The 56,385-nt window shown below is 60.8% G+C and carries 55 protein-coding genes and 1 pseudogene (1 of these 56 only partly in view); 31 read left to right on the top strand and 25 right to left on the bottom strand.

Annotated elements, in window-relative coordinates:
* The 10 genes from GR198_RS27930 to GR198_RS27885 all read left to right on the top strand — a co-directional run.
* A protein-coding gene (locus GR198_RS27930) for a tagatose kinase (protein WP_029873996.1) crosses the window boundary here: on the top strand, positions 1-472 show its 3' end. It extends 506 nt beyond the left edge of the window; the window shows 472 of its 978 coding nt (coding positions 507-978); its start codon lies off the left edge, out of view; it ends in the stop codon at positions 470-472.
* Complete coding sequence (locus GR198_RS27925; protein ID WP_029873997.1) at positions 472-1,749, top strand: class II D-tagatose-bisphosphate aldolase, non-catalytic subunit; 1,278 nt, start codon at positions 472-474, stop codon at positions 1,747-1,749. Before GR198_RS27930 ends, GR198_RS27925 begins: the two co-directional genes overlap by 1 nt.
* 30 nt (positions 1,750-1,779) lie before the next feature.
* Positions 1,780-2,505 (top strand): SDR family oxidoreductase, encoded by a 726-nt coding sequence (locus GR198_RS27920; protein WP_003545418.1) that lies wholly within the window; start codon positions 1,780-1,782, stop codon positions 2,503-2,505.
* An 11-nt stretch (positions 2,506-2,516) separates the two neighbouring features.
* Positions 2,517-3,290, top strand: coding sequence for an SDR family NAD(P)-dependent oxidoreductase (locus tag GR198_RS27915; protein ID WP_029873998.1), 774 nt, complete (start codon positions 2,517-2,519; stop codon positions 3,288-3,290).
* A gap of 137 nt (positions 3,291-3,427) precedes the next feature.
* Positions 3,428-4,252 (top strand): class I fructose-bisphosphate aldolase, encoded by an 825-nt coding sequence (locus GR198_RS27910; protein ID WP_029873999.1) that lies wholly within the window; start codon positions 3,428-3,430, stop codon positions 4,250-4,252.
* Between the two features lie 22 nt (positions 4,253-4,274).
* A complete protein-coding gene (locus GR198_RS27905) occupies positions 4,275-5,429 on the top strand; it encodes a Gfo/Idh/MocA family protein (RefSeq protein WP_029874000.1) in 1,155 nt (384 codons plus the stop codon).
* On the top strand, positions 5,429-6,100 hold the full coding sequence (locus tag GR198_RS27900; protein ID WP_029874001.1) for a D-lyxose/D-mannose family sugar isomerase: 672 nt from the start codon (positions 5,429-5,431) through the stop codon (positions 6,098-6,100). Before GR198_RS27905 ends, GR198_RS27900 begins: the two co-directional genes overlap by 1 nt.
* Positions 6,100-7,158, top strand: a complete 1,059-nt coding sequence (locus GR198_RS27895) for a carbohydrate kinase family protein (protein ID WP_029874002.1) — start codon at positions 6,100-6,102, stop codon at positions 7,156-7,158. Before GR198_RS27900 ends, GR198_RS27895 begins: the two co-directional genes overlap by 1 nt.
* Before the next feature lie 137 nt (positions 7,159-7,295).
* A complete protein-coding gene (locus GR198_RS27890) occupies positions 7,296-8,084 on the top strand; it encodes an L-iditol 2-dehydrogenase (protein ID WP_029874003.1) in 789 nt (262 codons plus the stop codon).
* Between the two features lie 56 nt (positions 8,085-8,140).
* Positions 8,141-9,151 (top strand): zinc-dependent alcohol dehydrogenase family protein, encoded by a 1,011-nt coding sequence (locus GR198_RS27885; RefSeq protein ID WP_029874004.1) that lies wholly within the window; start codon positions 8,141-8,143, stop codon positions 9,149-9,151.
* 30 nt (positions 9,152-9,181) lie between these two features.
* On the opposite strand, the gene GR198_RS27880 is transcribed toward GR198_RS27885, so the two are convergent.
* From GR198_RS27880 to GR198_RS27835, 10 genes are all read right to left on the bottom strand, one after another.
* Positions 9,182-10,201, bottom strand: a complete 1,020-nt coding sequence (locus GR198_RS27880) for a LacI family DNA-binding transcriptional regulator (RefSeq protein WP_029874005.1) — start codon at positions 10,199-10,201, stop codon at positions 9,182-9,184.
* A gap of 183 nt (positions 10,202-10,384) precedes the next feature.
* The gene (locus tag GR198_RS27875) at positions 10,385-11,245 is read right to left on the bottom strand and encodes a Pnap_2097 family protein (protein WP_029874006.1); all 861 of its coding nucleotides are present in this window, start codon (positions 11,243-11,245) and stop codon (positions 10,385-10,387) included.
* 2 nt (positions 11,246-11,247) lie between these two features.
* On the bottom strand, positions 11,248-12,522 hold the full coding sequence (locus GR198_RS27870) for an MSMEG_0569 family flavin-dependent oxidoreductase (protein ID WP_029874007.1): 1,275 nt from the start codon (positions 12,520-12,522) through the stop codon (positions 11,248-11,250).
* Between the two features lie 11 nt (positions 12,523-12,533).
* A complete protein-coding gene (locus GR198_RS27865; RefSeq protein ID WP_029874008.1) occupies positions 12,534-12,821 on the bottom strand; it encodes an MSMEG_0570 family nitrogen starvation response protein in 288 nt (95 codons plus the stop codon).
* A complete protein-coding gene (locus GR198_RS27860; protein WP_029874009.1) occupies positions 12,814-13,983 on the bottom strand; it encodes an MSMEG_0565 family glycosyltransferase in 1,170 nt (389 codons plus the stop codon). The genes GR198_RS27865 and GR198_RS27860 overlap by 8 nt, the downstream gene beginning before the upstream one ends.
* Positions 13,980-14,954, bottom strand: coding sequence for a sll0787 family AIR synthase-like protein (locus GR198_RS27855; RefSeq protein ID WP_029874010.1), 975 nt, complete (start codon positions 14,952-14,954; stop codon positions 13,980-13,982). The genes GR198_RS27860 and GR198_RS27855 overlap by 4 nt, the downstream gene beginning before the upstream one ends.
* A gap of 2 nt (positions 14,955-14,956) precedes the next feature.
* Positions 14,957-15,499 carry an MSMEG_0567/Sll0786 family nitrogen starvation N-acetyltransferase gene (locus GR198_RS27850; RefSeq protein WP_017992914.1) on the bottom strand — a complete coding sequence of 181 codons (543 nt, stop codon included), beginning with the start codon at positions 15,497-15,499 and terminating at the stop codon, positions 14,957-14,959.
* The gene (locus GR198_RS27845) at positions 15,496-16,614 is read right to left on the bottom strand and encodes an MSMEG_0568 family radical SAM protein (protein WP_029874011.1); all 1,119 of its coding nucleotides are present in this window, start codon (positions 16,612-16,614) and stop codon (positions 15,496-15,498) included. Before GR198_RS27845 ends, GR198_RS27850 begins: the two co-directional genes overlap by 4 nt.
* Positions 16,541-17,587 (bottom strand): Nit6803 family nitrilase, encoded by a 1,047-nt coding sequence (locus tag GR198_RS27840; protein ID WP_029874012.1) that lies wholly within the window; start codon positions 17,585-17,587, stop codon positions 16,541-16,543. The genes GR198_RS27845 and GR198_RS27840 overlap by 74 nt, the downstream gene beginning before the upstream one ends.
* A gap of 76 nt (positions 17,588-17,663) precedes the next feature.
* Positions 17,664-18,146 (bottom strand): MSMEG_0572/Sll0783 family nitrogen starvation response protein, encoded by a 483-nt coding sequence (locus GR198_RS27835; protein WP_029874013.1) that lies wholly within the window; start codon positions 18,144-18,146, stop codon positions 17,664-17,666.
* 513 nt (positions 18,147-18,659) lie between these two features.
* Between GR198_RS27835 and GR198_RS27830 the strand changes: the two genes are divergently transcribed.
* Together GR198_RS27830 and GR198_RS27825 are read left to right on the top strand one after the other, a co-directional pair.
* Positions 18,660-19,355: an alpha/beta hydrolase gene (locus tag GR198_RS27830; RefSeq protein ID WP_029874014.1), complete on the top strand. Its 696-nt coding sequence runs from the start codon at positions 18,660-18,662 to the stop codon at positions 19,353-19,355.
* 194 nt (positions 19,356-19,549) lie between these two features.
* On the top strand, positions 19,550-20,200 hold the full coding sequence (locus tag GR198_RS27825; protein ID WP_029874015.1) for an esterase/lipase family protein: 651 nt from the start codon (positions 19,550-19,552) through the stop codon (positions 20,198-20,200).
* A 56-nt stretch (positions 20,201-20,256) separates the two neighbouring features.
* Here GR198_RS27825 and GR198_RS27820 read toward each other — a convergent pair whose 3' ends face one another.
* Complete coding sequence (locus GR198_RS27820; RefSeq protein ID WP_029874016.1) at positions 20,257-22,098, bottom strand: acyltransferase family protein; 1,842 nt, start codon at positions 22,096-22,098, stop codon at positions 20,257-20,259.
* A gap of 634 nt (positions 22,099-22,732) precedes the next feature.
* Here GR198_RS27820 and GR198_RS27815 point away from each other — a divergent pair.
* Complete coding sequence (locus GR198_RS27815) at positions 22,733-23,878, top strand: right-handed parallel beta-helix repeat-containing protein (protein ID WP_029874017.1); 1,146 nt, start codon at positions 22,733-22,735, stop codon at positions 23,876-23,878.
* A gap of 15 nt (positions 23,879-23,893) precedes the next feature.
* On the opposite strand, the gene GR198_RS27810 is transcribed toward GR198_RS27815, so the two are convergent.
* Positions 23,894-25,228: an O-antigen ligase family protein gene (locus GR198_RS27810; protein WP_032984448.1), complete on the bottom strand. Its 1,335-nt coding sequence runs from the start codon at positions 25,226-25,228 to the stop codon at positions 23,894-23,896.
* Positions 25,229-25,742: 514 nt separating this feature from the next.
* Between GR198_RS27810 and ku (GR198_RS27805) the strand changes: the two genes are divergently transcribed.
* Entirely contained in the window at positions 25,743-26,549 is an 807-nt protein-coding gene (gene ku, locus GR198_RS27805; protein WP_029874019.1) for a non-homologous end joining protein Ku, read from the top strand.
* Positions 26,550-26,727: 178 nt separating this feature from the next.
* Here the strand turns inward: ku (GR198_RS27805) and ku (GR198_RS27800) are convergent, their stop codons facing one another.
* The 3 genes from ku (GR198_RS27800) to GR198_RS27790 are packed head-to-tail and all read right to left on the bottom strand — an operon-like array spanning position 26,728 to position 28,141.
* A complete protein-coding gene (gene ku, locus GR198_RS27800; RefSeq protein WP_029874020.1) occupies positions 26,728-27,582 on the bottom strand; it encodes a non-homologous end joining protein Ku in 855 nt (284 codons plus the stop codon).
* 18 nt (positions 27,583-27,600) lie between these two features.
* Positions 27,601-27,834: a DUF2188 domain-containing protein gene (locus tag GR198_RS27795; protein ID WP_003545457.1), complete on the bottom strand. Its 234-nt coding sequence runs from the start codon at positions 27,832-27,834 to the stop codon at positions 27,601-27,603.
* A 46-nt stretch (positions 27,835-27,880) separates the two neighbouring features.
* Entirely contained in the window at positions 27,881-28,141 is a 261-nt protein-coding gene (locus tag GR198_RS27790; protein WP_029874021.1) for a hypothetical protein, read from the bottom strand.
* 144 nt (positions 28,142-28,285) lie between these two features.
* On the opposite strand from GR198_RS27790, the gene GR198_RS27785 reads away from it, so the two are divergent.
* From GR198_RS27785 to GR198_RS27775, 3 genes are all read left to right on the top strand, one after another.
* Positions 28,286-28,714 (top strand): OsmC family protein, encoded by a 429-nt coding sequence (locus GR198_RS27785; protein ID WP_029874022.1) that lies wholly within the window; start codon positions 28,286-28,288, stop codon positions 28,712-28,714.
* Between the two features lie 54 nt (positions 28,715-28,768).
* Entirely contained in the window at positions 28,769-30,253 is a 1,485-nt protein-coding gene (locus tag GR198_RS27780; protein ID WP_029874023.1) for an FAD/NAD(P)-binding protein, read from the top strand.
* Positions 30,254-30,364: 111 nt separating this feature from the next.
* A complete protein-coding gene (locus GR198_RS27775; protein ID WP_029874024.1) occupies positions 30,365-31,270 on the top strand; it encodes a DMT family transporter in 906 nt (301 codons plus the stop codon).
* Positions 31,271-31,282: 12 nt separating this feature from the next.
* Here the strand turns inward: GR198_RS27775 and GR198_RS27770 are convergent, their stop codons facing one another.
* Genes GR198_RS27770 through GR198_RS27755 form a run of 4 tightly spaced genes read right to left on the bottom strand, consistent with a single transcriptional unit; the run spans position 31,283 to position 37,242 of the window.
* A complete protein-coding gene (locus GR198_RS27770; RefSeq protein WP_029874025.1) occupies positions 31,283-32,902 on the bottom strand; it encodes a VOC family protein in 1,620 nt (539 codons plus the stop codon).
* A gap of 21 nt (positions 32,903-32,923) precedes the next feature.
* Positions 32,924-34,519 carry a response regulator gene (locus GR198_RS27765; RefSeq protein WP_029874026.1) on the bottom strand — a complete coding sequence of 532 codons (1,596 nt, stop codon included), beginning with the start codon at positions 34,517-34,519 and terminating at the stop codon, positions 32,924-32,926.
* 4 nt (positions 34,520-34,523) lie between these two features.
* Entirely contained in the window at positions 34,524-34,949 is a 426-nt protein-coding gene (locus GR198_RS27760) for a response regulator (protein ID WP_003545468.1), read from the bottom strand.
* Positions 34,936-37,242, bottom strand: coding sequence for a sensor histidine kinase (locus GR198_RS27755; protein WP_029874027.1), 2,307 nt, complete (start codon positions 37,240-37,242; stop codon positions 34,936-34,938). The genes GR198_RS27760 and GR198_RS27755 overlap by 14 nt, the downstream gene beginning before the upstream one ends.
* A gap of 28 nt (positions 37,243-37,270) precedes the next feature.
* On the opposite strand from GR198_RS27755, the gene GR198_RS27750 reads away from it, so the two are divergent.
* The 3 genes from GR198_RS27750 (at position 37,271) to GR198_RS27740 (ending at position 39,302) form a co-directional block, all read left to right on the top strand.
* Positions 37,271-37,648, top strand: a complete 378-nt coding sequence (locus GR198_RS27750) for a response regulator (protein ID WP_029874028.1) — start codon at positions 37,271-37,273, stop codon at positions 37,646-37,648.
* A 481-nt stretch (positions 37,649-38,129) separates the two neighbouring features.
* A complete protein-coding gene (locus GR198_RS27745) occupies positions 38,130-38,834 on the top strand; it encodes a helix-turn-helix transcriptional regulator (RefSeq protein ID WP_130791205.1) in 705 nt (234 codons plus the stop codon).
* Between the two features lie 30 nt (positions 38,835-38,864).
* A complete protein-coding gene (locus GR198_RS27740) occupies positions 38,865-39,302 on the top strand; it encodes a response regulator (RefSeq protein WP_003545475.1) in 438 nt (145 codons plus the stop codon).
* Between the two features lie 104 nt (positions 39,303-39,406).
* Here GR198_RS27740 and GR198_RS27735 read toward each other — a convergent pair whose 3' ends face one another.
* The 4 genes from GR198_RS27735 to ybaL form a co-directional block, all read right to left on the bottom strand.
* Positions 39,407-40,123 carry a sensor histidine kinase gene (locus tag GR198_RS27735; protein WP_164069842.1) on the bottom strand — a complete coding sequence of 239 codons (717 nt, stop codon included), beginning with the start codon at positions 40,121-40,123 and terminating at the stop codon, positions 39,407-39,409.
* A 160-nt stretch (positions 40,124-40,283) separates the two neighbouring features.
* Positions 40,284-42,833: a protein translocase subunit SecD gene (gene secD, locus GR198_RS27730; protein WP_164069841.1), complete on the bottom strand. Its 2,550-nt coding sequence runs from the start codon at positions 42,831-42,833 to the stop codon at positions 40,284-40,286.
* Between the two features lie 83 nt (positions 42,834-42,916).
* A complete protein-coding gene (locus GR198_RS27725; protein ID WP_164024857.1) occupies positions 42,917-43,297 on the bottom strand; it encodes a hypothetical protein in 381 nt (126 codons plus the stop codon).
* A 54-nt stretch (positions 43,298-43,351) separates the two neighbouring features.
* A complete protein-coding gene (ybaL, locus tag GR198_RS27720; RefSeq protein ID WP_029874033.1) occupies positions 43,352-45,172 on the bottom strand; it encodes a YbaL family putative K(+) efflux transporter in 1,821 nt (606 codons plus the stop codon).
* Between the two features lie 34 nt (positions 45,173-45,206).
* Here ybaL and GR198_RS27715 point away from each other — a divergent pair, with 34 nt between their 5' ends.
* A complete protein-coding gene (locus GR198_RS27715) occupies positions 45,207-45,506 on the top strand; it encodes a helix-turn-helix transcriptional regulator (RefSeq protein ID WP_029874034.1) in 300 nt (99 codons plus the stop codon).
* Positions 45,507-45,587: 81 nt separating this feature from the next.
* Here GR198_RS27715 and GR198_RS27710 read toward each other — a convergent pair whose 3' ends face one another.
* Positions 45,588-47,009 (bottom strand): ArnT family glycosyltransferase, encoded by a 1,422-nt coding sequence (locus GR198_RS27710; protein WP_164069840.1) that lies wholly within the window; start codon positions 47,007-47,009, stop codon positions 45,588-45,590.
* Between the two features lie 728 nt (positions 47,010-47,737).
* Between GR198_RS27710 and GR198_RS27705 the strand changes: the two genes are divergently transcribed.
* From GR198_RS27705 to cheT, 10 genes are all read left to right on the top strand, one after another.
* Entirely contained in the window at positions 47,738-49,372 is a 1,635-nt protein-coding gene (locus GR198_RS27705; RefSeq protein ID WP_164069839.1) for a globin-coupled sensor protein, read from the top strand.
* Between the two features lie 63 nt (positions 49,373-49,435).
* Positions 49,436-49,732 (top strand): STAS domain-containing protein, encoded by a 297-nt coding sequence (locus GR198_RS27700; protein WP_003545491.1) that lies wholly within the window; start codon positions 49,436-49,438, stop codon positions 49,730-49,732.
* Positions 49,729-50,094 carry a chemotaxis response regulator CheY1 gene (gene cheY1 / locus GR198_RS27695; RefSeq protein WP_003545492.1) on the top strand — a complete coding sequence of 122 codons (366 nt, stop codon included), beginning with the start codon at positions 49,729-49,731 and terminating at the stop codon, positions 50,092-50,094. Before GR198_RS27700 ends, cheY1 begins: the two co-directional genes overlap by 4 nt.
* A 17-nt stretch (positions 50,095-50,111) precedes the next feature.
* Entirely contained in the window at positions 50,112-52,397 is a 2,286-nt protein-coding gene (locus GR198_RS27690; protein ID WP_164024853.1) for a chemotaxis protein CheA, read from the top strand.
* 4 nt (positions 52,398-52,401) lie between these two features.
* Positions 52,402-52,869 carry a chemotaxis protein CheW gene (locus tag GR198_RS27685; RefSeq protein ID WP_003545496.1) on the top strand — a complete coding sequence of 156 codons (468 nt, stop codon included), beginning with the start codon at positions 52,402-52,404 and terminating at the stop codon, positions 52,867-52,869.
* Positions 52,866-53,774 (top strand): protein-glutamate O-methyltransferase CheR, encoded by a 909-nt coding sequence (gene cheR, locus GR198_RS27680; protein ID WP_164069838.1) that lies wholly within the window; start codon positions 52,866-52,868, stop codon positions 53,772-53,774. Before GR198_RS27685 ends, cheR begins: the two co-directional genes overlap by 4 nt.
* Positions 53,771-54,814, top strand: coding sequence for a protein-glutamate O-methylesterase CheB (cheB, locus tag GR198_RS27675; protein ID WP_017958976.1), 1,044 nt, complete (start codon positions 53,771-53,773; stop codon positions 54,812-54,814). The genes cheR and cheB overlap by 4 nt, the downstream gene beginning before the upstream one ends.
* Positions 54,815-55,204: a response regulator gene (locus tag GR198_RS27670; protein ID WP_003545503.1), complete on the top strand. Its 390-nt coding sequence runs from the start codon at positions 54,815-54,817 to the stop codon at positions 55,202-55,204.
* Positions 55,201-55,755 (top strand): chemoreceptor glutamine deamidase CheD, encoded by a 555-nt coding sequence (gene cheD, locus GR198_RS27665; RefSeq protein ID WP_003545509.1) that lies wholly within the window; start codon positions 55,201-55,203, stop codon positions 55,753-55,755. Before GR198_RS27670 ends, cheD begins: the two co-directional genes overlap by 4 nt.
* Positions 55,756-55,771: 16 nt before the next feature.
* Positions 55,772-56,161: a chemotaxis protein CheT gene (cheT, locus tag GR198_RS27660; RefSeq protein WP_003545510.1), complete on the top strand. Its 390-nt coding sequence runs from the start codon at positions 55,772-55,774 to the stop codon at positions 56,159-56,161.
* Positions 56,162-56,278: 117 nt separating this feature from the next.
* Here the strand turns inward: cheT and GR198_RS35975 are convergent.
* Positions 56,279-56,385: pseudogene (locus tag GR198_RS35975) on the bottom strand (IS5/IS1182 family transposase); the annotation flags it as partial.

The raw sequence follows: 56,385 nt of genomic DNA, 5'->3' as shown, positions 1-56,385 counted from the left end.
AACGCTCTCGGTGGATCCGAATATTCGCAAGGAATTGAAGCTGGATGAGGATACCGAGCGCCGCTTTTCCAAGCTTGTTGCAGCCGCCGATCTGCTTCTGCCGTCCGGAGAGGAGCTTGAGCGTGCCGCCGGTGTCGAAGGCGAGGCAGAATCGATCCGCCGCCTGTTCGAGATGGGTGTCAAGGAGATCGTGCTGAAGCGCGGCGCCGAAGGCGCAACCTATTTCGGCAGGCAAGGAGACCGCATCGACGCACCGGCATTTGTCGTTCAAGAGGTCGACCCCACCGGCGCCGGCGACTGCTTCGGCGGGGCCTATCTCACCTGTCGGCGGCTCGGAATGTCTCCGCAGCAAGCTCTGACCTACGGGTCGGCCGCCGGCGCCCGCAACGTGACGGTCCTGGGTCCGATGGAAGGCGCCGGCACCCGTCAGGAACTCGATGCGTTTATCGCTTCAACGGAAAGGCGCCCGTGATGCAGGTGCATCTCAACGAACTGGCCAGGCTGAGGATCGAAGGCCACCCGAGAGGCGTGACCTCCGTATGCTCGGCCCATCCGATCGTGCTTCGCGCCGCGCTCCGACACGGGCGGCAACACGAGAGCACTGTCCTGATCGAAGCCACCTGCAACCAGGTCAATCACCTCGGCGGCTACACCGGAATGACGCCAAGCGACTTCGCGGCCCTCGTCCGCAAAATAGCCGTCGAGGAAGGGTGCCCGGAAAATCTGATCGTTCTCGGCGGCGATCATCTCGGTCCCAATCCTTGGCGCGACCGCCCGGCCGAAGAGGCCATGGCCGAGGCGGAGAAGATGGTTGCCGCCTATGTCGACGCCGGATTCCGCAAGATTCACCTCGACGCCTCGATGGGCTGCAGGGGCGAGCCGGTGGCGCTCGACGACGAAACCACCGCCCATCGCGCCGCCCGGCTTGGGGCGGTCGCCGAGGCCTCGGCGAAGAAGAGCGGCGGCGCAATGCCGGTTTACGTCATCGGAACTGAAGTGCCGCCGCCAGGCGGGGCCGACCACGCCCTGACAACCATCGAACCGACGGCGGCCGCGGCGGCGTTGAAGACGATCGAAGTCCACCGCCGGATCTTTGCGGAGGCCGGACTCGGCCAAGCATTTGGACGGGCCATCGGGCTGGTCGTTCAGCCGGGCGTCGAGTTCGGCAATCAGAATGTCATCCTTTACGACCGCAGCAAGATAGACGCGCTGAAATCGGTGCTCACCGACGAACCGCAATTCGTCTTCGAGGCGCATTCGACGGATTATCAGGGGACCCGGCCGTTGACCGCGCTGGTGGAGGACGGGTTTCCCATTCTGAAGGTCGGTCCCGAACTGACCTTCGTCCTGCGCGAAGCGCTCTACGGGCTGGATGCGATCGCTTCGGACCTCTTGCCCGATTACGGCCAGCGTCCGCTCTATGCGGCGATGGAGGCGCTGATGCTCGATCATCAGGGCAACTGGAGCCGCCACTACCACGGCACAAACGCCGAGATGCGCTGGCTGCGGCACTATTCGCTGTCTGACCGTATCCGCTATTATTGGGCGTCGGCTGAAGCACAAGATGCCGTCCGGCGCCTGTGCGAGGCCCTTCGAGGCCAAATCGTACCGCTGCCATTGCTTTGGCAGCACATGCCGACCGCACAGGATTTCGCAGATGCGCCGCTCGATCCGGAACAGGTTTTGGTCTGGAGAGTGACGAACAGCCTCTCGGACTATCACGCCGCTTGCGGCGTCGGGAAGAATTGACAATCAGGATCAAGACAGGAGGAAAAATCGATGACGGAATTGAATGGGAAGATCGCGGCGGTCACGGGTGCAGCGTCCGGAATAGGGCTGGCTTCGACGGAGGCAATGCTCGCCGCTGGCGCGACGGTCGTGCTGGTCGACCGCGATGAGAAGGCCCTTGAGACGGTTTGTGCCCGGCTTGGCGAGCGCGCTATTCCGCTGGTGCTCAACTTGCTGGATCCGCACCAGTGCGCGGGATTGCTCGAGGGCATCCTGTCGAAGACGGGCAAGCTCGATATCCTGCATGCCAATGCAGGCACCTATATCGGCGGCGACCTGATGGAGACCGATCTCGATACCATCGACCGGATGCTCAATCTCAACGTCAATGTTGTCATCAAGAACGTTCGAAACGTCATTCCGCACATGATCGAACGTGGCACTGGCGACATTGTCGTCACGAGCTCTGTCGCCGGACATTCGGCGATTCCATGGGAACCGGTCTATTCGTCGTCGAAATGGGCGATGACATGCTTCGTCCAGACGATGCGACGCCAGCTTCTGAAAAGTGGCATTCGCGTAGGGTCGGTTTCTCCAGGACCGGTGATCAGCGCTTTGCTTGCGGACTGGCCGGAGGAAAACCTTCGCAAGGCGAAGGAGGCCGGAGCCTTGATCGAGCCGAAGGAAGTCGCCGACGCCATCATCTTCATGCTGACCCGGCCGCGCAACGTCACCATCCGCGATATCGTCGTGCTTCCAAGCGCCTTTGACATTTGAGGAGACGTGAGATGAGCTACCAGCAGAAATTTCGCCTCGACGGCGAACGGGCGGTGGTCACAGGCGGAGGGCGTGCGATCGGGCTCTGCTGCACCGAGGCGTTGGCGGAGGCGGGCGCCGCTGTCGTCGTCATCGAACGCAGCGAGGCCGACGCTGAGCAAGCGCTTGCGCTGCGCGACAGAGGCTACGACGTCGAAGTCCGGGTGGGCGACGTCACCGACGCGGCCCGAATGGACGCGATCGCGGCTGAGCTCGCCGATGGCGGCCGGGCGGCGACGATCCTCGTCAACAATGCCGGAATTGGCCAGAGCGGCATCCCGGCGCAGGATCTCACCGACGCCGATTGGTTGCGCATGATGGACGTCAATCTCAACGGCGTCTTCTGGTGCTCGCGCGCCTTCGGTCGTCCGATGATTTCGATGAAACGCGGCGCCATCGTCAACCTCGGCTCGATGTCGGGGACGATCTGCAACCGGCCTCAGCCTCAGACGGCCTATAACGTCTCCAAGGCGGCGGTCCATCACCTCACGCGCTCGTTGGCCGCCGAGTGGGCGCATCACGGCATCAGGGTAAACGCTGTTGCGCCCACCTACATCGAGACGCCGATGGTGGTGGCCGTCGAAGCCAATCGCGAGCGTATCCCGCTCTGGCTCGCCGACACGCCGATGGGAAGAATGGGAACGCCGGAGGAGGTTGCCAGCGCGGTCCTCTTCCTTGCATCAGGCGCCGCCAGCCTGATGACCGGGGCGATCGTCAACGTCGATGCAGGATTCACCTGCTGGTAGTCGGTCCCGGACGAGGTGCGAGCGGCACCTCGTCCACACCTGGAAACCAGTATGGAAACGTTACCACATTATCTTGACTCGTATTCCCGCTGCGTTTATCCAAATGTGGAAACGTTACCATATTGGGAGGAAGTTTGATGAAATCCGCGCGATTGAACCGACTTTTCGGCGTGTCTGGAAATTGTTTTGACGTTGCTATCGATCACGGCATGTTCAATGAACGAACCTTCCTTTCCGGCATCGAGAACATGAAGACGGCGATCGAGGTGATCGCGGACGCGGCGCCGGATGCCATTCAGCTTCCGCCGGGGACGGCACCCCTTCTGCAGGCTATTCCCGGCAAACATCGCCCGGCACTGGTGCTGCGCACCGACATCGCCAACATCTATGGCAATCCCCTGCCGTCTCAGCTGTTTTCCGAAATGATCGATAGGGCGGTGGAACAGGGCGTTGCGTTGGATGCCGCCTGTGTCGTCGTCAATCTTTTGATGCTGCCGGACCAGCCGGAAGTCTACCGCGCCTGCGTGCGCAATGTGAACAGCCTGAAACGCGAATGCGAGATCTACGGTATGCCGCTGATGGTCGAGCCGCTCGTGATGCAGGACAATTCCAAGGGCGCCTATATGGTCGACGGCGCGATCGACAAGATCCTGCCGCTAGTGCGCCAGGCGGCCGAACTCGGTGCCGATATCATCAAGGCCGACCCGTGCGACAATGTCGAGGAATATCACCGCGTGGTCGAAATCGCCCAAGGCCTGCCGGTGCTCGTGCGCGGCGGCGGTCGCGTTTCGGATCAGGAAATCCTGATCCGCACCAAGCAGTTGATGGAGCAGGGCGCCCGTGGCATCGTCTATGGCCGCAACGTCATCCAACACAACAATCCCGCCGGCATGACGCGGGCCTTGATGGCGATCGTCCATGACAAGGCTTCCGTCGAGCAAGCCTCGCTGCATATTGGCTGACGCGCGTCTGGGAGGAGATGTCATGACGAAAATATTCCGCTTCGGCGTCATCGGCTGCGGTCTGATGGGGCGCGAGTTCGCGAGTGCTGCGGCGCGCTGGCTGCATCTGGCCGATGTGAAGGCGCGACCGGAAATCGTCGCCGTCTGTGATACCAACGCGACGCTGCTCGACTGGTTCAGGGATCATGTGCCAACCGTTCGGCAGTTCACCGCCGACTATAAGGCGCTTCTCGCCAATCCCGAGATCGATGCGGTCTATTGCGCTGTCCCGCATATGCTGCACCAGCAATTCTACATCGACATCCTGAAGGCCGGAAAACATCTTCTCGGCGAAAAGCCCTTCGGCATGGACGCGGCGCAGAACCGGGAAATCACGGCGGTTCTCGCCGAGCATCCCGAAGTCCTGGTCCGCTGCTCGTCGGAAATGCCTTTCTTCCCTGGCGCGCAGAAGGTCATCGCGCTCGCAAAAAGCGGCGAGATGGGGGATATAATCGAAGTCGAGGCGGGCTTCCTGCACTCTTCGGATATCGACCGGCAGAAGCCGATCAACTGGAAGCGCATGGCCGAGATCAATGGCGACTATGGCTGCATGGGTGATCTCGGCATGCATGTGCTGCACGTGCCGCTGCGTCTCGGCTGGCGCCCGACCACCCTGCATGCGCAATTGGTCAAAAAGGTCACCGAACGTCCTGACGGCAAGGGCGGCATGTTGCCCTGCACCACCTGGGACAATGCCACGATCAGCAGCCGGGTGCGCACCGGGGATCAGGATTTCCCGATGGTGCTGAAAACCTGGCGCATCGCGCCCGGCGAATCCAACACCTGGTACATCCGCGTTCTCGGCATGAAGATGAGCGCGTTCTTCAGCACGAAGTCGCCGCGCCAATGGCAGTGGATGGACTATAATGGCGGTGCCCAGGCCTGGAGCACCGAGGATCTCGGTTATGGCTCGCTGTTTCCAGCCATCACAGGCAAGATTTTCGAATTCGGGTTTGCCGACGCCATACAGCAGATGTGGGCGGCCTTCGTCGATGAGCTTGCCGGCGGGAATGCCAACGGTTTCGGCTGTGCAACCCCGGCCGAGGCGCAGGCGCATCATGCGGTCCTAACGGCAGCCCTCAAATCCGGCCTCGAGGACGTCGTGGTACCGGTCGAGTATGACGGGGCGTCAGACTGATGAAGCGCTCCGAGATCAACGCCGCGTTGCTGCGGGCAACCGAGACCCTCGAGCGCTGGCACTGGTCTCTGCCGGCATGGGGCTCCTGGACGGCAGCGGATTTTGCCGCTCATCCTGACGTATCAGCCTATTTGCGCGCTCATCAGCTGGGTTGGGATGTCACCGATTTCGGCTCGAACCGGTTTGCCGAATGCGGCCTCGTGCTGTTCTGTCTGCGCAATGGCATCGTCGATATCAGGGGTGAACGGACCTACGCCGAAAAGCTGCTCTTCGTTGGGGAAGGGCAGGTCACGCCGACCCACCGTCATGCGGCGAAGATGGAAGACATCATCAATCGCGCCGGCGGCGATCTCGTCATCGAATTCGCCGCAACCGATGCTGATGGCAATGTGCTGGCGGAGGATGTGACAGTGCCGGTAGACGGGCTGCCGCACCGGCTCGCTGCATGGGAGCCGCTGGTTCTCCAGCCCGGCCAGAGCGTGACGATCCGCACCGGGCTTTACCACCGCTTTTACGGCAGGAAAGGCGGCGGACCTGTCCTTGTCGGCGAGGTCAGCCAGGTCAACGACGACAATAGCGACAATTTCTTTCTGGAGCCGATCGCACGCTTTGCCGCGATCGAGGAAGACGAGCCGCCGCTGAGACCCTTGTGGAACGAAGGAGCCAGCTGATGCGGGTCGGGGAAGAGGTTCACGATCGCGACAGTCAGAAGCAGGGCGGCATCGTTTGCGCGGGAAACTTCATCGTCGATCGCGTCCACACCCTGTCCTATTGGCCCGAACAGGGCAATCTTGCGCATATCCTGCACCAGGATCTGGGCGTGGGGGGCGGGGCGGCCAATGTCGTCACCGATCTGGCCTCGCTCGGATTTCCCGGAAAACTGGCGGCGGCGGGATGCATCGGCGCCGATCAGGACGGAGAGATCGTCAAGGCCCGTCTAACAGTTGCCGGCGTCGATGTCGGGGGGCTGACCGCGCTTGCCGATCGGGTGACGGCGCATACGCATGTCATGAATGTGCCCGGCCAGAACCGGACCTTCTTCTATCATGGCGGCGCCAACGATGCCGTCACGGATGAGCTTGTCTCACCCGCGGTCTTCGCCACGGCCGGCTATCGGCTGTTCTATCTCGGTTATCTCATGCTGTTGCCGGGTCTCGACCGCATTGGCCCCGACGGCCGTTCGGGAGCATCGCGCCTGCTGGAAGCGGCGCGGCGCGCCGGGCTGACGACCTGTGTGGATTTCGTATCGAGCGAAGACCCGGAATTTGCGGCCAAGGTCGGCGTCGCTCTGCCCTTCTGCGATTATCTGATCATCAACGAGATGGAGGCGGGTCGGGCAACCGGCGTTATCGTTCGCGATGCAAAGGGAGATTTGATCGAGGCCGGGCTTTTGGAAGCGGGTGAGCGCCTGCTTGCCGCAGGCGTCGCCAAGGGCGCGATCATCCATGCGCCGGAAACCTGCTTCTGGTTTGCATCAGGCGCTTCCCCGATCATCACGCGCTCACGACCTGTCGATCCCGATGACATCGTCAGTACCGTCGGCGCAGGAGACGCTTTCTGTGCCGCCGTGCTCTACGGCCTGCATGAGAACTGGCCTGTCGAGCATATCTGCGCCGTCGCCCATGCCGCAGCTGCGTGTTGCCTTAAGGGGGCGACGGCCACCGATGGCATCCCCGACATGTCTGTCCTTCTTCGCGAGGCGAAGGAGACGAAGCCGGAATCCCCTTAGCCCGTTTTGGCGTCGCCTCCGGAGGGCGGCTCCGATTATCGTTCAGTCAAAAGGGGAGGAGTAACCATGAAGCTATTCGTTACGGCAGCCGCGCACGGCGCCTTTGCCGATTTAGGCGCGACCGGGGAGGCAGTGCAATGACCCATACGGAAACGGCGCGACTTTCCGGCAAGGTGGCATTGGTCACGGGAGGAGCGAGCGGCATCGGCAAGGCGGTCTGCGAGCGTTTTGGCGCCGAAGGCGCCAGGGTTGTCGTGGCGGACCTCGACGGTGAACGATGCGCACGGGTGGCCGAAGCGATCGGCCCGCATGCCTGGGGTGTGGCGCTTGACGTGACCAGCCAGCACAGCATCGAAGAAGCTGTACGCTTCACTATATCAACCGCCGGTCAGATCGACATCCTGGTCAACGCCGCAGGCATTTACGACGTCGAGTCCATCCTGGAAATATCCCGGGAACGGACCGCTAGGGTATTTCAGGTCAATATCGAAGGCCTGATCTTCATGACGCAGGCCGTTGCCCGGCACATGGTGGAAAGAGGGGAAGGTGGCCGCATCATCAACTTCTCGTCCCAGGCTGGGCGTCGGGGCGAAGGACCGGCCGTGGCTTACTGCGCTTCCAAGGCGGCCGTCATCAGCATCACCCAAAGCTGCGCCCTGGAGCTGATCCGTTACGGGATCAACGTCAACGCCATCGCTCCCGGCGTCGTCGATACGCCGATGTGGGACGTCGTCGATGCAAAACTCGGCAGCCGGGAAGGTTTGAAACCCGGCGACGTCAAGCGCCGCGTGGCCGCCGCCGTGCCCGCCGGACGATTTGGCGCCCCCCAAGAACAAGCTGCCATGGCGGCCTTCCTGGCCGGGCCCGATGCAGCATACATCGTGGCGCAGTGCTACAATGTCGACGGCGGCAATGTCATGAGCTGAGCGCTTGGCTTCATCAGCCGGAATAGGTAATCGAACTTGATGTCTGGAGGAGTGGAATGAGAGCTGTACGTTTGGAGTCGATCGGGTCTTTGACCATGCGCAGCGTCGAGAAGCCGGTTGCCGGGCCGGGCGAGCTGCTTGTCCGGGTTGCAGTGGCCGGCATCTGCGGTTCCGATCGCCACATGTACAAGGGTGAGTATCCGACGGCTATCCCCGTGACGCTGGGCCACGAATTCTGCGGCATAGTCGAAGCGATCGGCGATACCGTCACCCGCTTTGCCGGTGGTGAGCTTGTGACGGTGGACCCGAATATTGCCTGCGGCACCTGTCGGGCTTGCACGCAGGCGCGGCCGAACTTGTGCGAGAGCTTGACTGCCATCGGTGTGACACGGGATGGCGGCTTTGCCGAATATGTGGCGGTGCCACAGGCCCAGGCCTTCGTCCTGCCGGCTGACCTCGATCCCGTTCACGGCGCCTTCAGTGAACCGCTGGCCTGCTGTATCCACGCCATCGACAAGGCAAAGATCCGTCCGGGCGACAGCGTCGCTATCCTCGGCGGGGGCGTGATCGGCCTGCTCATGGTGCAACTGGCCCGCCTGGCTGGGGCAGGCGAGATTATTTTGATCACGCGGCAGCAATCGAGACGCCAAACCGCTCTGCGCCTGGGGGCGACGCACGCCTTCGACCCGGCCGGTTCAGACACAATCGCTTCCGTTCGAGAGGTCACCAAAGGCGGCGTCGACGTGGTCCTCGAGTGCGCAGGCGTCAGCGACACGCTTCAAAACGGGCTGAAAATGGCGCGGCGCGGTGGCACTTTTGTGCTTTTCGGGGTGACGCCGGCGGGTGTCGAGGTGCCGGTTCTGCCCTTTGATCTGCTGGTCAACGAAGTCGATATCAGGCCGGCCTACCTCAACCCTTTCACCCATTCGCGCGCTGCGGCAATGGTCGCGAGCGGGGCGTTGGAACTGGACGCATTGGTCACCAAAACCATAGGTCTCGAGGAGGTCGCCGACGTGGTGGGCAACGCGCCATTACCGGGCGAGATCAAGGTTATCGTCCGACCCTAGCCTGTCGTCTCTCTGATCCACGCCATCTGCTCAGCTGCGAACAGTGCCGGTGGAATCGCGCTCGATCAGCGTGACCGGCACTTTTACGATCGCGCCTTGCCGAGATTCGTCTCCTGTTTGGTGCTCCTCGATCAGCGCTTCCAGCAGCCGTGCTGCCTGCTGTCCGACATCGCGGATCGGCTGTGCGACCGTTGTCAGCCGTGGAAAGACGTAAGCGGCCTCCGGCAGATCGTCGAAGCCCACGACGGAATAGTCGCCCGGAACAGAAAATCCGCGATCCTGGATGGCATGGATTGCGGCAATCGCCGAAACGTCGGTCGTGCCGATGATCGCCGTGACCTCGGGTCGAGACGCCAGCAATTCCCGCGCCAGCCGGTAGGTCTCTGCAAAGCTGTGCTCTTCCGCCATCGCCACGATGGCAGGCGCGATCCCATCTTTCGCCATTTCTGCCGTGATGCCCTGAAGGCGAAGCTGGATCGGCTGGCTGTGGGCCGGCGCGCCGACGATGGCGATTGCCCGGTGGCCGAGATCGATCAGATGGCGCGCCATCAGCCGTCCGCCTTCCTCGTGATCGGCCATGACAGCGTCGTCGGCGATGCCGCTCAACTCCCGGTCAATGGCGATGATCGGAATGCCAGCGTCCCGCAGCACCCCGAAATGCTCGATGCTGCCGAAGGCGCTTGCCACGATGACGCCGTCGACGCGCTGGGCGAGCAGCATGGAGATGTAGCGCACCTCATGGTCCATATTTTCCGCCGTGCTGCAGATCAGCGTCTGATAGCCGTGCTGGAACAGTTCCTGTTCGATTGCATGGGCCAGGATGCCGAAGAAGGGCACGTCGATCGATGGCAGCATCAGTCCGATCATTCGGCTTGGTGCACCGCGCAGCATACGGGCACCCTTGCTGGGCGTGTAGTTCAGCGTTCGGATAGCCGCCTCGACTCGCTCCCTGAGCTCAGGCGAGGCATAACCGCTGTTGTTGAGCACGCGCGAGACCGATGAGACTGACGTTCCTGCAAGTTTAGCGATATGTCGGATGCTGGTCGTCACGTGCTCGCATTTCTTTCTCTACAGCGCCGGCGTCTTTTTCAGACCCGCATGGGACGCTAGCACAGGAGCGGTCGAACATCATGAGACGGGCTGCTGAAGTTCACCTTGATTTCATCATCCACTAGATCACTAGCGGGATGCCGCATCAAGCACGCGCGGCAAGTGCGGGCTCCCGTCCATGCCTCAGCGAAGACATGTCCACAGACCGAATATTTTGGCGATCACCTTCCCATTTTCGCGTCGCAGTTGCCCATGAGCAGCTTGTTGTTCGTCAGAAAAATCAAGGAGGTCGAAGAAAACGCTTTCATTTTGTTCAATATTTCCAAGGAAGAAGACGTCCTTTCGGACGACCGGCCCCTTCAGGGGAAACCAATTTTCCAAGGCGCGATCGGCCAATGCCTGATACTCGGCAAAGTAAAATAGGCCTGCGCCGTTGAACTCCTGCGAGGCGCTGGGATCAAATCGAAAGGTTCTGAGCGCTTTGTTGGCGGGGACCGGAAACCCGAAATGCGTTGCTGACCGCCCATTCCGGATGTCTGCAGCCTTCTCAGCCAGACGGCTGGGCTGGAACCGCTGTCCCTGCGGCTCAGGCAACGTCACACGGGCAATCGAGTGATTGTTGTCTTTGATCGTTCTGTGAACGAAGGTTGAGATGAGTTCGACCGCGCCGACGCTTCGTCCGTGGATGGACAACTCGTGTCGGGTCGACGTCCGGGTTCGCGAGACTGCGGACAGTCTCGAGTGGATGGTCAAAATGTCGTTCGCCTGCACCACGTCGAAACGTGCATCCGTCAGTGACGTTGCACAGATTGCGGCATAGGCCTCCTCTCCATCGGCCGTTCTGAAATCCGCATTGTCGATCCCGAGATGACAGGCAAGCATCAGCCAGTGACGATGGCCGAGTTCCTTCATCAGCCAGGTCTCGGACAGCCCGTTTCCATTCAGATGCGGCATGCCGAGGAGTATATGCGGATCAAGGGCACGTTCCATCAGGTCGCGTGCCGAAGGTCCCGCGGGCGGAAAATCGAGAAGGGCCGCGCTCATGATCAGGCGCTGACCGATTGCTTGAGAGACGATGTCTGTGCCGAACGTCGCGCTGCAAGATGCCCGACCACATGTTCGGCATCCCTGCCGACGCTGAGGAACCGGCCCGAGCCCCAGGTCCAGAGCCAGGGAAGTCCCAGCACGTAGACGCCATCGACGGCAGTGACGCCGCGGCGATGAACGGGATAGGCGTTGCCGTCGAAGATCGGCAGTCCGACGAAGGACCAATCCGGGCTGAATCCCGTGGCCCAGATGACCGAGGTGATCCCCTCCGCCTTCAGGTCGAGTTCGGCAATCTCCGCCTCAGGCTCCCAGACAGGGAGATAGGGGGATCCGGCCGGAGCCTCGATGCCCTTTTCGGCGATATGCCGGTCAATCAGGGCATTGATGCCGTTATAGACACGGTCGGCGCCGTCGAGATTGGCCTTCAGGTTCGGCTCGAACAGCATCCGGCCGGCGGCGACACCGGACATGCGGCCATACAGCGCCATGCCCTCCAGCGCGAACTTGCGCAGATCGATATCGCGTCCGCCGTCGCGTCCTGTCAGGTAATGGTTGGTGTCGTGCTTCTTCTTCGTCATGCCATCATGTTCGACCGTGATGTCGTACTGGCCGATATCGGAAAGCCAGTCGACCACATCGCGGCCGCGATAGAACCGGGCGCAACGCGGCGCATTGCCGGTGACGAGATGCACCTTGCGGCCGGCAAGATTCAGATCCTCTGCAATCTGGCAGCCGGACTGGCCGGAGCCGACCACGATGACGCCGCCGTCCGGCAGTTGCTCGGCATTGCGGTAGGCGGCGGTGTGGATCTGCGTGATGTCCTCGGGCAGGCGCTCGCCGGCACGCGGAATGGCCGGATCCGCATAGAGGCTGGTGGCGATCACCACGGCATCGGCGGTCACCGCGCCAGCCGAGGTTTCGAGCCGGAAGAGGCCGCCATGCTTTTCGAGCGACGTCACGCCGGTTTGCTCGAAGATCGGAGCATCGACCTTCTTCACGAAGCGGTCGACATAGGCAAGGATCTCGTCCTTGACCATAAAACCGTGCGGATCCGTGCCGTCATAGGGATGATCGGGGAGCTGGCACTGCCAGTTCGGCGTCACCAGGCAGAAAGCGTCCCAGCGTTCGTTCTTCCATTTATGCGCAACGGTCTTCTTCTCGAAGACCACGTGATCAATGCCGTGCCTCTTCAGATAGTGAGAGGCCGACAGCCCGGCCTGGCCACCGCCGATGACAACCGCACTGTAATGGCTCTTGAGGAATGGTGTGGTCATGATGAGTCCTTTCAAAGGATGAAGCTTTCGCAGCGGACTTCGGCCGCTGCGTCGGTGAGATAGGGAGTGGCGGCCTGTTCGATGCGCGACAGCTGACCGAGCGCCAACGAGCAGGGATAGCCGTATTTCGCCTTGACCCTGTCGCTGGCGATGGTCAGTGCCGCGCGGCTGCGATCAAGAAAGTCGGACAGCGGATAGCTTTGGCCTTCGGCGAAATAGTCCTTGATCACCAGGGAGGGCGAGTAACAGGTCTCCTTGCGGCCATCCGGCCAGGCAATGACGAACCGCATTTCAGGCATGGTCGGGCTCCAGCAGCGTGTGATAGCGGGCAAGATGGGCTGTTGCGGTTTGCTGCCAGCCATGGCGGGCGGCAACCGCGAGACCGCGGGGAATGATCTGCGCGCGGATCGGTGCGACGAGCGCCAGCGCCATGCCTTCGGCAATCGAGACCGGATGATGCGGATCGCACCAGATCGCATCGCCGGGACCCAGATATTCGGTGAAGGGCGCAATCGAGGATGTTACGACCGGAATGCCGCTGGCCATGGCTTCCAGAACGACGAGGCCGAAGCCTTCCTTGATCGAAGGGAACACCAGCGCATCCGCCAACCGGTAGAGGCTCGGCATGTCGGCATCCGCGATCGCTCCGGTGATATGCACCGCTGCGGCATCCCGACCGAGGCAGGCGAGGCAAGAACGGAACTCCTCCTGATAGTCGCCATGGTCCAGGAGGGAGGCGCCGCCGGCAATGACAAGCTGGGCATCTGGCCGGATGGCGCGGACCTGACGAAAGGCTTCGAGAATACCGAGGGTGTTCTTCCGCGCCTCGATGCCGCCAATGCTGAGGAAGATCGGCCCGCTTCCCAGTTGCAGCCTGTCGCGCAGAGCGACCTGCTCCCCGCTCCAGGCAGGCGAAAAGCGGTTGGTGTCGACGCCATTGCCGACCACTGTCGCCTCGATGCCGCGCTCGTCTCTCAGCCTGTCCTGCCAGAGGCGGCTGACGGCGAAGAAGATATCAGCCGCATCGATCGCGCGATCCTGCAAAGCCATCAGGCGCGGATCGGCGAACTGGTCGAAGTGGTGGACAGTGCGGGCAAAATTCGGGATCAGGCCCTCCAGCTTGAGGGTCGCCAGCGCATTGCCGGAAATGCCGTCATGGGCGTGAAAGAGGTCGAAGCTATCGGTTCCCGTTCTCCGGAAATAGTCGACATAGTCTGCAATCCGCTGCTCGACCATTTGCGTTATGTCGGCGGGTGCCGGCGGCACAGCAATGCAGGCCGCGCCGCAGGAGGGTTGGCGAAAGAAGCCCGTCCCCTTGGCATCCGGCGCATGCAGGATCACCTCATGGCCAAGCGAGGTCAGCGCTTCCGAAAGCTGCATGGCATGAACCACGCCGCCACGCGGATTGGTGGAATGGGTCAGCATGGCAATGCGCAGCGTTCGGTGCAACGGGAGGCTCATGCAGCGGCATCCTGCCGGCCGAGCTGCAGCAGGGGTGTTTCGGCATGATTGCGCACCACTGCACGGCTCCGGCCGTCGACCAGCGCGACTTCGGCGCCGGCCACGACCGCGCCGATGACCGCAGCGCTGATGCCGCGCGCGGTGAAGCGGGTGACGACATCGGCCACATCTTCCGGCGCGACCGAGAGCAGGTAGCCGAAGCTCGGAAAGGTGACGAGCCAGCGATCGAGGCTGACACCGGCGGGCAGGGGAATGGCGGTGACGTCGATGTCGATGCCGACATGCGAACATTCGGCCAGCATGATGGCCGTGCCGACGATGCCGCCCTGGCTGATATCCTTCGCAGACAGCGCCAGCCCGGCCTCGGCGATCTCGGGCAGCAGCTCGAGGTCGCCGCGCAGGCGCGCCGGCGCGGCGTCGGTGGCGGCTTCCCAGTTATTGAAAGGTTCGCGGTATCGGCCGCGGTGGTCGATGGCTGCAACCAGCACATCGCCGGGCTTCGCGTCGAAGCTCGTCAGCAGCTTCCTGGCGCGACCGAGAATGGCGACCGACAACTGGCCGCGTTCGCTGCGGATATTGGTATGGCCGCCGACGATCGGCACGCCAAAGGCGCTGGATGCCGCCCGCATACCGTCCAGAACGGGTGTCGCGCCTGCCTCGCCATTAGCCCAGACGGCATCGACCACGGCGATCGGCCGGCCGCCCATGGCAGCGACGTCGGAGATATTGACCATGACGCCGCACCAGCCGGCGAACCAGGGGTCGGCGGCGACGAACTCGTTCATGAAGCCTTCGATGGCAAAGAGCAGATAACCGTCGCCGTCGGGCAGCGCGGCGCAATCGTCGCCGACGGCAATCTGCTGCCCCTGCAGGCCGAGCCTTGCCGCGATCGTGCCGATATCCTGCTTGGCGGCGATGCCGCTGCTGGTCGAGAGTTTTGCCGCCAGGGCCCTGATGTCGATTGCGGCCATCCTCACGCTGCCTTTCTGGAAAGGGCGGTGAAGCCTGCCTCGGGTGTGGCGCAGGGCGGATAATAGGCAAGGTCAGCCTTCATCCTCAGATGCGGCTTGCCATAGACCTCGAACTCCTCGATCACATCCCAGTGCAGCCTGCGGAACAGCAGGCCGTTCTGAACCTGCACATTGGCGAGGAAAGTGTGGCATCCGATCGCGTTGGCGGAGGACACGGCGAGTTTGATCAGGGTCGCCCCCAGGGCGCCGATCTTGCGGTAATCGCGATGGACCGCCAGTCGCGAGCCCCACCAGAGACCGGGTTCCGCCTGATGGATGCGCACCGTTCCGACCAGCTGGTCGGCGGCAATGCCGAGCATGGAGAGCGCCACGATCGGGATGGCCTGATCGTCGATCGCGTCGCGGTCATCGCCCTCGAAGATCTGCTGTTCCTCGCAGAAGACGGCACGGCGCAGCGCATGCGCTTGGCTGCGCTCCCAGGCGGAGGTCGCGAATTTCACCTGGAATTCGCTCGAGCGATAGGGAGCAAAGGTTTCGAGCATCATTTGGTAAGCATCCTTTCATAGGTGGAAAGGGCGGAGCAGGCGCCGCATTTGCCGCAGCCGGCCTTGATGTCGACGGCCTTCAAGCCGCTGGCGACCAGCATCCTGGACAAGGGGCCGAGGATCGAGTGCATGAAGTCGGGCCTCGGCGCCGGGTGGCTTTCGAGCGGCGTGCCGGAGATCGGCACGAAGGGCACGACGAAGGGATAGACGCCGAGCGCAACTAGCTTTTCGCAGATGTCCAGAATGGCTTCACGGCTGTCGCCAAGCCCAGCCAGGATATAGGTCGAGACCTGGCCGCGCCCGAAGACCTCCACTGCGGCCTCGAACGAGGCCATGTATTTGGCGATCGAGACCTGCGCCTTGCCCGGCATGATGCGGGCACGCACCTCTGGCGTCACGGCCTCCAGATGCATGCCCAGCGCATCGACGCCGGCCTCCTTCATGCGGGTGAACCATATATCGTCTTCCGGCGGCTCACATTGCGCCTGGATGGGAATGTTGACGGCCGCCTTGATGGCGCGGGCGCTGTCGGCGAGGATCGCAGCGCCGCGGTCGTCGCCCTTCGGCGTGCCGGTGGTCATCACCATATGCTTGACGCCGTCCAGTTCGACGGCCGCCTTGGCGACTTCCGCAAGCTGCTCGGGCGTCTTGTGGGCGATGGTGCGGCCGGCTGCCAGCGATTGGCCGATGGCGCAGAACTGACAGGTCTTGGTGCGGCTCTGATAGCGGATGCAGGTCTGCAGCACCGTCGTGGCAAGCACGTCCTTGCCGTGCAGAACGGCGATCTGCGAATAGGGAATGCCGTCGGCGGTCGAGCGCTCGTAGAAGCGCGGGCGCAAGGGAAAGGAGACCTCGCCCAGCACCGTGCCATCCCGGCTGATACGGCTGCGGCCCATCTCGTCCGGCTTTTCCACCAGATAGGGGCTCTCGAACGCAGGTGCGGTGTGAACCGGCACCATCACCGTCATGCCGTCAATGGTCAGAGCCTTATGGTCGGAAGGTCCGGCACCACCGCGGCGGCTTTCATGTCCGGCCTTGGGGTCAACGAGCCGGGCTCCGTAGGACTGCAATTCGTTGATCAGAATCTCGGTCGGCAGACGTGTCGTATTCTCCATCGGAAAGGGTCCTTGCTTCGACTGTGGGGAGGGATGGCTGGGTGGTGGTGACCATCGGTGCCGTGGCGCGGCCATCCATGACAAGATGCAGCAGCTCAGGTCGGGCATAATGGCCGACCGAATCCATCATCCGCTTGCGTTTGATAATCAGGCTCATGTCGAGATCGGCGATCAGGATGCCTTCGCCTTCCGTGAGCGGCGGCACGACATGTTTGCCTTCGGGCGAGATGATCGCGGTCATGCAGCCGCCGCGCAGGGCCTTCTGCAGGCCTGCGTCGGACGTGATGGAGGCGATCTGCTCGTCGGTCAGCCAACCTGTGGCATTGACCACGAAGCAACCGCTTTCCAGCGCATGGTGGCGGATGGTGACTTCCATCTGGTCGGCAAAAATCGGCCCGACCATGGAGCCTGGAAACTGGGCGATATGGATGTCCTCGTACTGCGCCATCAGGGCGTAGCGGGCCAGAGGATTGTAATGCTCCCAGCAGGCCAGCGCCCCAAGGCGTCCGACGGCGCTGTCGACCACCTTCAGGCCGGAGGCGTCACCCTGGCCCCAGATCATCCGCTCGTGAAAGGTCGGGGTGATCTTGCGACGCTTGAGGATCAGCGTGCCATCGGCATCAAACAGCAGCTGGGCATTATAGAGCGATCCGTGGTCACGCTCGTTGACGCCAAGCGCGACGACGATGCCATGCTCGCGGGCGGCCGCCGAGACGGCATCGGTGGCAGCACTCGGCACCGTAACGGCTTCCTCGTAAAGTCGTACATGCTCCTTGCCGGAGAGAACAGGCGGCAGCACGAAAGAAAAATAGGGGTACCAAGGGACGAAGGTTTCGGGAAAGACGATCAGTTCGGCGCCTTTGGCGGCCGCTTCGCGAATTGCATCCAGCACGCGGGCCAGTGTTTTCTCGCGCGAGGTCAGATCCGGCGCGATCTGCGCGGCGGCAACCCGGACGCTCGGTTTTTTCTCCATGACGAAATCCTCGATTGACGGGGCAGGAGGCGGAGCGCCAAGGCTCCGCCCGTTATTGTTCGTGCGCGCCTGGTGCTTAGAGCGTCCAGGTATCAAGGATGAAGGCGCCGTCGCGGCGATGGATCAGGATCAGGTCGAGAACGTCGAGCGGACTGATCGGCATAATGCCGGGGATCAGCGCGCCTTCGCCATGGCCGTAAAGCGCCTGAAGGGCAAAACGGCAGGCATAGACCTTGCCGCCTTCTTCCATGAACTTGACGATCTGGTTGTTGAAATTCAGATGGCCGGGAAAGGCCTCCGCGCCGAGCGTCGGAAAACCGCGCTGAACACCGAGCGTCACGCCCGGGCCGTAGAGAAGGATCGAGGTTTCGAAACCCTTCCGCTTCAGGCGTGTCGCCTGCAGCAGGTTGACGAATCCGATCGATCCTTCGAAGGCCACGGTATGGAAGGTGACGAGCGCTTTTTCGCCTTCGCCGGCCTGTACGTCCTCGAAAACCTTGTCCTCGTAATCGACAAGAAAGTCGCCTTTTTGATTGGCTGGCTTGGTCACTGCGGGCATGGATGGCTCCTTGATTGAAATCCGATCCCCATCCGGGGGGGGCATCCATCCAATTGCAAGCACCATGCCAGATTGATTATGCACAAATAGCAGTCAAATACAGCAATAATACATTCAATTATGCGCTCAATTCTCGGGATGAAAATTTTAGAGCTGATTTTCTGTGCGACTGAATGCAAAAATCGAATGCACGAAGGCCCAAATCAGATGCATTCAATTGATCGTCAATCAGTGCAAGGAGACATAATATTTGTGCGGCATGAGTCTTTGTCCCCGTTCGCATGGGGATGCGAAGGCTCATACCCGAACATTCGGCCTCAGCCGCATGTCAATGAATGCGCCGCGCCGCCTTGCGTCAAGATGACGATCGCATCAATCGGAAAGGACTGGTCATATCGAATGCTATCAATTAATGTGATTTGTATGCATTCATAATGACAATTTGCATACAAGTGTTGCAGCGTCTTTGCGCGCCTGGAGAGACACGTGGCGCTACAGGAAACAGGAGAAACTATGAGCAATAAACCGACGATCATTCTGGTGCACGGTTTTTGGGGTGGGGCCGCTCATTGGGGCAAGGTCATACTCGAACTGGCGCATAGGGGCTATCAGTCCATTCGCGCCGTCGAACTACCGCTGACGTCGCTCGCCGAGGACGCTGAACGGACACGAAAGATGGTGGCTCAACAGAAGGGGCCGGTCCTGCTCGTCGGTCATTCCTACGGCGGCGCGGTCATCACCGAAGCGGGAGATCAACCGAATGTAGCAGGGCTTGTCTATATCGCCGCATTCGCTCCCGACGCAGGCGAAAGTCCAGGCAGCATCACTCAACGGCATCCTCCTGCAGCAATGGCCAATATCGAGCCGGACAGCGACAACTACCTGTGGCTCAAGGCTGACAAATTTCACGAAAGCTTCTGCCAGGATATGTTCCCCGAAGACGGTTTCGTTTTGGCGGCGACCCAAAAGGCGCCGCTCGCCGGCACCTTTGGAGACGCCATCACCGCTCCGGCTTGGAGGAAGAAGCCGTCCTGGTATCAAATAGCAAGTGAAGACAGAATGATTGCTCCTGAAAATCAAAAGGCAATGTCGGCTCGTCTCAATGCTCGGAAAGTCGTGACCTTGGCGGCAAGCCATGCTTTGCCTCAATCAAAGCCCCTGGAGGTCGCGGCCCTTATCGATGAGGCGGCCGTAGACGTATCGAGGTAAGGACAAGGCGCTTGTGGCGGGGGCGTGAGAATAAGCGCACCCCCGCTTTCACGCCTTGCGTGCTCCGGTTTCGAGCACGATACGCCACAGCGAAACTGTTCGGATTTCTGGCCATTCCGCATTGATCGACAAGCTTCACCGCGAGAGCTACAGAATAGGCCTGATCGATAGCAGCCCCGTTGAGCGGACACATGATGAACGACACTGTCCTCCTTTTTCACGGCATTGCCCGGACGAAGAAAAGTATGGCGAAGCTCGCCGGCTTCCTGTCCGGCCAAGGTTATCGGGTTGTGAATGTCGGTTACCCCTCTACCAAGTTTTCGATCAGCGACCTCATCGACATCATCCGACCTGAGATCGACGGCGCTGCGAAAGAGGCAGGCGACGGCCGGGTCCATTTCGTCGGTTATTCGATGGGTGGGCTGATCATCCGTGCTTTTCTTGCGCGTTATCGTCCAGCCAACCTGGGAAGGGTGGTCATGGTGGGAACGCCGAACAACGGCAGTCAGGTTGCCGATTTCCTCAAGGGTTGGCCCTTATACAAGAAGGTCTATGGACCGGCAGGACAGCAGCTGATTACCGATCAAACCGCAATGACCGAGCTGTTCGGCACTGTGGATTATGAACTTGGCATCATCGCCGGGAATCGGACCATTGATCCGGTCTCCTCGCTTATCATCGGCCTCAGGGTTCCGAATGATGGAAAGGTTTCGGTGGAGAGCACGCGTCTCGACGGCGCGGCGGCGCATATCGTCATTCCGGCAAACCACACTTTCTTGCCCGTCAACAGGACGATGTGGAGCCAGACCCTGTCGTTTCTGAAAGATGGGCGGTTTACAAGCTGACACGATGTGCTGTCAGCTTCGCTTGGGTCTTAGAGATCACTTGAACAGTGCTCTTGTCACTGAACGACGAGGGCCTGCTTAACCCTTGAAATCAAAAGGCGGGAGCCGTCAGCGGTGAAATGCCCGTAGTCGAATTGGATCGGGTCTCCGCTTTTTGTCCACACGACACAGTCTGGGTTGCACATCGTCTTATAGGTGGAGATATATATTGCTCCGCTTCCGGCCAATGCGTCTCGAATGTCCAGGCCGATGTGTTGCCGAGGCACTAGATGATCGGCGGCGTTAAATGGTTGCTTCTCGTAGAGACTGTGAGCGAGCAACCGCGGTAGGGAAGATTTATATTCTGCCACTGGTCCGAAGACGACGATCTTTTTGGCGAACGGTGATAGGTAGTCCACCGTCCTTCTAATGAGTTTCACGTCATCTTTTGTCCAGCGTCCGGCCAAGACAAGAACATCCACCTTGTGGCTCGGCAAAAACTCTTTGAATATGTAATTCATGAGTTCGAGGCAGCGCTCTTCGCCTTCGGCGTCAAGAGTAGGGCGACATCCTGATGCGTTCGCTTGAATGACATTCGCCCCCGGAAGCGCCTTTAAGCCAGGATATAGGTGAGCGGCGTGACTGTCACCGACGAGGGCTATGTTTTGCTGATCCTTCGATAGAACCAAGCAGGTATCACGATCGTATTTTTCGATACCGTCGTTTGAAGTGAGGAAGCATTCACCGCTGCGGAAGGCTTTCGCGGGGTCGTAATCAGCAAACTCCGCCACCCGCTCAACGGCCTTGTTCGCCTCTTTCATTTGATCGGCAGCGAGTTGCCCGACAAATGCCAGGAGTGCTACGGAGGTTATTGAAGCAGCCCCGGCAGCCACAGACACCAGAGGTCGGTATCTCATTGTTCGGAATGGCGTTTCCACAAATCGCCACGAGAAATATGCGGTGACAAAACTCAAAGCGATCGGCACTAATTGCCAGCCATGCTCCCACGCCCCGTATTGGTTCGAAAACACCCAAATCGGCCAATGCCACAGATAGAGGGAGTACGAGATCAAGCCTATGGAAGTGGCGACCCTCAATGATAGAAGCTTGCTGACAAGGGTGCTTGGACCCGCCCAGATGATCAGCGCCGTGCCTGCGGTCGCGGGCAACGCCATCAATCCGGGAAACTCGGACGTCTTGGATAACAGCAGTGCGCTGAGGCAGATCAGCAAAGCTCCGATTGCCGAAAGCACATCGTTGACCCGCGTATCAGCGAATTTCGTCAAAACCGGTCCTGCGATGATAGAGCCTACGAGCAGTTCCCAGGCGCGATACTGCACAAGATAAAAGGCTGCGGAGCGATTGATCGGAACAGTGATAAAGGAAGCAATGATGCTGACCGCGAAAAGCCCCGCTATGGCCATCCCGGTTGCCCTGCGCCCATATCGGCTTGCTAACATGACGATCAGCGGAAAAAAAACGTAGAACTGCTCTTCTACCGACAACGACCATGTGTGCAAGACTGGGTTGAATTCCGAGGAATCATCGAAATATCCAGTTGTAAAATAGAAGTAAGCATTTGAAGCAAAAAGCGCGGAGGAAGTCACAGACTTAAAGACCCGCAAGCTTTCGTCAGGTAGCATCGTAAAATAAGAAGCCGCCATCACAAAAGCATACATGACCACGACAGCGGGAAGAATTCGTTTTGCTCGGCGACTATAAAAGTTGCCAATCGAGAATCGGCCAACTCCCACGTCAGCAAGAATGATTTTCGTAATCAGGTATCCCGATATCACGAAGAAAATGTCCACCCCGATAAATCCGCCGGGGAGAATGCGATCAAATCCACAGTGATAAAGAATCACAAAAATTACGGCCACGGCCCGTAGGCCGTCGATATCTTGACGATGCGCAATCATTTTGGGCCCCGGTATTTGGCCTCCCGGGATTTCGTACCGTGAGACCGTTTAATATGCAACCAGCATCAGCGTAAAATGAAAACAACTCGCCTTAGGCAGGCCTCCGGCGATAGACGACCTCGAGGGTCAGCACAGGCCGCAAGGTCATCGTGTGTTTTCGGGCGTATTGCTTTTTTACCATTCGCCTGATGAAGCTGGCGGGAAAGGGAGCGTTGTCCTTCCGCTTCTCATTTTGACAGTGATTCAACTAAAGGGCACATTTTACAGCTGCCTTTCAACGGTTCCACAACTCAGGCCATGAGAGAAGGGCGATTTAACATTGACTGCTGAAACGCAGCGCGGCATTGCCAGGACGCCTTGCAGGCCAAATTGGGCGAACGTGTGACCAATCTGGTGCCGGCATAGCGATCCCGGGTCAGAGAGCGCAGCTGGACAGGCACACTTTCAGCCGATGTAGCCGAACGCAATAAAACGAAGCGCAGGCATGATTTGCGCGATACTGACCGTCGGGAAGTCATGGGTCTATTTACATAGGCTCAGCGGTCGTTCAGGTTGAGATAATTTCCAGATATTCAAACATCCGCCACACGCCGCCTCATTATTGTGAGCTGCAACCGTATCTAATGGAGATCCGATGCCCGCCATCTTGCGAAAGAAAATTCACGGTGCATCCACACGGGGACAGATCATCGACGGCGCTGCGGACATCGGTGTCGCCTATCAGGTGTTTTCCGATACGGTGGTCGAAGACGTGGTCGTCAAGAATTCTCCCCGCGGCTTCAAATTTCACAATGGCAGGAATCTAGTCGTAAGGCGCTGCGAGACCGAGAATGTGAAGGGCGACGGCATTTACCTTACGATGACGTCGGACGTGTTGCTGGAGAACAACCGTGTCGGCCCGGCGCCCGGCCAGGGGGCGGATTGTTGCCAATTCGCCTACGAAAACGACGACCGCAATGTGAGCTCCAATGTCGTGATCCGGGGCAACCTTTTTCTGCAGTCACCGACCAGCACATCGAACAAAGGGGCGCTGGTTTGCGGCAGAACTCGACAATACCTTGTTGAATACAATTTCATCGGGGGAAAAAATTTCTCCTTTTCATCGATCGGGGACAATGCCGTCGTGCGCAGTAACGTCATGCGCGACGGGAGGATGAACGATTATTCTTTCGGCTATGGAGTTGGCGATCAAGTTAGCCACGTCGGCCACCATGTTTATGACAACAGGATCGAGAACAGCAATCGTGGCGTGAGTTTGAGCGGTTACTCGGACCAAAATCTGGCATTTCGCAAAGACATGGATATCCACGATAACGTGATCAGCGAATGTGAGATCGGGTTTTTCGCCAATCGACCATGGTCTGGAAGCTTTCGACGCAACATATTCCTGCGATGCAAGCAGGACATCGTTCTGAAAGGAAACGGCAAAGCGACTGCGGGAGAAATCGACGGCAACTATCTCAACGACGGCAGCTTTCTGAATGTCACGCCGCCGCCGATTCGCTTCCAGCCCGACGGAAAGGCTTCCGTTTCCTCCGGCGAATGGACGTTCGAGCCTGACGAAATCCGCATCCAGTGGCGTGATAAGGGGATCGATATATCAGGCGCCAACCGGCCCTCCATTGCGACCCAACCTGGCATGGAATTGTCATGCGTCTTGCTGGCCCGCAAGGGGCAGAATTGGATGCTGGCGATTGCTGAGACTGCCTATGACGATTTCACGCCGCGTGCGTGGCAGGAAAAGATGCTGCCTTGGCAGAAGCGCTATCTCTCGACTTGAGCGGCTGAGCCACCGTCAAGCCTCACGCGGTCTCCGGTTTGCCAACAACCTCGGACGCAGCTCGGAGAGTGCAATCACAGTGTGTGGCCAGAGAATAAAAGGTGCGAGCATCATCCCTGCCTCTGTCATGGATCCAAGCATGATCAGGATGATAATCACGATTTCCTTCCGTCTGGCGCCTGATCGCTCTTGATCGGATTCGACGATTGTCATCTTCCGGAACAGACGAGTCACCAAAAACAACACCCACGCACTGACGCCGGGAATGCCGATATTGAGGGCAAGTTCGAGATATGTGTTGTGCGTCGACCGCGCGTCGAACGTCACCTTGACATATTCCTCCATGACGTCTGGCTGGCGGAACATCGCAAAGCCATAACCAGTTATGGGCCTATCCCATATCAGCGGAAACAGCTGTTCCCAGATGTTGGTGCGCCCCGAGAAAGTAAGGTCTTTGCCGAAAGCTTCAGCAACGGCAGAGGCCACACCTAAATAAATGAAACTGGCCGCAAAACCCACAAGAAGAAACAACAGAGCGACCACAAATGAGCGAAAAAGGCGATTTGGATAGACGTGGATAATCCGGATAGCATACAGCATGACACTTCCGAACATCGTCAAGACAACCGCTGTCGAGGACTTTGTCGCTACAATCAAAGCGAGAAGGCAAAGCATCGCAGCCCATCGCACAAGCGTACTGTAACGAAGTCGGCCTAGCTTCTGCGTCGACAACAGACAAACAAAGCTGACTGAGCAAAATTGTCCCAATGTATTCTTGTGGTAAAATGCTCCCTTTACCATGCCGGCATAGCTGCCGCGCATGATTGCAAATTGCGGGAAAGCGGCAGTATATAGAACGTTGATAAATGCGGCCGCGATTGCAAAACGCCCCAGGATGCGAAATGCTTCCACGTTGCCATAGCGCGCGCGATAAAGAAGCGGCGGGACCGCAAGAACGATGACGGCGGCCAATCCCTTTAGAGATGCACCTTTGTCAATCGAGAAGACGATTGATGTCAGACAGGAAATGGCAACGACCCCGATGAGCGGTGAAATCCTTGATAAGGTTCTTATGAATTGCCGTTGTTCCAACAGAAAATACAAACCGGACAATGGGATAAGGCTGTAAAGCATTAACTTCATCGGAAGCGGGTCCACCGACGCGCCATCATCGAAATTTGCAGGCAGCCCGTACCACATGCCGGTCGCCCGCCAAAGCGCTGCATAAAATGCGACAGTAAGAACCAGCTTCGCCAGCACGTCTCTTCTGACGCGCCATCTGGAAGCAGTCCGCCGACGGTGGCTGCCTTGATAATAGTCTCGTGCTATAGACGCGTCTTGTATCGCCATTAAGAGCTCTTCTATCTCATGTTCCGGGATGTTCCTATTCGAAATAGGACTGAGCCAAAATTACAATTTACCTCTGTTGGACTCTGTATGCGACATTGAAATCATCGACACCGGTTTCTGCCTACGACCCATGTAAATCGATCGGTTGGCCACTCCCACAATCCAAAACAGCCGACACGTAGCTCTGCCTGCAGTATATGGTTGGCGTAAAATTCATGAATCAGATCAATAAGTTATTGCTTCAACTCCTGCTTAGGCCGCCATATGGGCGCCACTCTAAGCCATATTATTCGCCGAATCCAGTTTGCTAAACCTTCCAATATGTCGCGCCAACTGGTCCCAGTCATCCTGTCACGCGCTCGCAGCTGCGCAACGCCACTATTATTTTATGTGGGCCGCGCGCGCCGGGAGGTTGGCTGTTGTCGTCATTCGAAACCTCATTCAGCTCGCGGAACCAAAGGCCGAACCCGCCGTTGATTGCAATGCCCAACCGTGTCCGGGAGACAGGACAGACATGGCACGTCAGACATTCTGGAAAGGTTATCTCAAGCTCTCGCTCGTCACCGCCGCCGTCTCGCTGACGCCGGCGACGACCGAAAGCAACAAGGTCCGTTTCCACGTCCTCAATCGCCAGACGAAGAATCGCGTCGAAAGCCGCTATGTCGACAGCGTCACCCACAAGCCGGTGGCCGAGAGGGACCAGGTAAAGGGCTATCCGCGCGGCGAGGACGACTATGTGCTTCTCGAGGACGAAGAGATCGAAGAGGTCGGGCTCGAAAGCACCCGCACCATCGAGATCGACAGTTTCGTGCCGCGCGGCTCGATCGATTGGATCTGGTACGACAAACCGCATTTTCTGGCGCCCGAGGACAAGGTCGGGGTGGAAGCCTTCTGCGTCATCCGCGAGGCGATGAAGGCAAATGACGTCGTCGGCATCGCCCGCCTTGTTCTCTATCGCCGCGAGCGTGCGGTGCTGCTGGAACCGCTAGGCAAAGGCATCGTTCTCTGGACCCTGCGCTATGGCGACGAAGTGCGTGATCCCGTGGCCGAACTCGACAGCAAGGCCGAGATCGACAGCAAGCTGCTGACGCTGATGACGCAACTGGTGAAGGAAGAGACGAAGGATTGGAGCCCGGCCATGGTGCAGGATCCGATCCAGAAACGCCTGAAGTCGATGATCCGCGGCAAGCAGAAGAGCCTGAAGAAGGCGGCGCCCGCGGAAAAACCTGCACCGGTGAAATCGACCGGCAACGTCATCAATATCATGGATGCGCTGAAAAAGAGCCTGGCGGCCGAAGGCGGCGAGAAGCCGCGCCAATGAAAAGTGCCAGCGATTTTGGGAAATGACATACATAAAGCAAAGACTTAGAGCGCATCGCGGGAATCCACTTTGACGCGCTTCAGGTCCAGCCGGCTTCGCCGGCGCGACAAACCGATGCATTCGCGCGAGGTCGGGTGCGCCTGAGATTGCCCATCGCCCGCCAGGGGGAGAGGCCATCTCAGCTTGCCTTCTTGCTGCGGCTGTCGCTGCGCGCCGGTGCCTTCTTCTTCGCCAGGGCCTTCTTTGCTGGAGCCTTGGGGCTCATCTTGGCGCTCTGGCGCAGCGCTTCCATCAGGTCGACGACCTTGCGTTCCGGGGCTGGTTTCTTCTTCGGTGGCGCCCGGCCCTCGATCTTCGCCTTCACCAGCTCGACGAGGGCAGCCTCGTAGCGATCTTCGTATTCGCTCGGTTCGAAGCTGCCTTGTTTGGTGCCGATGATGTGGCCTGCAAGCGCGATCATCTCCTTGTCGAACTTGATGTCGGGAATGTCGTTGAAAACCGTATCGGCCGAGCGCACCTCGTAGTCGAAGTTCAGCATGGTCGCGACGATGTAGTCGTCATGCGGACGGATCAGCAGCGTCCGGTTGCGCCGGAAAAGCACCGCTTCGGCCAGGGCCGCGACTTTGCCGTCACGCATGCCCCTGGCGATCAGCGACAGCGCCTCCTCGTCATGTTCGTCGACGGGCGCGAGATAGTAAGGGCGGTCGAAATAAAGCTTGTCGATATCGTCATAGGCGATGAAAGCCTTGATATTGAGGACCTTGTCGCTTTCCGGCATGATTTCGGCAATCTCGTCGCCCTCGATGACGATGTAGTCGCCATTCTCCAACTGGTAGCCCTTGACCTGGTCGCCCCGCTCGACCGGTTTGCCGGTCTCGCTGTCGACGAATTGCCGTTCCACCCGGTGGCCGGTCCTGCGGTTGATGATGTTGAAGGAGACGCGATCGGAGGAGGAAACGGCGGTGTAGAGCCCGACGGCGCAGGCAAGGTCGCCCACCTTCAGATGACCCTTCCAGCTTGCCCGAGCGGCCATTCCATCCTCCGTCGCAAATCAGAGCCGGCTGCCGCTCTTGTCGGTTTCGAGTTCCTGAAATGCCCAGCCGCGGCCGTCGGGCGCGGGATAGGCGAGCAGCGCATCGCCATCGCCGATCTTCTGGCGCGATGCGGCGTCCTTGGCATGGACGATCGCTTCGTCCGCTGTCGCATAGGTTTCCGAAAGTGTGTCGCCGAGCTTATAGGCCCAGCCATTGTCATGCGGCACGACCTGATAGGTGATATCGGCCATTTCGGATCTCCTCTTCTCACTCAAATAGGGTGCATGATGTCGTCGGCTAGTTCCGATTTGCTTTGCGCCGTTCATCGAGCGCAATGATCTTCTCCAGCGATGCGATATCCTCGCTGGTGACGACCGGAACCGGATCGGCAGCGATGGCTTCCAGCACCTCCCGTGAGACGGCGCCATTGCGGATTGCCCATTCCAGCGTTTCGCGGGTTTCGCGCTCGGCTTTCAGCTGCGCATAGAGCGCAACGATCAGCCGATCGCGAGCATCCATCCGCCGGCCTTGGTTATCCATGCTGCGGACGTCAGGCATCGCAATCCACCTTTGTCACTGATTTCGTTCAGGTGTATTCAACTGATGACGGATGGAAAGGTTCCGAAACCCATGGGCGGCGTTTGCCATTGCCGCCTCAGGCGGAAATCACCATCTGCAAGATATTCGCAAGAGGATTTCAACATGGCCGATCTCAAGGCTCGTCCCCGCCCGACCGGCGCCACCGCCGTTCTCGGCCGTACCGGTTTTCCGCACGTCACCTCCGCCACCAAGGGCGAGATCGATATCGTCACCGCGCCGTCGCAGCCGGGTTTCAATCCGCTCGATCTGCTCTATTCCTCGCTCTCGGCCTGCCTGGTGCTCAGCGCCCGCATCGCCGCCAGCCAGATGGGCGTTCTCGACAGGATCAGCGAGATCACTGCCGAGGTCACCGGCGAGAAGGCGACGGAAGGCCTTTCGCGCGTTGCCAAGTTCAACATCGCTTTTTCGATCAAGGGCGATATCGACGAAGAAACCCGGCAGAAAATCGCCCATGCCGCCGAAGACGAGATCTGCACGGTGAGCAACACCATCCGCGGCAATCCCGAGTTCTCGACGACGATATCGGGGTAAGGCTAAATCTACATAATAATTATAGACAATCGAGAGCGGAGGATTGCGTGACCAATGCCCGGCTTCTATGCTCGGGCATCGAAAGCAATGATCCCGGCCACCATGCAGCCCCAGCCTCTCCCGACGTCTGAACAGCCCGTCGTCGCCATCATCGGCGGCGGTGTCTCCGGTGCCGGCGTTGCCTATCATCTCGCCAGAGCCGACTGCGGCGAGCGCCCTGCCATCGTGGTCTTCGAGCCGCGCGCCGAACTCGGCCGCGGCCTTGCCTATGACACGGCCGATCCGGCCCACCGCATCAATGTTCCAGCCGCCAAGATGAGCCTGCAGCCCGATGACCTGGGCGAATTCCTGGCCTGGATCGAAGCCCGCGACGCCGTCGCCGGCGACCCTGAGGCCAGGCAGCCCGATGGCTCGCTCTTCCCCCGGCGCCGGCTGTTCGGCGATTATGTCGCCTCGCTGCTGAAGCCACTGCTGGAAGGCGGCAGCGTGCGTCATTGCCGCGCTGCGGTGACGGCTGTCGAACGCCGTGCCGGCCGCTGGTCGATCCTCGACGACAGAGGTGGCGTGACGGACGCCGATATCGTCGCGATCGCCACCAGCCATCCGCCGCCGGCAGCTCCCGGCCGGCTTGCGAGCCGGCTTGCCGCCCATCCCCGTTTCGTCGCCGATACCACCAAGCCGGGCGCGCTCGACGTGATCCGCCCGCAGGACCGGGTGCTGGTCATCGGCAACGGCCTGACGGCCGCCGATGTCATCGCCTCGCTTGCTGAGCGCGGGCATGACGGTCCGGTGACCGCGATCTCGCGCCGCGGTCTGCGGTCTCGCGGCCATCCGCCGGTACCGCAGGAGCTCTTCGGCGATTTCGTCTCCAGTGCAGCCCATTCCGCCGTGTCGCTGCTGAGAGGGATCCGCGCCGCCATAGGTGCGGCGAAGGAAGAGGGCATAAGCTGGCATGGGGTGATCGATCAGGTGCGGGCGCAGGGATACGATCTCTGGCAGGCGCTGCCGGTTGCCGAACGACGCCGTCTCGTCCGCCATCTGCGTCCCTATTGGGATGTCCACCGTTTCCGGATCGCCCCACAGGTCGAGGCCGTGCTCGACGCAGTTGTTGCTGCGGGCCGCCTCGATATCCTGGCCGGGTCGGTTGCCGATGCGCGCATCGAGGGCGAGCTCATTCTTTGCACCCTGCAGCCACGTCATCAGCGCCAGCCGTTGGAGCGGCGCTATGACGCCGTCGTCGTCACCACCGGCCCGGCGCATGGCGGTATTCTCCAAACCCAGCCCTGGCTCGCAGCACTTGCGGCAAGCGGCCATTTGACGCTCGATCTGACCGGCCTCGGCCTTGCCTGCACCGAGCGCTCGGAGGCGGTCGGCCGGTCAGGAAAGGCAGATCCCTCGCTGCTGATCTCCGGCCCGCTGGCGCGCGGCACCTTCGGCGAACTGATGGGACTGCCGCAGGTGACCGAGCATGCCTTCTTCGTCGCGACGGAGATCGCCGAAAAGCTACGGGTAGCTTCGACAACTATGCATCCCGCCTAATTTATCATCGATATGTCGCTCTTCCGCTGTCCCCGGTGATCGACTTCTGATAGTCACTCGGCCACCAACTCTCGCCGGCCCGGCATTTGGGCGACCAGAAATATCGAGATCATGTCGCAGGCCGCTCCCACCCTTTCCGAAGCCTCGCCTTCCAACCGCTTCGCTCTTGCGGCGCTCCTTCTCGGCGGGGCGGCGATCGGCGGCTCGCCGATCTTCGTCAGGCTGTCCGAAGTCGGTCCGATGGCGACGGCCTTCTGGCGCGTGGCGCTGGCGTTGATCCCGATCGTCATCGTCTCGCTCATGAAGAAGGAAAGGGGGCCGAAGCCGCAAAGCCTTTCCGATTATGGCATGCTGGTTCTCCCGGGCGTGATGCTGGCGCTCGACCTCGCCGCCTGGCACCTTTCGCTCACCATGACGTCGGTCGCCAATGCGACTCTGCTTGCCAACCTCGCACCGGTTTTCGTCACGCTGATCGCCTTCGTCTTTTTCAGCGCGAGGATCAGCCGCGTCTTCGCGCTCGGGCTTGTCCTGGCGCTCTCAGGCGTCGTCATCCTGAAGGGCGGACCGGCCGCCATCGGCAATGGCGACCTTCGCGGCGACGGCATCGCGATGATCGCCGCCTTCTTCTATGCCTGCTACATCCTTGCGATCGGCAGGCTGCGCAGCCGCTTCGATACGATCCGCATCATGCTGTGGAGCACGGCCTGCGCTGCCGTCTGCATTTTTCCGATCGGCCTGATCTACGAGGGCCATATGCTGCCCGCGACCGTCTATGGCTGGTCGATCGTCTTCGGCCTCGCCTTTATCAGCCATGCCGGCGGACAGGTGGCGATCACCTATGCGCTCGCTTATCTGCCGCCGGCCTTTTCCTCGCTGACACTGCTGCTGCAGCCGGTCGTTGCGGCAATCCTTGCCTGGGCGCTGCTTAACGAGGCGATCGGGACGATGCAGGCGCTCGGCGGCGCCGTCGTTCTTGCCGGCATCATGATTGCCCGGACGTCCCGCGTTCAGGTGTGAAGCCGCGGCTGATCAGCGGTTTTCCTGCAGCAGCCATTTCTGGATGATCGGCACGTCGGCATCGCCGAGATCGTGGCCGCCGGCGATGACGTCGGAATCGACGGTGGCGCCCGAACTCTTCAGTCTCTCTTCCAGTTCGCTCGCATATTTGCCGTAAGCATCCGTCTTGCCGCTGATGACGAGCAGGTCCGTGCCTTTCAGATCGGCATGGGGATAGTCGCTCAGCACAGGCATGGAGCGCAGCAGCACCGCCTTGTGAACCAGGTTCGGGTGCAGGTAGAGCAGCGAGTTCAGGAGGTTGGCGCCATTCGAGTAGCCGACATAGACGACTTTCTGAGGGTCGAGCCCGTAGGATTTGACGGCGCCCTCGATAAAGGCCGCGAAGGCCTCAGCCTCGGTCTTGATGTCGTTCTGGTCGAAGGAGAAAGGGGTAATGCGCTTGTACCAGCGCGGAAAACCTTCCTCCGTCGCCCGGCCGCGTACGCCGAGCAGCGTCGCCCGCGGCGCCACCTTGTTCAAGAGCGGCATCAGTGTCGTCTCATTGCCGCCGGAGCCGTGCAACAGCACGAAGACACTGCCATCGGGGTCCGGGGGCGTATAGAAGCGGTGGACGAATGGCAGTTCGCGATAATTGACACGCGGCTGGCCGGGCATTGAAAATTGCGGCAGCATCACCTTCAGGTCGTGAAGATTGGTGATGGCTTCGGGCGGCGCGAACAGCTTCCCCCCGAGGGCGGCCTGCTCTTCGTCCACGGTCATGCCGGGCTTGTCGGTGGCGAGTTCCACCAGTGTACCGCCGGGCTCGCGGGCGTAGAGCGAGCGGAAATATTTGCGGTCATGCATGTTGGTCGGCGGTGCGTCGGTCGCCTCCAGAGCCTTGCGAACGGAATACAGCGTCTCCTCGTCGGCTGCGCGGAAGGCAACGTGATCGACCGTCCCGGTGCCCGGCGCGCCGGACCAGAAGCCGCGCGCATCGCGCACGTCGATAATGTCGCCGGATTGCGACACCAGCCTGTCGATCGTGCCGCGGCTGGCCTGGAAGCGGTAACCAAAATGCGTCTCAAGGAAGCTGCGGCTTTCGGCGGGCTTCTCCGTCAGCATGGTCGCGCCACGCACCCGCTGGATGGCATGCTCGACCGGGATCGAGGCGCCGTCCCAGGCGGCTGGCGATGCGAGGTTCTTTGCGCCCGCGAGCTTGAGGATGATGTTGTCAGGATCCTTCAGCCGCAGGACAGGCTCGCCGAATTCGTCGGCCGGTCCCTCTGAGCTCAGACCGAAGCTCATGGCGCGCGTCAGCCAGTAGCCGATGCTGACGGGATTGATCGACAGCGATATTTCGCTGATCTGGCCGTAACCGGCCCGGCCGGGCGCACCATCTTCCCAAGTGAGGAAGGTCAGCAGCGAACCCGGCGTCCCCACTGCATCGCCATAGAACAGATGAAGCTGCGTCGCGTCCTCGTAACCGGCCGTCTGCTTGACGAGCCGCATGCCGAGAAATCCCGCGTAGAAGTCCACATTCGCCTGCACCTTGCGGGTGACGGCCGTGATGTGATGTATGCCTGATACCATCGAGAGCAGTCCTGATTGAAGCGGTGTCGTCAGGAGCGCGAGTATGAGAGCTGCGAAGGTCATACCGTTGCCAATGACCATCGCTTAATTTTGTTCCGCACAAAGCGCAAGCGAATCGCCGCGCTGCAACAACTCCAAATGTTCGACATCTTCGAGTGCCTCTTCCAGTTGCTGCAAGGTCGGCGGCTTGACCATATAGGCGCGCGCGCCGAGATTTCTGGCCCGCCGCATGTCGCTCTCGTCGCTTGACGTGCTGAGGATACAGACGGGAATTCGCTTGAGACGGATGTCGGTTGAAAGCGCATGCAGCACCTCGAAGCCGTCCATGATCGGCATGTTGATATCGAGCAGCATCAGGTCGATCTGCGGCACATCGGCGATGCCGGCGCGTTCTTCGAGCAGCCGCATCGCCTCGCGGCCGTTGGTGGCGACATGCAGGTTGAAATTCACCTTGTCCCGCCGCATCAGCTTGATCTTCAGAAGCTGGATGTCGGCCGGGCTGTCTTCGACCAGCAGCACTTCGGCGAGCCTGCCCGAACCTTCACCTGGCTGCTCCGCCGATCTGGCGCTGTGCGGCAGGGCCGATGCGGCTGATGGCAGGGGCCTCGCTTCGGCGAGCGGCACTTCGAGAATGAAGGTGGCGCCCGGCCCATTTTCTGCCTCGCACCAGATCGAGCCGCCATGCATCTGCGCGATGCGGCGGCAGATGGCAAGACCGAGCCCGGTGCCTTCTATACCACGCCCGACGAGACGCTTGAACGGCTGGAAGATCAGCTCGCGGTGCTCGGGGTCGATGCCAGGCCCGTTGTCACGCACGGTGAGGCGGCAGGTATCGCCCAGCGCTTCGCCTGTGATGCTGATCTCCGGAACCTTCTGCTCGCAATAGCGGACGGCATTCGACACCAGGTTCTGCAGGAGCTGGGTCAGTAATGTCGCATCGCCCATGACCTCCGGCAGCGCCCCGCGGATGATGACGGCTCCGCGGCTTTCGGTCTGCTGGCGAAGATTGTCCTCCACCTGGTCGAGCACGGCCGAGAGCGAAACCGGCCTGAGCTCCAGCCCACCGGAGGCCTCGAGCTTGGTGAAGCCCGAGACTTTGACGATCAGGTCTTCCATGTGGTCGGCGGCGCTGAGCACGTAATCGAGCAATTCCCGGTCTTCGGCCGGGAGCGCTGCAGAACCGTGCAGGATGCGGCTGAAGGATTTGATCGTCCGGAGCGGCTCCTTCAAATCATGGGCCATGGCGCGGGTGAAGATCTCAAGCGATTGCCGCTTCTGCTCCAGCTTTGCTTCCAGCATGCCGTGCATGATGGCGTTCTGAATGCAACGATGCAGTGTCTCGGGCGACAGCGAATCCTTTGTCAGATAGTCGCGTGCGCCGCTCTTCATCACCTCGACGGCGACGGTTTCGTTGCCCTGGCCGGTCAGCATGATGACGTTGGCGGCGGGATCATCCTCCAGGATATCGGCAAGAACGCCGAGCCCGTCTCGCCCCGGCAGCGAATAGTCGAGCAGGATGCAGTCCGGCCGTTTCCGGCCATTCAGCGCACGACCCTCTTCGCCCGTCTCCGCCTCCACGACGGTATAGGCAGTGCTGGAAACGCGGCCCAATATGCGGCGATAGACCTCGAGATCGTCGATGTTGTCGTCGATGATGAGAATAGAGCAGTGTTCCGCCAATCTGTCAGTCCTCGAGTGGCAGGATCGCGATTTCGAACCAGTATTCCTTCAGCCGCTGGATCGCGGCGAAGAGCCCGTCGAGATCCACCGGCTTCTGCACATATGTATTGGCGCCGAGCGCATAGCAGCCTTCGATATCGCGTTCGTCGTCGGAGGTCGTGAGGATCACCACCGGGATCTTGCGCCAGCCGGCGTTCGACTTGATCGCCTCCAGCGTCTTGCGGCCGTCAAGGCCCGGCATGTTGAGGTCTAGCAGGATCAGCCCCGGTTTCGGCACCATCTCGGCGAGCATGTCGAGCGCTTCCTGACCGGAGGCCGCCCAGCGGATCGAATTGCGCAGGTTGGTGCGTTTGAAGGCGCGCATCGTCGCTTCGAAATCGTCTTCGCTGTCCTCGACGATCAGGATCGGTTGCGTATCACGCTGCTGCATTCTGCCCCTCGCGCTTCTTTCCCAGAGTGAAGTAGAATGTCGTGCCGGTGCCGACCTCGGATTCCAGCCAGATATCGCCATTGTGCCGCGCGATGATCTTGCGAACGAAGGTGAGGCCTGCTCCGGTCCCGTCGTCGGAATCCTGCGACTTTTCCAGCCGTTTGAAAATGCGGAAAATATCCTCGTGGAATTCCTGCGGAATGCCCTTGCCGTTATCCTTAACGAAAAACACGTTGCGGGCAACCGTGCCGTCCTTGCCGACGAACCGGTCAAGATAGCCAATCGAGACGAGCGGCGCCGGTTTGTCGTTGTATTTGACCGCGTTGGTAATGAGATTGCGGAACACTTCGGTCAACCGGGGCGCATCGCAGACCACCTCCGGCAGCCGGCCGTCGATGATGACCTTGGCGTGCCGTTCCTCCAGCAGCAACTCCATCGTCGCGACGACATCCTTGACGATCATGCCGATATCGGTGCGTTTGACCGCCAGCTGCTGGCGTCCGAGCCGGGAGAAATAAAGAAGCTCGTTGACGAGCTTCTCCATGCGTTGGCTGAGACGTACGAGCCGGTTCAGCCGGCGCACGCCGTCCGCATCGAGCTTGTCTTCATAATCCTCCAACAGGAAGCGGGAGTGGTTGTGCAGGCCGCGCAGCGGTTCCTTGAGATCATGCGAGGCGATATAGGCGAATTCATCGAGGTCGTGGTTGCTGCGCTCGAGCTCGGCCGTATAGGCCTCGAGCTGGGAAAGCGTCGTTTTCATCCGTTCTTCCTGCCGGACACGCTCGCTGATATCGCGCACGATACCGACGAAGGTTTTCGTATGGCCGGTCACGACGGCGCTAATGGAAACATCGATCGGAAAGACGATGCCGTTCTTGCGTCGTCCGGAGACCATGCGCGTCGTGCCGATGATGCGCTCCTCGCCAGTCTTCCGGTAATGGGCGAGATAGCCGTCGTGCTCGGAATGATAGGGTTCGGGCATCAGCATCTTGATGTTTTTGCCGATCGTCTCCTGCGGGGAGTAGCCGAACATGCTTTCAGCCGCCGGATTGAAATTCTTGATCGTTCCACGCTCGTCGATGACGACGACGGCATCAGGCGTGCCGCGCACCAGCGCACCGAAGCGGACGCGCTCGCTTTCGAGGTTATAGTTGTTGCGCATGAAATAGAAGACGAAGAGCGCGATCAGCCAAAGCGTGGCAGCCGTAATGGTGCGGTTGGCGATCTCCTGCCAGAACCCCGCCTCGTCGTGTCTGACGGCGAAGAAGCCGAGCATCAGCAGCACGGTACAGGCAAAGGCGAAGAAAAGCGGCGCATTTCGGTTGCCGAACCAGAGCGCCGTCAGCACCAGCGGTACATAGAGAATGCCGTTGGCGACACCCAGCGGCGTATAGAGATCGACGAGAAGGCCGGTGAAGCAGACCGCAGCCGGGATCCACAGCGGGATCTGCGCCCGGTTTGCCGGCTGCATCCACCAGGAGCGGGCGAGAAGCCCGGAGCCGAAGATCACCATGCCGACCGCCGTATGCAGCGCCATCGCCGCATAAGGCCCCCAGCGGTAGCCCTGCTCGGCATCGGTGACATAGCCGGCCAGCGCGATCATGCCGAGCGTGATAACGACATAGCTCGTCAATTCCTGCACCACCTGGCTTCTCGACCTCTCCACCTGGAGCGAGAGCAGCAGCGAGAGATTGGCGATCAGGAAGACCAGCGCCGTGTTCGGCCCCATGCCGCCGCCGATCTCCGCGATGAAATCCGGCGAAACCAGGAAGCGCGAGATCAACACGTCGACATTGTGAAAACTCCGCCCGATCATGACGATTTCCACGAGCCGGGCGGCGGCGATCGCCGCCGCAAGCCCCGCCGTGATCGCCGCCGTTGCTCGAAAACGGCGGGCGGCGAGTGTCGAAGCGGCAAGCCCCACGCCGGAAAGCACGAAGCAGAGCGCGGTGTTGAACGCCATCGACGGAAAGCCGGGAACCAGCGAAATGACAATCTCGATCTGCAGCAGCCAGCCGCTAAGCGCCGTCGCGCCGAGAAGAAACATCAGGCAGCCGACGGCAATCGCAAAGCCACGGTAGTGTCGCCTTGGCTGGTCCTGCAGGTCCACGTTGCCCTGATCCTGCACCCGTGTGTCCTCCTTCGGTTTGCGCGGCCATCTTTTCCGAAATCGAGGAATACTCAATAGGCAAGGCAGGGCGGTGCCGCGCTTTTTGCGAAATGATCTGCGATGAGGTATATCGAATTTTAGTGGAACCGCGGTATGGTGATGTCGAAGGACAGCGATGTTCATTCGAACAATATCCAGATCACGGTGCTAGATGACCACCCTATTTTATGTCGACGACAGCAAGGATGACCTCTTCTATGTCGACTATATGAGTAAAAAGCAGCAGTTAGACGTCGATCTATTCTGTTTCTCGACCGCCGAAATGGCGTTGGAGGCACTGGAGACGCGCGCGGCGGAAGGCAAGACCTCGCCCGATCTGCTGGTCGCCGATCTCTACATGCCACTCGATAGCGGCATCGGTCTGATCACTCGGTTGCGCCTGGATGATCGTTTCAAGGCGATGCGGCTTGCTATCTGCAGCGGATCGGATGCTGCCGAGGACCGCGCGCGCTCACTCGATGCCGGCGCCGATGTCTATCTGGAAAAGCCGCTTGACCTTGCCACGATCATTCTCAATCTTGAGATGTAGAAAACGGCGAAAGCCGTATGCCCTATTCCCTCTCATTCGTCCAAGCCATCTGACAAACCGCAATTGACAAGGTCGAGGACGCATCACAAGATGCAACCGAAGCGAAGAATATGGAACGCAAAAATAAGCGCTGAGAGAACCGATCAACCCGCGTTCGCCGCCACGAACATCAGCCAACCCCTTAGCTGAATGGGTCTATCGGCTCTCTCGCGCTTACGTCTGGCACTGCCTTCTCGCATTCATGGATGTTGAATGCAGGAAGAATACGATACCCAGGTAAGAGCTACTGCCCCTCAGTAAAATCTGCCCGTGCATCACCTGTCGTTGAGATAATTGATGATTTCCGCCTTACATATCGAAAGTCCCCGTTTTCGATATCTCTCATCAATCGTCTCGCAATTTTTGTAGCTCTTCGCGTTTAAGACGTATATCCCAAGATTTCGGGATTAGAGGCATTGGCGGGAGGAGAGGAAGAGTGGGAATGAGCAATGCCCCGGCAATTCCCTTTCATGCCGGACCGGAGCTGAGCCGGGCGATCAACCGCACCGATTTTTTCCGTCTGCTGAAATCGGCGGCGCAGCATTACAACTTCGACAATTTCGCACTGGCCCGCATTTCCGAGGCTTCGGCCCCTTTCGGTGAACGCGATATCGTCATCACCAATGTTGCCGAGCGGCGTGTCGGTCTTTTCATCACGACGTTGAAGGAAGCGCTGGGCACCGTCCGGGCGAAGACCGCCCAGTTCCTGGCAACGCCGGTCCATGGCCGGAGCGCACAGCCGGAAGATTATCCTTCCGATCTTGTTTTCAACGAGTTTCTGAGCGGCGTCTTTCTCTTCATCCCGCTGTTCACGCCGGAAGGGCGGCGATATTGCCTCGTGCTCAGCGGCGAGCGTCAAGCGCCGGATCAGAGTGAGATCGCCGACATGCTTCTCGACGCCATGCGCATTTTCGACAAGCTCTACGAGGAAATCCTGACGCCGGAAATGTCCGGACGGCTGACCCAGCGCGAATCGGAAATCGTCAAATGGACGAGCGAAGGCAAGACGTCGGCGGAAATCGCCATCATTCTCGGTCTGTCCGAACATACGGTCAATTCGCACATCACCGCGGCCGCGCGCAAACTTGACGCTGTGAACCGTGTTCATATGGTGGCGATCGCCTTGAGGAATGGTTTGGTTTCGTGAAGTTGGTTTCGGGATTGGGGAAATGAGACGATGATCACCGAAACGAGCCGGAGGAATGCCGTAAAGGTTCTCTTTGTCGACGACGAATTCATCGAATTCCGCGCGCTCAAGAAGAAGATCGCCGATCTCTCCGAGCCGGCCGTCGAGGTTGAATATTCGCAATCGATCGGTGACGCGCTGGAAAAGATCCGCGCGGCGCGCTTCGATCTCATCCTTCTCGACAATCGCCTTTTGCCCAATGCCGATTTCCGCGACACGGTGCCGGAGCTGCGCGGCATCGGTTACACCGGTCCAATCGGCGTCGTCTCGACCGATATATCGGGCGGCTATTTCCAGGAATTCCCGGATTACGGCGTCGATTTCCGCATCGGCAAGGACGAAATCGATGCGCAGACGCTGCAGCACATCATCCGCGAATATGTGACCTATGACGTTCCGGATTTCTGGAAGGACGATTACAGCATCTAAAGCGCGTCGCGATCTTTCGGATTCGCTTGTCGCGCTTTAGTCTTTGTACTTTCGCAATTCCGGACGCAAAACCGCTGCACACTTTTGCTGGAATTGCTCCAATCTCAAGCAATCGGAAGGCGGATGATGAAGCGACTGCCGCTTTCATCCGAATGTTCGAGGCTGATATCGCCGCCGAGCGCCGTCAGAAATTCCCGCGTCGTCGTCAGTCCAAGACCGGCGCCCTGGACCGTTCCCGGCTTCGGCAATTTCCAGAAAGGCTCGAATATCCGCTCCCGATAAGCCGGATCGATGCCCGTCCCGTTGTCGGAAATCCGGATGAACCAGTCCGTCCCCTCGCGCTCCGCGGCAATGGCGACATGCGGCGGCGCTTCCCTGCGATAAATGAGGGCATTGGTCAGCAGATGCCGCAGCACCAGACCGAAGAGGGCAGGGTCGGTACGGATGGAGGGCAGGCCGTCGCTTTCGAGCGTCGCCTCGCCGACCGCCGTCTCGTCGGTCAGTTCGCCCCAGACATTTTCGGCGAGCGCCTGCAGATCGACCTCTTCAGGCGTCACCTGGGGTGTGCCGCCGGCAAGGCTCATCAATGCCTTGGTGAGGCGCTGCGCCGTCTGCGCCTTTTCCATGATCATCCGCAGGCTCTGAAGCTGTTCGCCGTCGAGCGTTTCCTCGAGATCGTCGAGCAGCAGCTCGGCATACATGGCGATATGGCGGAGCGGCGATTGCAGGTCGTGCGAGGCGGTCGCGAGAAAACGCTTGATGCGCTCCTCGCTGTCACTGGCAACGGTGGTTTCCGGCGGTCTTGTCGGGTCGGATGACATCTGGCGGCTTCCCCGATCTCAATGACAGCGCCGCGCGTCTTTTGAGACGCGCGAAAGACGCTGTAACACCTTGAATTGGCACATAATGCAATAGCCGACAATAGAAAGAGGGCGCCGGCTCTGCAACCGGCGCCCTCTTCAAGGATGCGTTAACGGGATTTTAGCTGGCGGATTTGCGCGGGCGACCCTGTTCCGGCGGAATGATCTCGACTGCCTCATCGGTTGCCGGTGCGGCCCTGGCATGGCGGCGGCGCCAGTCGCCGAGGAAGAGCAGGATGGGTGCCGCGATGAAGATCGACGAGGCGCCGGCCACGAGAATGCCGAAGACCATCGGGATCGCGAAGCTGGAGACTGCGCTGCCGCCCCAGATCGCCATCGGCACCAGCGCGAGGAAGGCCGTCGCGTTGGTGTAAAGGCTTCGCGCCAGCGTCTCGTTGATCGACTTGTCGATGATCTCGCGCAACGGCATCGACTTGTAGAGCCGCATGTTTTCGCGCATGCGGTCATAGACGACGACCTTGTCGTTCACCGAGTAGCCGACGAGCGTCAGGATGGCGGCGATCGCCGTCAGATTGAAGTCGAGGCCGGTGATCGCGAAGAAGCCGATCGCCTTGGTGACGTCGAGCACCAGCGTGACGATGGCGCCGACGGCAAACGGCCATTCGAACCGCACCCAGATATAGATGAGCATCGCGAAGCTTGCGATCACGACCGACAGGATACCGGCCCAGGCAAGCTCGCCGCTGACCTTCGGGCCGATGACGTCGGTGCCTTCGACGGTGGCGGTCGGATCGATCTTGGCGACTTCGGCCTTCAGCTTGGTCACTGCTGCCGTCTGCGCCTCTTCGCCGCCTTCCTGCCGTTGGGCACGAACGAGAATGCTGCTTTTGTCGCCGAAGGACTGCAGAGTGATTTCGCCGAGGCCGAGACTATCAAGACCTTCGCGGAACTTCGCAAGATCGGCCGTGCCCTGGGTCTTGACGGCCATCTGGATGCCGCCGCGGAAATCGACGCCGTAGTTGAGACCGGGATGAATGAAGAGCACGACGGAGGCGATCGAAAGCAGCGCCGAGACGGTGACGCCGAAGAAGCGGGCCTTCATGAACTCGATGTGCTTGTCATAGGGGCTGAACGGGATCAACGGCCGGATGTTCAGCACCTTGAGCTTGCGGCGGCGGGTGATCTCGATCATCGCGACACGCACGAAGGCGACCGATGTGAACATCGAGATGATCAGGCCGAGCGCCATGGTCACGGCAAAACCGCGAACCGGTCCGGAGCCGAAAAAGAACAGGATGGCCGCAGCGATCAGGGCCGTCATGTTGCCGTCGATAATGGTCGAATAGGCACGGCGGAAGCCGGTGTCGATGGCGGCGAAGGCGCTCTTGCCCTTGCGCGTTTCTTCGCGGATGCGCTCGTTGATGAGAACGTTGGCGTCGACCGCAAGGCCGATGCCGAGAACGACACCGGCAATGCCCGGTAGCGTCAGCGTCGCACCAACCAGCGTTAGCGCCGAGAAGGTCAGGATCGTGTGGATCAACAACGCGATATTCGCCAGGAAGCCCCAAGTGCCATAGAGAACGAAGATGAAGGCTGCGACGAGCGCAAAGCCGACGATGCCGGAGTAAATGCCCATCTTGATGGCGTCGGCGCCAAGATCGGCTCCGACGGTGCGTTCTTCGATGACGGTGAGCTTGGCGGGCAGGGCGCCGGCGCGCAGCATGGCGGCCAGCGTCGTGGCGCTGTCGGCCGAGAAACTGCCGGAGATCTGGCCGGAGCCGCCGGTGATCGGCTCGCGGATGACGGGCGCGCTCAGCACCTTGTTGTCGAGGACGATGGCAAAGGGATTGCCGACGTTCTGGCGAGTGATCTCGGCAAAGCGGGTGGCGCCGGCGCTGTCGAAGCGGAAGCTGACGATCGGCTCACGCGTATTCGGATCGAAGCTGACGCGGGCATCCGAAAGGCGATCGCCGGAGATTTCGACGCGGTCGAGAACCGGATAGGACCTGCCTTCATCGTCGTTCAGCATGGTCACGCCGGGTCCGGGCGCATTGTTCGGCGACAGCATATGGAACGACATCTTGGCGGTGGAGCCGAGCAGTTCGCGCAGGCGCGACGGATCCTGCGCGCCCGGAAGCTGGACGAGCACGCGATTGGCGCCGATGCGCTGGATGGTCGGCTCGGAGACGCCGACCTGGTCGACGCGCTGGCGGATGACTTCGAGGCTCTGCTGGACGGCATTGTCGACATTGGCGGCGATGCCGGCCCGCGAGAAGCCGATGGTGATGGTGGCGCCGTTCGCCGTGACATCAAGATCCGCCTGGCCGGCGCTGAGGCCGGTGCTGATCGGGTTGGCAAGCGTCTTGAGTTCGGTGACGGCTGCATCGCTCTGCGCGGCATCGGCGAGCGTCACGACGATCTGGTTCTGGCTGCGGACCACGGCTTTCGGCTGGATGCCCTTTTCGCGCAGCACGCGGCGCGCGTCCTGAAGCAGTGATTGCAGCCGCTCCTTGGTAAGGTCGGCTTCGTCGACTTCCAGAACGAGGTGCGAACCGCCGCGAAGGTCGAGGCCGAGTGACACCTGCTCATGCGGCAGCCAGGCCGGCACGCGCTGGAGGACGGATTGCGGCAGGACGTTCGGCAGGGCGATCAATAGGCCGAGTAGGATGATCACCGTATAGGTGGCCACCAGCCATCGTGAAGTACGCATGTTGTATTCCTTGATATCGAGGGCCGGCGCTCGGGCGCTGGCGGCATGTCGTCAATGGTCGGGAGCGCCGATCGGCGCGAGCGTCAGGCAGCGACCGGCGGTGCGCGCGGCTGATGGGTCCTGGGGACTGCGGCATGAAGCGAAGCTTCAAATGCCGGAAAAGGCGCGGCCATGGTCCAGCCGGAAAAATCGACAACCGGGGCGGCGGCAAGGGCAAGCGGTCCGGCGTCATGCGCCGCCTGCTTCGGTGCAAGCTTGCGTTCAGTGGCAAGCAGCCCGCGCACGGCATCGCGCGCAGTCAGCTGCGGCGGCTGCGAATCCCGATCGGAGGAGGAAAGCGTATTGGCGGCGGCGGCCGGCGAGATCACCAGATTACCGCCGAAAAGCAGGCCGAGATAGGCAAGGACGGCGACGAGGAGGGAAGCGGCGATACGGCTCGTCAGACGGCGCTGGTCCAGCTCCATCTTCTCCGTCCCGGCGATGTCACTCCCGTATCGGCTCAAAAGCGCGCCAATCTCTCATTCTCTTTCCGGCGGAGGGTCATCCGTCGGCATAATTGTATCAGGCTCATGCCCGTCTTCATAGGGCACACTCTCATGATGCACTTGAGCGAGCCGGTCAACCATGCCCAGCGCGATTTCACGCTCGCCCATGATGACTGTGTCGGCGCCATATTGCTTTAGCTCATCGACCTCGGCGTCGGAATGGGCGCGGGCGACGATGAGGATCGATGGATTGACGCTGCGGGCCTGCTCGATGATGCGGCAGGCTTCGAAGGCGTTCGGGATGGCGATGGCAATGCTGCGGGCGCCAGAGAGATTGGCAAGGTCGAGCGTTTCCCGCATCACCGCATTGCCCGACAGAGTTTCGATACCCTGCGCCTTCAGCTCACCGATGCGCTTGTCGGAGTCCTCGATGACGAGAAAAGGTGTGGCTGACGACTTGAGATTCTGTCCGACGATGCTGCCAACCCGCCCGTAGCCGACGAGAATGGAGTGGCCGCTGAGAGCGGTCGGGTGCACCTCGTCGTCTTCGGGCGGCATCTCCTCCTGCGCCGCTATCGCATCTGCTGCGGGAGCAGGGTCTGCCACGACGTCTTCGCGCTTTGCACCATCCAGCAGCGGCCGCATACGGTCGCAAAGGAAGAACAGCAGCGGATTGAGGATGATCGAGATAATGGCGCCGGCAAGGATCAGATCACGGCCTTCCTCCGGCAGCAGCCCCAGTTCGACGCCGAGGGCGGCGAGGATGAAGGAGAATTCGCCGATCTGGCCGAGGCTGGCCGAAATCGTCAGCGCCGTACTGAGCGGCTTCTTGAAGGCGAGCACGATGAGGAGCGCGGCGACGGACTTGCCGATGACGATGATGAAGATGGTGGCGAGGATCGGCAGCGGTTTGTCGATCAGGATGTTCGGATCGAACAGCATGCCGACCGAGACGAAGAACAGTACGGCAAAGGCGTCGCGCAGCGGCAGGCTTTCCTGTGCGGCGCGATGGCTGAGCTCGCTTTCGGCAAGCACCATGCCGGCAAAGAAGGCGCCGAGCGCCAGCGACACGCCGAAGAGCTTCGCCGCTCCGAAGGCGACGCCGAGCGCGATCGCCAGCACGCCGAGCCGGAAGAGTTCGCGCGAACCGGTATGGGCGATGCGATGCATCGTCCAGGGAATGAGCTTGCGGCCGAAAACCAGCATCAGCGCCACGAACAATGCCACCTTGACCAGCGTCATGGCGATCATGCCGCCGATGCCGAGATCGAGGCCGAACAGGCGGCTCAGCGCGGCTGAGAGCGGCTCGACGGGAGCGTGACCCTCACCGCCGATGCTGGCTGCGGCCGGGATCAGCACCAGCGCCAGCACCATGGCGAGATCCTCGACGATCAGCCAGCCGACGGCGATCCTGCCGCGTTCCGTCTCGACGAGGCGCCGCTCCTGCAGCGCCTTCAGCAGCACGACGGTGGAGGCGACCGAAAGCGCCAGGCCGAAGACCAGACTGCCGCCGGTCGGCCAGCCCATGAAGGCGCCGAGCCCCCAGCCGAGCAATGTCGCAAAAGCGATCTGCACGATCGCGCCGGGCACGGCGATGCCGCGCACCGACAGCAGGTCTTTCAGGGAGAAATGCAGCCCGACACCGAACATCAGCAGGATGACGCCGATTTCGGCAAGCTCCGGCGCAAGGTTCTGATCCGCCACATAACCCGGCGTATGTGGCCCCACGAGCACGCCGGCGATCAGATAACCGACGAGCGGCGGCATCCGCAGCCGATGGGCGAAGGCGCCGAAGATGAAAGCCAGCACAAGGCCGCCGACGATTGTCGAAATCAAGGGCGTATCGTGTGGCATCGTTGTCTCCCGATCTGGAAATCCCGTTCGTAATATGACATATATGGTCTATATCGACCAATATGGGCAACTTGAAATCATGGGTCAAGGCGCAAGAGAAACAATTCTCACCCCCGCTCTCTGCCGCGCGGCGCGCGGCCTGCTGGACTGGACCCAGACCGACCTTGCCGAAAAGGCCGCCGTCTCGCGCAGCACCATCCGCGATTACGAAGGCCGGCACCACGACATCCATCGCGCCACGGAGGCGCAGCTGCGCCTCGCCTTCGAGGAAGGCGGCGTCAAATTCGTAGAGATCGAAGGGGCGGGCACCGGCCTCTGCCTGCCCACTGCATAAAATCATGCAGCCATTCAAAGTGTTAGCGCTCCGCACCTCTGAAAAAGGCTTGGCGCTGTCATAGAGCGGGCTGAAACCCGCTCAGGGCGCCAGGCAGGTGGCAGAGACCTTGTAAATGGAAAGCGTCTTGCCCTTGTAGTTGCCCTCCGTCGGCTGCCAGTTCTTCAGCACTTCGGGCGTCTCGGTGGCGCAGGTGAAGGCCCCGTCCGTCAGGAAAAGCACCTTGCCGCTGATGTCGGCAGGCAGAGCGAATTCCTGTTCGTAATAGCTCTCCGGAAGGCCGGCGGGCGCCCGCGCATAGATCCTGTAGGATGCATCGCGGAGCGTATAGAAAAGATCGGCGACCATATCGCGATTGTCGGTGACGATGATATCGGTGCCGGCTTGAGCTGCGAGTGCGGCAGCCTCGCGGCTGACCTCGGCGCGGCCGAGATAGCGCTTCATCAGCTCGTCGCCGTTCGGCAGCAGCAACTGATGCGGAAAGATCGTCGCCAGCGGAAAGAGCAGGCTGGCGATGCCGTTGATGGTGAGCGACAGCCTGAGCCCCTTCGGCCACATCCGGGAAAGCAGCCAGACGGCAAGGATGGTGCCTGCGACATAGGCAGTCACCGCCCAGTTGGCATAGGCCTTGGCGACCGTTGCCTGCAGAGTGATGAGCAGCACCACCGGCATCGACAGCCAGACCAACATCCTTTCCCGATCGTCGCTCCTGCCCCTGATCATGCGGTAAACCGCCCAGAGCGTCGCGAAGAAGATGATCGGCCCGACGACGCCGAATTGGGCGGCGAAGAATTCAAGCCCGCGACGGAGATTGATGCCGAGTTCGCTCCAATGGGCGATATCCTGCGTATGCCGCACCGTCGTATTGTCGTGCTGCAGGTTCCACCAGAGGTTCGGCAGGGCGACGACCGCCGCGACCGCGACCGCGATGATGAAATCGCGAATGGCGATGCGCGCGGCCGGAATGAGGAGGAGGGCAATCGCGCCGCCCGGAACGACGAACAGCACGGCATATTTTGTCAGGAAGGCGAGGCCGACGCCAAGGCCCATGACCAGCGCCAGTCCGACAGAGCGCCGCTGCGTCAAGCCGAAATAGGCAAGCAGCGCGATCGCGATGAAGAACAGCAGGATCACGTCGGTCGAGAAGAACACCGAAGAAAGCGCCACACCGGGGAGCGTGATGTAGGTGGCGCCCGTCCAGCCTTCGATCTCCGGCCCGACGAAACGTTTTGCCGTCTTCATCAATACCAGTGCCGCCGCCATGTGGATCAGCGGTCCGAGCAGCCTGATCCAATAGATGGCGTTGGAGCCGGAAAGTTCGGTCATTGCCCGGATCACCCACGCAATCATCGGCGGCTTGGAATAATAGCCGAGGTCGAGGTTTTGCGACCAGAACCAGTACTGCGCCTCGTCGACGAAAAGGTCCGTCGCATCGAAATTGAGCATGACGACGCGCCAGAGCGTGAAGCCAAGAACGATGAGGAGACCAGATCTGGGGGACATGAACCGATAGTTCCGCTGACATGAAAGGCGCGAGTGCGATACACCAAAGGTGCCGGACTGCCAACGGGGAAGGGCGGGTCTAAAGCATGTCGCGCAAAACTGTGCAGCGGTTTTGTGATAACGACATGCGTAAAAACAAAGAGCTAAAGCGCAAGGAGCGTATCTGAGAGATCGTGACGCGCTTTAGAACACCCGAAGGGCGCGGATATCGCGGTTTGCGGCGAGGGAATCGAGGCGGGCGACGGCTGCAAGCAGCGTCATTGCAATCAAGCAGGCACCCAATCCGAGAACAATCATTGCTCTGTCCTTGTCGACGTCATGTCTTGGTTATCGACCGGCATATAACACGGAGCTTGCGTGTGCCTTGTAGCAGCCATGCAACTCCGCAATAGTATTTGCTGTGAACGGCCTTGAATTGCTTCAAAAGCCTGTCCTCCGAAAGGCTTATTAACCTTCAAGCAAGGAATTAACCATAAACATTGGTGTACACGTCGGAATGGGAAGATGCACTCGTTCCCACCAGGCATGACGCCGTCCCGCCGTACCGGGTTGATCCGGTATCCATCTCTTCAGACAGCTCCGAAACATAGCTGATCAGGGGGTTTCGATCCGCCGGTTGTAACCGGTGGGGAGGACCGTCTCCATGCTTCGCGTTCAACGGATGCTGCGCAAGTTTTTGGCCGGGCCTTCGCCCGGAATGTGGTTGGGGACAGGCGTTGAGGCAGGACATGCCATCAGATCAGGCTCGTGGAGCGCAGGCAGGCAGCTTGCGCGACCGCCTGCGTTTTGCCGGTCTCGATGCCGACCAGTGCGAGCTGGTGCGCCGTAACCGGCCGGCGCTCGAAGCCCATCTGAAGGCAGGCCTCAGGGATCTCTTCCACAGGTTCCAGTCATTCCCCGACGCCTCGCGCAATTTCGAGAGCGAGCGCCAGGTCGAGCGTCTGCACGATCTGCAGTCCTCGCATTGGGACGTGCTGACGGATGCGCGGTTCGACAGCCTCTATGCCGAGCGCGTCAAGGTTCTCTCCGATACCGAAAGCAAGATGGGCCTCGACCCGCGCTGGCACGTCGCCGGCCATGGCGTCATGCTGGAGCATGTCGTTTCCGGCCTCGCCGAAGAGATCGCCGGCCGTCCGCTGCTGCCGTCGGCCAAGCGCCGCGCCCGCGAAATCTCCGATCTGATGACAGCGATCATCCGCATCGTCATGGTCGATGTGGAAATTGCCGTCTCGCTCCGCTTCAATGCGCTGCGCGCCGGAGAGCAGCGAGCGCTCGCCGCCCAGCGCGCCGACAACGAGGCCGAGATCATCAGGATCTTCGGCGATGTCATCGAAAGCCTGTCCGCACGCGACCTGACGCGGCGCGCCCCCGTCGACGGCGACGGCGCCTATGGCGGCATCGCCGTCGCGCTGAACGGAGCGTTGGATGGCCTCCAGGCCGAGTTCACCACTATTACCGAGCGCACGGTCAAGGCCGAAGCGGCGACAGGCTCGCTTGCCGGCCTGTCGCGGCAGTTTGCCGGCACCGCTTCCGGCCAGGCCGACCGACTGCAGCTTTCCGCCGCGGCCCTTGCCGGCATCGCCGGCAGTGTGCGCGATGGTGCCGCCGACAGCCGCGCTGCCGAACAGGCGGCCGCCACGACGCGCGCCGCCGTCGAGGAAAGCGGCGAGGTCGTCGGCCGCGCGATCAGCGCCATGGCCGATATCGAGCAGTCGGCCGAAAAGATCGGCCAGATCATCGGCGCGATCGACGAGATCGCCTTCCAGACCAATCTTCTGGCGCTGAATGCCGGCATCGAGGCCGCTCGCGCCGGCGATTCCGGCCGCGGTTTTGCCGTCGTCGCCCAGGAAGTCCGCGCCCTTGCCCAGCGTTCGGCCGAAGCCGCCCGCGAGATCAAGACCCTGGTGACGACGACCAAGGCGCAGGTCGATGCCGGTGTGCAGATGGTCGGCCGCACACAGGATTCGATCGGCAGCATCGTGCGTCAGGTCACCGACATCAACGCCGCCATATCAGGCATCGCCACCCGAACCGGCGAACATGCCGCAAGCCTCGACAGCGTGACATCAGACGTCAAGGGCCTGGGTCACGAGGTGGCCGATAGCGCCGGCCTTGCGGAGCGCTCGGCCGAAGGCGCCGACCACCTCCGCACCGTCATTCTCGAGCTCGGCCAGACGATTCGCGAATTCCGCATCGCCCGGGAAAACGCCACTGCCGGACGCCCGGCGCCGGTGCGTGTGACACCGCCGCGCGCCCTTGAGGGCGCTACCCGCCCGGCACCGGTCGTCGACGAATACGAAAATGACGATTTTGGCCTTCCGCAAACGTTCGCAAGCGTCGGAGGTGGGCGGAATGTTTACTAACCTATCGGATGATTACCTCAGCTCGTCTTTTCGGGCCGGGGACAAGGGGACAAGGAAAAGCTGATGGCAGCAAAGAAGAGTGGCAAGACGCTGGATTTGACAGCGGTGCTCGACCTCAACGAGGCTTCCGCCTTGCGCGATAAGCTCCTCTCTCTCCGGGGTAGCGGTCTTTCGATAGACGCTTCCGGCGTCGAACGGATCGGTGCTCTTTGCGCCCAGGTTCTGATGTCCGCCGAGAAGACCTGGGAGCAGGACAAGCAGCCGTTCACCTTCTCCAAGGTGTCCGACGCATTTCAGAAAACCATGCAGCTGGTTGGCGTCAATATTGACCACCTGCTTGCCAAGGAGATTCGGCAATGAAGAAAAAAGTGCTGACCGTGGATGATTCCCGCACCATCCGAAACATGCTTCTCGTGACGCTGAACAATGCCGGCTTCGAGACGATCCAGGCGGAAGACGGCATCGAGGGCCTCGAGGTTCTCGAAGAGTCCAATCCTGACGTCATCGTGACCGACATCAACATGCCGCGCCTCGACGGTTTCGGCTTCATCGAAGGTGTCCGCCGCAACGAGAAATATCGGGCGATCCCGATCCTGGTCCTGACCACCGAAAGCGACGCGGAAAAGAAGAACCGCGCCCGCCAGGCCGGTGCCACGGGCTGGATCGTCAAGCCTTTCGACCCGGCCAAGCTGATCGATGCCATTGAGCGTGTAACCGCTTAAACCCAGGATTTCCTCCTATGGATATGAACGAAATCAAAGAGATCTTTTTCCAGGAGTGCGAGGAACAGCTCGCCGAGTTGGAATCCGGTCTTCTGAAAATGAATGATGGCGATCGCGATCCGGAAACCGTCAATGCGGTGTTCCGCGCGGTACATTCGATCAAGGGGGGCGCCGGCGCCTTCGGCCTTGACGATCTGGTCGCCTTCGCCCATGTCTTCGAGACCACTCTCGATTGCGTTCGATCCAACAAGCTTGAGCCGAACCAGGACGTCCTGAAGGTGATGCTGAAGTCGGCCGACGTGCTCGCCGACCTGACGAATGCTGCGCGCGACGGCGGCAGCGTCGATGAAAGCCGCAGCCGCGGCCTCGTCAAGGAGCTCGAGGCGCTGGCCAACGGCGAATTGCCGTCTCCCTCTGCGTCAGCCGAGGCGCCTGCGCCGAGGGCCGCCGCAAAGGCCGCTCCGGCCGCTCCGGCGCCGACCACCAAGCCGACGGACGACAGCGGCTTCCAGCCGGTCCCTTTTTCCTTCGACGATTTTGGCGGCGAAGACGATGCGGGCGGCATGCCGACCTATGAAGTCATCTTCAAGCCGCGCTACGAACTCTATTCCAAGGGCAATGACGCCACCCTGCTGCTGCGTGATCTCTCGCGCCTGGGTGAAATGACGATTTATTGCAATACGGATGATCTGCCGGGCCTCGAGGAACTCGATCCGGAAGGCGCTTATTTCTTCTGGAACGTCACGATCAAGACGGACAAGGGCGAGGACGCCATCCGCACCGTCTTCGAATTCGCCGAGTGGGATTGCGAACTGACGGTCAAGCCGGTCGAAGAAGCAAGGGCCGACGCGACCAGCAACGACGAACTGCCGATGGTGCCGGTTCCCTTCGATCTGTCGATCCTGGACGAAACGGGCGCAATGGAAGAGGTTTCCGCCGCAGACGCGCGGGCCGAGGAGACGGCCGCAGCCGTTGCTGCCGCCGAGACTGCCTCCAACGTCACGCAGATTGTCGCCGCCCGCGTCGAGAAGAAGGAATCGGCAGCCGCCGCAGCGGCCGCGGCAAGTGCCGCCGCCCAGAACAATGCCGCCGGCGCCGGCCAGACGATCCGCGTCGATCTCGACCGTGTCGACCGCCTCATCAACCTCGTCGGCGAATTGGTCATCAACCAGGCGATGCTGTCGCAGAGCGTCATCGAGAACGACACGACCGGCACCTCCTCGATCAATATGGGCCTCGAGGAGCTGCAGCAGCTCACCCGCGAGATCCAGGACTCGGTCATGGCGATCCGCGCGCAGCCGGTGAAGCCGGTCTTCCAGCGCATGTCGCGTATTGTCCGCGAAATCGCCGACATGACCGGCAAGTCGATCCGCCTGATCACCGAAGGTGAAAACACCGAAGTCGACAAGACGGTCATCGACAAGCTCGCCGAACCGCTGACCCACATGATCCGCAATGCCGTCGACCATGGCATCGAAACGCCCGAAAAGCGTGCAGCCGCCGGCAAGAATACCGAGGGTACGGTCCGCCTGACCGCCAAGCATCGTTCGGGACGCATCCTGATCGAGCTTGCCGACGACGGCGCCGGCATCAACCGCGAGAAGGTCCGCCAGAAGGCGATCGACAACGACCTCATCCCGGCCGATTCCAACCTGTCGGACGAAGAAATCGACAACCTGATCTTCCTGCCGGGCTTCTCGACGGCCGACAAGATCTCCGACATCTCCGGCCGCGGCGTCGGCATGGACGTCGTCAAGCGTTCGATCCAGGCGCTCGGTGGCCGCATCAACATCACCTCGAAGCCGGGCCACGGCTCGGTCTTCACCATGAGCCTGCCGCTGACGCTCGCCGTCCTCGACGGCATGGTGGTCACCGTCGCCGGCCAGACGCTGGTCGTGCCGCTGACGGCGATCGTCGAAACCCTGCAGCCGGAAGCCGCCGCGATCCACTCCTTCGGTGCGAACCACCGGTTGATCTCGATCCGCAACAGCTTCTGCCCGCTGGTCGATGTCGGCCGCATCCTGAACTTCCGCGCCACCCAGGCCAATCCGGTCGAGGGCGTGGCGCTTCTGGTGGAATCCGAAGGTGGCGGCCAGCGCGCCCTGATGGTCGATGCCATCCAGGGTCAGCGCCAGGTGGTCATCAAGAGCCTGGAAGCGAACTACACCCATGTGCCGGGCATTGCCGCCGCCACCATCCTCGGTGACGGGCGCGTCGCTCTCATCCTCGATGTCGACGCGGTCGTCGGCGCCTCGCGCGGCCAGTCGCTCAAAGCGGAAATGTCGTTAGCAGCGGTGGGATAAGGGAATGTCGTACACTGTAAAAAATCTGAACGAGGGGGATCGCGAGCTGATCGCGTTCCGCATCGGGGATCAGGAATTTTGCGTGAACATCATGTCGGTTCGCGAAATCCGCGGCTGGACCCCGGCAACCGCGATGCCGCATTCGCCTGGCTATATGCTGGGTGTCATCAACCTGCGCGGCGCGGTGCTGCCGATCATCGATCTTGCGGCCCGGCTCGGCATGAAGCCGGCCGATCCGACTGCCCGTCATGTCATCATCGTCGCCCAGGTCCGGCGCAAGGTCGTCGGCCTGCTGGTCGATGCCGTTTCCGATATCCTGACGGTGACCGACGAAACCATCCAGCCGACGCCCGAGATCTCATCCGAGCTCGAGCGTCAATTTGCCCGCGGCGTTCTCGCCATCGAGAAGCGCATGATCTGCCTGATCGAACTCGAATCCCTCTTTCCAGAGACCGAAAGCGAAGCCGCATGAGTGTAATGGGCGCAAAAGATCAGAGGCAGGGATCCGACGAGGTCCTGGCGAGCGGAGAATATCCGCTGACGCGCCGCGACCTCACTGAGATCGCCGCGATGATCTATTCGGATGCCGGCATCTTCCTCAACGAGACGAAGGCGTCGCTCGTCTATTCGCGTCTGTCGAAGCATATCCGCAATCTCGGCCTGTCCGGCTTCCGGGAGTATTGCGACCTCGTCGCTTCGCCGGCGGGTGCTGCGCCGCGCCGCGAGATGCTCTCGCATCTGACGACCAATTTTACCCGCTTCTTCCGCGAAAACCACCATTTTGACCATCTGCGCGACCATGTCCTGCCGGAGCTTCTGCAGCGGGCGAGATCGGGCGGCAGGGTGCGGATCTGGTCGGCCGCCTCCTCGGACGGGCAGGAACCCTATTCGATCGCGCTGACGGTGCTGTCGCTGATGCCAAATGTCGCGGATTATAACTTCAAGATCCTGGCGACCGACATCGACCCGAAGATCCTCGCGATCGCCCGAGCCGGCGCCTATGACGAGAGCGCGCTCGAAACCGTATCGCCCGCCATGCGCAAACAATGGTTCAGCGAAGTCGAAATACAGGGCCGCCGGAAGTTCCAGGTCGACGACCGCGTCAAGCGGCTGATCACTTACAACGAGCTGAACCTGATGGCGCAATGGCCGTTCAAGGGCAAGTTCGACGTCATCTTCTGCCGCAACGTCGTCATCTATTTCGACGAACCGACGCAGATGAAGATCTGGCAGCGTTTCGCCGGTCTGCTGCCGGAGGGCGGTCATCTCTATATCGGCCATTCCGAGCGTGTCTCCGGCGAGGCAAAACACGTCTTCGACAATATCGGCATCACGACCTATCGCTATACGGCCAAAGGTCTCGGGAGGAAGGCATGAGCGCTCCGGCAAGAGTTCTCGTTGTTGACGACTCGCCGACGATGCGTGGCCTGATCACCGCCGTCTTGAGTTCCGACCCCGAGGTCAACGTCATCGGCCAGGCCGGCGACGCTCTGGAAGCGCGCGAGGCGATCAAGCGGCTGAACCCCGACGTCCTGACGCTCGACATCGAGATGCCGAACATGAACGGCCTCGATTTCCTCGAAAAGATCATGACGCTGCGTCCGATGCCTGTCATCATGGTATCCACAATGACCCATCGCGGCGCCGAGGCGACGCTTGCGGCGCTGGAGATCGGCGCATTCGACTGCGTCGGCAAGCCGGCGCCGGGCGAACTCAGGCCTTTCGGCGACCTCGCCGAGAAGGTCAAGGCAGCCGCGCGCACGCAACGCCAGTATTCCCAACCTGTTGCCGCCGTCGCACCACCACCCTCGGTCGCCGACTTCCGCGTCGGCCGCAAGATCGTCGCGATCGGCTCGTCGACCGGCGGCGTCGAGGCACTCATTGCCGTGCTGCAGAAATTCCCGGCGAACTGCCCGCCGACCGTCATCACCCAGCATATGCCGCCGACCTTCACCAAGAGCTTCGCCGAACGGCTGAACCGCCTCTGTGCGCCGGTGGTGCAGGAAGCGACCGACGGCGCTCGGCTCGAAATCGGCAAGATCTATCTGGCGCCCGGCGGCGAGCGTCACCTGCAGGTCAGCGGTGCCTCGGCGCCATGCTGCCGTCTCATTGACCGCGCGCCGGTCAATGGTCACCGCCCCTCGGTGGACGTGCTGTTCGATTCGGTCGCGGAACTGGCGGGCCGTAACGCTGTCGGCGTGATTTTGACCGGAATGGGCCGCGATGGCGCCGCCGGATTGTTGAAAATGCGCCACGCCGGCGCCAGAACGCTCGGCCAGAACGAAAAAACCTGTGTCGTTTACGGAATGCCAAGGGTTGCTCACGAACTTGGCGCCGTTGAGCAGCAGCTGCCGCTGTCTGCCATCGGTGAAGAAATATTGAAAATGACAGCCGCCCGAAAGGAAGGGACCGAATAAATGTCGCTCGCGGAGAAAATCAAAGTTCTGATCGTCGACGATCAGGTAACGAGCCGGTTGCTGCTCAGCGATGCGCTGACCCAGCTCGGTTTCAAGCAGATCACCTCGGCTGGTGACGGTGAGCAGGGCATGAAGATCATGGCCGAGCAGCCGCACCACCTGGTGATCTCGGACTTCAACATGCCGAAGATGGATGGCATCGGCTTCCTTCAGGCGGTGCGCACCAACCCCAACACCAAGAAGGCGGCCTTCATCATCCTGACCGCCCAGGGCGACCGCGCACTGGTGCAGAAGGCGGCCCAGCTCGGCGCCAACAACGTGCTCGCCAAGCCGTTCACGATCGAGAAGATGAAAGCGGCGATCGAAGCCGTGTTTGGAGCCCTGAAATGATCACTGAGGGGGCAGCCCGCCGCGTGCACATCATTCAGGGCGAGTACAAGGTTCTGAACGATCCGAATGCGGTCCTCTCGACCATTCTCGGTTCGTGCGTGGCTGCGTGCCTCAGAGATCCTGTCGCCGGTGTCGGCGGCATGAACCACTTTCTGCTGCCCGGTTCGGCGACGTCGCCGACATCAGGCGGCGATGCCACGCGGTACGGCGTACATCTGATGGAACTGCTGATCAACGGTCTCCTGAAGCAGGGCGCCCGGCGCGACCGGCTGGAGGCAAAGATCTTCGGCGGCGCGAAGACGATCTCGACATTCTCCAATGTCGGTGAGCAGAACGCGGCCTTCGCCGTGCAGTTCCTGAGGGATGAAGGCATTCCGGTGGTCGGTTCCTCGACCGGCGGAGAGCATGGACGCAAGCTTGAATATTGGCCGGTCTCCGGTCGTGCCCGGCAATACCCCCTGACCGGCGCCGAAACGCAGAGAACCGTCGCTCTCGAGCAGCGCCCCGCCGCTCCGCAGAAACCCGTCGAAACCAGTATCGAATTTTTTTGATGGCGAGGATTTTCATATGACATTTACCCAGATGATGGAGCCGCCTGCGCCAGTCGAAGCGCTGAGCGACATCCTGATGCGCATCGTGTCCGAACTGCACGATGTCGCCTACCTCATCGAGCGCATCGAGCCGCAGCTTCTCGAAATCGGCGGCGCCGAAATCCTGAATTCGCCGGACGCCATGAAGGTCATGCAGGGCATTGATCTGGCCGTGCAGAAATCGCGCGGCCTTGCCGAATTCATCGATACCATCACCGGCGAAATCCCGCACGGCTGGGCAGTCGACGTCGCAACCGCGCTCAGCCTCGTCAAGCTGGCGGAGATGCAGAAGGCATTGGGCGGTGCCACACGCCACGGCCATTCCCAGCCATTGAGCAAGGCAGCCGGCGACTTCGATTTCTTCTAAAGCGCGTCGCGATCTTTCAGATTCGCTCCTCGCGCTTTAGGTCTTTGTTTTTACGCATGTCGTTGTCGCAAAACCGCCGCACACTTTTGCGCGACATGCTTTAGGCTCCAGACTCAATCATGCCCACCAAATGACGAGAGCAGCGATGTAGCAAGTTGCCTCGAAGTTGATCATGAGCTTGTCGTATCGTGTTGCGATGCGCCTCCAATCCTTCAGGCGGCAGA

The sequence above is a fragment of the Rhizobium leguminosarum genome (assembly GCF_010668065.1).
Taxonomy (GTDB): Bacteria; Pseudomonadota; Alphaproteobacteria; order Rhizobiales; family Rhizobiaceae; genus Rhizobium; species Rhizobium leguminosarum_S.
This window is presented reverse-complemented; position numbering and strand designations above follow the sequence as displayed.

What these genes read in the sequence shown, in the direction of transcription:
- GR198_RS27925 (WP_029873997.1), top strand. Translation starts at nt 472, where the DNA reads ATGCAGGTGCATCTCAACGAACTGGCCAGGCTGAGGATCGAAGGCCAC.
- GR198_RS27920 (WP_003545418.1), top strand. Translation starts at nt 1,780, where the DNA reads ATGACGGAATTGAATGGGAAGATCGCGGCGGTCACGGGTGCAGCGTCC.
- GR198_RS27915 (WP_029873998.1), top strand. Translation starts at nt 2,517, where the DNA reads ATGAGCTACCAGCAGAAATTTCGCCTCGACGGCGAACGGGCGGTGGTC.
- GR198_RS27910 (WP_029873999.1), top strand. Translation starts at nt 3,428, where the DNA reads ATGAAATCCGCGCGATTGAACCGACTTTTCGGCGTGTCTGGAAATTGT.
- GR198_RS27905 (WP_029874000.1), top strand. Translation starts at nt 4,275, where the DNA reads ATGACGAAAATATTCCGCTTCGGCGTCATCGGCTGCGGTCTGATGGGG.
- GR198_RS27900 (WP_029874001.1), top strand. Translation starts at nt 5,429, where the DNA reads ATGAAGCGCTCCGAGATCAACGCCGCGTTGCTGCGGGCAACCGAGACC.
- GR198_RS27895 (WP_029874002.1), top strand. Translation starts at nt 6,100, where the DNA reads ATGCGGGTCGGGGAAGAGGTTCACGATCGCGACAGTCAGAAGCAGGGC.
- GR198_RS27890 (WP_029874003.1), top strand. Translation starts at nt 7,296, where the DNA reads ATGACCCATACGGAAACGGCGCGACTTTCCGGCAAGGTGGCATTGGTC.
- GR198_RS27885 (WP_029874004.1), top strand. Translation starts at nt 8,141, where the DNA reads ATGAGAGCTGTACGTTTGGAGTCGATCGGGTCTTTGACCATGCGCAGC.
- GR198_RS27875 (WP_029874006.1), bottom strand. Translation starts at nt 11,245, where the DNA reads ATGAGCGCGGCCCTTCTCGATTTTCCGCCCGCGGGACCTTCGGCACGC.
- GR198_RS27870 (WP_029874007.1), bottom strand. Translation starts at nt 12,522, where the DNA reads ATGACCACACCATTCCTCAAGAGCCATTACAGTGCGGTTGTCATCGGC.
- GR198_RS27865 (WP_029874008.1), bottom strand. Translation starts at nt 12,821, where the DNA reads ATGCCTGAAATGCGGTTCGTCATTGCCTGGCCGGATGGCCGCAAGGAG.
- GR198_RS27860 (WP_029874009.1), bottom strand. Translation starts at nt 13,983, where the DNA reads ATGAGCCTCCCGTTGCACCGAACGCTGCGCATTGCCATGCTGACCCAT.
- GR198_RS27855 (WP_029874010.1), bottom strand. Translation starts at nt 14,954, where the DNA reads ATGGCCGCAATCGACATCAGGGCCCTGGCGGCAAAACTCTCGACCAGC.
- GR198_RS27850 (WP_017992914.1), bottom strand. Translation starts at nt 15,499, where the DNA reads ATGATGCTCGAAACCTTTGCTCCCTATCGCTCGAGCGAATTCCAGGTG.
- GR198_RS27845 (WP_029874011.1), bottom strand. Translation starts at nt 16,614, where the DNA reads ATGGAGAATACGACACGTCTGCCGACCGAGATTCTGATCAACGAATTG.
- GR198_RS27840 (WP_029874012.1), bottom strand. Translation starts at nt 17,587, where the DNA reads ATGGAGAAAAAACCGAGCGTCCGGGTTGCCGCCGCGCAGATCGCGCCG.
- GR198_RS27835 (WP_029874013.1), bottom strand. Translation starts at nt 18,146, where the DNA reads ATGCCCGCAGTGACCAAGCCAGCCAATCAAAAAGGCGACTTTCTTGTC.
- GR198_RS27830 (WP_029874014.1), top strand. Translation starts at nt 18,660, where the DNA reads ATGAGCAATAAACCGACGATCATTCTGGTGCACGGTTTTTGGGGTGGG.
- GR198_RS27825 (WP_029874015.1), top strand. Translation starts at nt 19,550, where the DNA reads ATGAACGACACTGTCCTCCTTTTTCACGGCATTGCCCGGACGAAGAAA.
- GR198_RS27820 (WP_029874016.1), bottom strand. Translation starts at nt 22,098, where the DNA reads ATGATTGCGCATCGTCAAGATATCGACGGCCTACGGGCCGTGGCCGTA.
- GR198_RS27815 (WP_029874017.1), top strand. Translation starts at nt 22,733, where the DNA reads ATGCCCGCCATCTTGCGAAAGAAAATTCACGGTGCATCCACACGGGGA.
- GR198_RS27810 (WP_032984448.1), bottom strand. Translation starts at nt 25,228, where the DNA reads ATGGCGATACAAGACGCGTCTATAGCACGAGACTATTATCAAGGCAGC.
- ku (WP_029874019.1), top strand. Translation starts at nt 25,743, where the DNA reads ATGGCACGTCAGACATTCTGGAAAGGTTATCTCAAGCTCTCGCTCGTC.
- ku (WP_029874020.1), bottom strand. Translation starts at nt 27,582, where the DNA reads ATGGCCGCTCGGGCAAGCTGGAAGGGTCATCTGAAGGTGGGCGACCTT.
- GR198_RS27795 (WP_003545457.1), bottom strand. Translation starts at nt 27,834, where the DNA reads ATGGCCGATATCACCTATCAGGTCGTGCCGCATGACAATGGCTGGGCC.
- GR198_RS27790 (WP_029874021.1), bottom strand. Translation starts at nt 28,141, where the DNA reads ATGCCTGACGTCCGCAGCATGGATAACCAAGGCCGGCGGATGGATGCT.
- GR198_RS27785 (WP_029874022.1), top strand. Translation starts at nt 28,286, where the DNA reads ATGGCCGATCTCAAGGCTCGTCCCCGCCCGACCGGCGCCACCGCCGTT.
- GR198_RS27780 (WP_029874023.1), top strand. Translation starts at nt 28,769, where the DNA reads ATGCCCGGCTTCTATGCTCGGGCATCGAAAGCAATGATCCCGGCCACC.
- GR198_RS27775 (WP_029874024.1), top strand. Translation starts at nt 30,365, where the DNA reads ATGTCGCAGGCCGCTCCCACCCTTTCCGAAGCCTCGCCTTCCAACCGC.
- GR198_RS27770 (WP_029874025.1), bottom strand. Translation starts at nt 32,902, where the DNA reads ATGACCTTCGCAGCTCTCATACTCGCGCTCCTGACGACACCGCTTCAA.
- GR198_RS27760 (WP_003545468.1), bottom strand. Translation starts at nt 34,949, where the DNA reads ATGCAGCAGCGTGATACGCAACCGATCCTGATCGTCGAGGACAGCGAA.
- GR198_RS27755 (WP_029874027.1), bottom strand. Translation starts at nt 37,242, where the DNA reads ATGAACATCGCTGTCCTTCGACATCACCATACCGCGGTTCCACTAAAA.
- GR198_RS27750 (WP_029874028.1), top strand. Translation starts at nt 37,271, where the DNA reads ATGACCACCCTATTTTATGTCGACGACAGCAAGGATGACCTCTTCTAT.
- GR198_RS27745 (WP_130791205.1), top strand. Translation starts at nt 38,130, where the DNA reads ATGAGCAATGCCCCGGCAATTCCCTTTCATGCCGGACCGGAGCTGAGC.
- GR198_RS27740 (WP_003545475.1), top strand. Translation starts at nt 38,865, where the DNA reads ATGATCACCGAAACGAGCCGGAGGAATGCCGTAAAGGTTCTCTTTGTC.
- GR198_RS27735 (WP_164069842.1), bottom strand. Translation starts at nt 40,123, where the DNA reads ATGTCATCCGACCCGACAAGACCGCCGGAAACCACCGTTGCCAGTGAC.
- secD (WP_164069841.1), bottom strand. Translation starts at nt 42,833, where the DNA reads ATGCGTACTTCACGATGGCTGGTGGCCACCTATACGGTGATCATCCTA.
- GR198_RS27725 (WP_164024857.1), bottom strand. Translation starts at nt 43,297, where the DNA reads ATGGAGCTGGACCAGCGCCGTCTGACGAGCCGTATCGCCGCTTCCCTC.
- ybaL (WP_029874033.1), bottom strand. Translation starts at nt 45,172, where the DNA reads ATGCCACACGATACGCCCTTGATTTCGACAATCGTCGGCGGCCTTGTG.
- GR198_RS27715 (WP_029874034.1), top strand. Translation starts at nt 45,207, where the DNA reads ATGACATATATGGTCTATATCGACCAATATGGGCAACTTGAAATCATG.
- GR198_RS27710 (WP_164069840.1), bottom strand. Translation starts at nt 47,009, where the DNA reads ATGTCCCCCAGATCTGGTCTCCTCATCGTTCTTGGCTTCACGCTCTGG.
- GR198_RS27705 (WP_164069839.1), top strand. Translation starts at nt 47,738, where the DNA reads ATGCCATCAGATCAGGCTCGTGGAGCGCAGGCAGGCAGCTTGCGCGAC.
- GR198_RS27700 (WP_003545491.1), top strand. Translation starts at nt 49,436, where the DNA reads ATGGCAGCAAAGAAGAGTGGCAAGACGCTGGATTTGACAGCGGTGCTC.
- cheY1 (WP_003545492.1), top strand. Translation starts at nt 49,729, where the DNA reads ATGAAGAAAAAAGTGCTGACCGTGGATGATTCCCGCACCATCCGAAAC.
- GR198_RS27690 (WP_164024853.1), top strand. Translation starts at nt 50,112, where the DNA reads ATGGATATGAACGAAATCAAAGAGATCTTTTTCCAGGAGTGCGAGGAA.
- GR198_RS27685 (WP_003545496.1), top strand. Translation starts at nt 52,402, where the DNA reads ATGTCGTACACTGTAAAAAATCTGAACGAGGGGGATCGCGAGCTGATC.
- cheR (WP_164069838.1), top strand. Translation starts at nt 52,866, where the DNA reads ATGAGTGTAATGGGCGCAAAAGATCAGAGGCAGGGATCCGACGAGGTC.
- cheB (WP_017958976.1), top strand. Translation starts at nt 53,771, where the DNA reads ATGAGCGCTCCGGCAAGAGTTCTCGTTGTTGACGACTCGCCGACGATG.
- GR198_RS27670 (WP_003545503.1), top strand. Translation starts at nt 54,815, where the DNA reads ATGTCGCTCGCGGAGAAAATCAAAGTTCTGATCGTCGACGATCAGGTA.
- cheD (WP_003545509.1), top strand. Translation starts at nt 55,201, where the DNA reads ATGATCACTGAGGGGGCAGCCCGCCGCGTGCACATCATTCAGGGCGAG.
- cheT (WP_003545510.1), top strand. Translation starts at nt 55,772, where the DNA reads ATGACATTTACCCAGATGATGGAGCCGCCTGCGCCAGTCGAAGCGCTG.